Annotated in this window: 49 protein-coding genes and 2 pseudogenes; 32 read left to right on the top strand and 19 right to left on the bottom strand. The window is 74.7% G+C overall.

Going from position 1 to position 50577, the window contains the following annotated elements:
* Positions 1 to 101 precede the first annotated feature (101 nt).
* The 8 genes and pseudogenes from AWW66_RS13480 (at position 102) to AWW66_RS13445 (ending at position 9021) form a co-directional block, all read left to right on the top strand.
* On the top strand, positions 102 to 1757 hold the full coding sequence (locus tag AWW66_RS13480) for an HAD-IIIA family hydrolase (RefSeq protein WP_245648247.1): 1656 nt from the start codon (positions 102 to 104) through the stop codon (positions 1755 to 1757).
* Positions 1754 to 2731, top strand: coding sequence for a glycosyltransferase family protein (locus tag AWW66_RS13475; RefSeq protein WP_067365073.1), 978 nt, complete (start codon positions 1754 to 1756; stop codon positions 2729 to 2731). The genes AWW66_RS13480 and AWW66_RS13475 overlap by 4 nt, the downstream gene beginning before the upstream one ends.
* Positions 2716 to 3933, top strand: coding sequence for a glycosyltransferase (locus AWW66_RS13470; RefSeq protein ID WP_067365070.1), 1218 nt, complete (start codon positions 2716 to 2718; stop codon positions 3931 to 3933). The genes AWW66_RS13475 and AWW66_RS13470 overlap by 16 nt, the downstream gene beginning before the upstream one ends.
* Positions 3933 to 4703: pseudogene (locus AWW66_RS32710) on the top strand (D-sedoheptulose-7-phosphate isomerase); the annotation flags it as partial. The gene AWW66_RS13470 and the pseudogene AWW66_RS32710, both read left to right, overlap by 1 nt.
* Before the next feature lie 218 nt (positions 4704 to 4921).
* Positions 4922 to 6406: a PfkB family carbohydrate kinase gene (locus AWW66_RS13460; protein ID WP_067365068.1), complete on the top strand. Its 1485-nt coding sequence runs from the start codon at positions 4922 to 4924 to the stop codon at positions 6404 to 6406.
* A complete protein-coding gene (locus tag AWW66_RS13455) occupies positions 6403 to 7101 on the top strand; it encodes an SDR family oxidoreductase (protein ID WP_067365065.1) in 699 nt (232 codons plus the stop codon). The genes AWW66_RS13460 and AWW66_RS13455 overlap by 4 nt, the downstream gene beginning before the upstream one ends.
* Positions 7098 to 8054 (top strand): glycosyltransferase family 9 protein, encoded by a 957-nt coding sequence (locus tag AWW66_RS13450; RefSeq protein ID WP_067365062.1) that lies wholly within the window; start codon positions 7098 to 7100, stop codon positions 8052 to 8054. Before AWW66_RS13455 ends, AWW66_RS13450 begins: the two co-directional genes overlap by 4 nt.
* Entirely contained in the window at positions 8038 to 9021 is a 984-nt protein-coding gene (locus tag AWW66_RS13445; protein ID WP_067365096.1) for a DNA topoisomerase IB, read from the top strand. The genes AWW66_RS13450 and AWW66_RS13445 overlap by 17 nt, the downstream gene beginning before the upstream one ends.
* 376 nt (positions 9022 to 9397) lie before the next feature.
* Here the strand turns inward: AWW66_RS13445 and AWW66_RS13440 are convergent, their stop codons facing one another.
* On the bottom strand, positions 9398 to 10153 hold the full coding sequence (locus tag AWW66_RS13440; RefSeq protein ID WP_067365094.1) for a TetR/AcrR family transcriptional regulator: 756 nt from the start codon (positions 10151 to 10153) through the stop codon (positions 9398 to 9400).
* A gap of 95 nt (positions 10154 to 10248) precedes the next feature.
* On the opposite strand from AWW66_RS13440, the gene AWW66_RS13435 reads away from it, so the two are divergent.
* Together AWW66_RS13435 and AWW66_RS13430 are read left to right on the top strand one after the other, a co-directional pair.
* The gene (locus AWW66_RS13435; RefSeq protein ID WP_067365059.1) at positions 10249 to 11220 is read left to right on the top strand and encodes an ATP-binding cassette domain-containing protein; all 972 of its coding nucleotides are present in this window, start codon (positions 10249 to 10251) and stop codon (positions 11218 to 11220) included.
* Positions 11213 to 12073 carry an ABC transporter permease gene (locus AWW66_RS13430; protein ID WP_083978468.1) on the top strand — a complete coding sequence of 287 codons (861 nt, stop codon included), beginning with the start codon at positions 11213 to 11215 and terminating at the stop codon, positions 12071 to 12073. The genes AWW66_RS13435 and AWW66_RS13430 overlap by 8 nt, the downstream gene beginning before the upstream one ends.
* A 61-nt stretch (positions 12074 to 12134) precedes the next feature.
* Here the strand turns inward: AWW66_RS13430 and AWW66_RS13425 are convergent, their stop codons facing one another.
* Both AWW66_RS13425 and AWW66_RS13420 read right to left on the bottom strand, forming a co-directional pair.
* A complete protein-coding gene (locus AWW66_RS13425) occupies positions 12135 to 12638 on the bottom strand; it encodes a hypothetical protein (protein WP_067365056.1) in 504 nt (167 codons plus the stop codon).
* A gap of 101 nt (positions 12639 to 12739) precedes the next feature.
* Complete coding sequence (locus tag AWW66_RS13420) at positions 12740 to 14371, bottom strand: RecQ family ATP-dependent DNA helicase (RefSeq protein WP_067365088.1); 1632 nt, start codon at positions 14369 to 14371, stop codon at positions 12740 to 12742.
* A gap of 100 nt (positions 14372 to 14471) precedes the next feature.
* Here AWW66_RS13420 and AWW66_RS13415 point away from each other — a divergent pair, with 100 nt between their 5' ends.
* Positions 14472 to 15299, top strand: coding sequence for a PH domain-containing protein (locus AWW66_RS13415; protein WP_067365053.1), 828 nt, complete (start codon positions 14472 to 14474; stop codon positions 15297 to 15299).
* A gap of 44 nt (positions 15300 to 15343) precedes the next feature.
* Here AWW66_RS13415 and AWW66_RS13410 read toward each other — a convergent pair whose 3' ends face one another.
* Both AWW66_RS13410 and AWW66_RS35975 read right to left on the bottom strand, forming a co-directional pair.
* Positions 15344 to 16297 (bottom strand): TIGR03557 family F420-dependent LLM class oxidoreductase, encoded by a 954-nt coding sequence (locus AWW66_RS13410; RefSeq protein ID WP_067365050.1) that lies wholly within the window; start codon positions 16295 to 16297, stop codon positions 15344 to 15346.
* A 255-nt stretch (positions 16298 to 16552) separates the two neighbouring features.
* Positions 16553 to 16678: a hypothetical protein gene (locus AWW66_RS35975; RefSeq protein WP_281179592.1), complete on the bottom strand. Its 126-nt coding sequence runs from the start codon at positions 16676 to 16678 to the stop codon at positions 16553 to 16555.
* Between the two features lie 210 nt (positions 16679 to 16888).
* On the opposite strand from AWW66_RS35975, the gene AWW66_RS13405 reads away from it, so the two are divergent.
* On the top strand, positions 16889 to 18388 hold the full coding sequence (locus AWW66_RS13405; RefSeq protein ID WP_067365047.1) for a glycoside hydrolase family 3 protein: 1500 nt from the start codon (positions 16889 to 16891) through the stop codon (positions 18386 to 18388).
* Positions 18389 to 18482: 94 nt separating this feature from the next.
* On the opposite strand, the gene AWW66_RS13400 is transcribed toward AWW66_RS13405, so the two are convergent.
* The gene (locus AWW66_RS13400; protein ID WP_067365044.1) at positions 18483 to 18767 is read right to left on the bottom strand and encodes a GNAT family N-acetyltransferase; all 285 of its coding nucleotides are present in this window, start codon (positions 18765 to 18767) and stop codon (positions 18483 to 18485) included.
* 125 nt (positions 18768 to 18892) lie between these two features.
* On the opposite strand from AWW66_RS13400, the gene AWW66_RS13395 reads away from it, so the two are divergent.
* From AWW66_RS13395 to AWW66_RS13365, 7 genes and pseudogenes are all read left to right on the top strand, one after another.
* Positions 18893 to 19258: a hypothetical protein gene (locus tag AWW66_RS13395; RefSeq protein ID WP_067365042.1), complete on the top strand. Its 366-nt coding sequence runs from the start codon at positions 18893 to 18895 to the stop codon at positions 19256 to 19258.
* Between the two features lie 65 nt (positions 19259 to 19323).
* Positions 19324 to 20148 (top strand): DUF1206 domain-containing protein, encoded by an 825-nt coding sequence (locus AWW66_RS13390; protein ID WP_067365039.1) that lies wholly within the window; start codon positions 19324 to 19326, stop codon positions 20146 to 20148.
* 99 nt (positions 20149 to 20247) lie between these two features.
* A pseudogene (locus AWW66_RS13385) lies at positions 20248 to 21435 on the top strand (mechanosensitive ion channel family protein); the annotation flags it as partial.
* A 350-nt stretch (positions 21436 to 21785) separates the two neighbouring features.
* Complete coding sequence (locus AWW66_RS13380; RefSeq protein WP_067365036.1) at positions 21786 to 22220, top strand: phage holin family protein; 435 nt, start codon at positions 21786 to 21788, stop codon at positions 22218 to 22220.
* Positions 22217 to 22558 (top strand): DUF3618 domain-containing protein, encoded by a 342-nt coding sequence (locus AWW66_RS13375; RefSeq protein ID WP_067365033.1) that lies wholly within the window; start codon positions 22217 to 22219, stop codon positions 22556 to 22558. Before AWW66_RS13380 ends, AWW66_RS13375 begins: the two co-directional genes overlap by 4 nt.
* Entirely contained in the window at positions 22555 to 22827 is a 273-nt protein-coding gene (locus tag AWW66_RS13370) for a DUF4235 domain-containing protein (RefSeq protein ID WP_067365030.1), read from the top strand. Before AWW66_RS13375 ends, AWW66_RS13370 begins: the two co-directional genes overlap by 4 nt.
* A 290-nt stretch (positions 22828 to 23117) precedes the next feature.
* Positions 23118 to 23321, top strand: coding sequence for a cold-shock protein (locus tag AWW66_RS13365; protein ID WP_007075740.1), 204 nt, complete (start codon positions 23118 to 23120; stop codon positions 23319 to 23321).
* Between the two features lie 192 nt (positions 23322 to 23513).
* Here AWW66_RS13365 and AWW66_RS13360 read toward each other — a convergent pair whose 3' ends face one another.
* Positions 23514 to 23711: a hypothetical protein gene (locus AWW66_RS13360; RefSeq protein WP_067365085.1), complete on the bottom strand. Its 198-nt coding sequence runs from the start codon at positions 23709 to 23711 to the stop codon at positions 23514 to 23516.
* 89 nt (positions 23712 to 23800) lie between these two features.
* The gene (locus tag AWW66_RS13355; RefSeq protein WP_067365027.1) at positions 23801 to 24784 is read right to left on the bottom strand and encodes an aldo/keto reductase; all 984 of its coding nucleotides are present in this window, start codon (positions 24782 to 24784) and stop codon (positions 23801 to 23803) included.
* 229 nt (positions 24785 to 25013) lie between these two features.
* On the opposite strand from AWW66_RS13355, the gene AWW66_RS13350 reads away from it, so the two are divergent.
* On the top strand, positions 25014 to 26039 hold the full coding sequence (locus AWW66_RS13350) for an adenosine deaminase (RefSeq protein WP_067365024.1): 1026 nt from the start codon (positions 25014 to 25016) through the stop codon (positions 26037 to 26039).
* Positions 26040 to 26285: 246 nt separating this feature from the next.
* Here the strand turns inward: AWW66_RS13350 and AWW66_RS13345 are convergent, their stop codons facing one another.
* Both AWW66_RS13345 and AWW66_RS13340 read right to left on the bottom strand, forming a co-directional pair.
* Positions 26286 to 27689: a HAMP domain-containing sensor histidine kinase gene (locus tag AWW66_RS13345; protein WP_083978466.1), complete on the bottom strand. Its 1404-nt coding sequence runs from the start codon at positions 27687 to 27689 to the stop codon at positions 26286 to 26288.
* 29 nt (positions 27690 to 27718) lie between these two features.
* A complete protein-coding gene (locus tag AWW66_RS13340; protein ID WP_067365021.1) occupies positions 27719 to 28408 on the bottom strand; it encodes a response regulator transcription factor in 690 nt (229 codons plus the stop codon).
* 73 nt (positions 28409 to 28481) lie between these two features.
* On the opposite strand from AWW66_RS13340, the gene AWW66_RS13335 reads away from it, so the two are divergent.
* Positions 28482 to 29402, top strand: coding sequence for an ADP-ribosylglycohydrolase family protein (locus AWW66_RS13335; protein WP_067365018.1), 921 nt, complete (start codon positions 28482 to 28484; stop codon positions 29400 to 29402).
* A 4-nt stretch (positions 29403 to 29406) separates the two neighbouring features.
* Here the strand turns inward: AWW66_RS13335 and AWW66_RS13330 are convergent, their stop codons facing one another.
* A complete protein-coding gene (locus tag AWW66_RS13330; protein ID WP_083978465.1) occupies positions 29407 to 30390 on the bottom strand; it encodes a DUF1775 domain-containing protein in 984 nt (327 codons plus the stop codon).
* Positions 30391 to 30639: 249 nt separating this feature from the next.
* On the opposite strand from AWW66_RS13330, the gene thrS reads away from it, so the two are divergent.
* Positions 30640 to 32640 carry a threonine--tRNA ligase gene (gene thrS, locus AWW66_RS13325; protein ID WP_067365013.1) on the top strand — a complete coding sequence of 667 codons (2001 nt, stop codon included), beginning with the start codon at positions 30640 to 30642 and terminating at the stop codon, positions 32638 to 32640.
* Between the two features lie 105 nt (positions 32641 to 32745).
* Here the strand turns inward: thrS and AWW66_RS13320 are convergent, their stop codons facing one another.
* Complete coding sequence (locus AWW66_RS13320) at positions 32746 to 33498, bottom strand: D-Ala-D-Ala carboxypeptidase family metallohydrolase (RefSeq protein WP_245648243.1); 753 nt, start codon at positions 33496 to 33498, stop codon at positions 32746 to 32748.
* Positions 33499 to 33721: 223 nt separating this feature from the next.
* On the opposite strand from AWW66_RS13320, the gene AWW66_RS13315 reads away from it, so the two are divergent.
* Together AWW66_RS13315 and AWW66_RS13310 are read left to right on the top strand one after the other, a co-directional pair.
* Entirely contained in the window at positions 33722 to 34234 is a 513-nt protein-coding gene (locus tag AWW66_RS13315) for an HIT family protein (protein WP_211271937.1), read from the top strand.
* 157 nt (positions 34235 to 34391) lie between these two features.
* Positions 34392 to 35393, top strand: coding sequence for an aldo/keto reductase (locus AWW66_RS13310; RefSeq protein ID WP_396890450.1), 1002 nt, complete (start codon positions 34392 to 34394; stop codon positions 35391 to 35393).
* A gap of 95 nt (positions 35394 to 35488) precedes the next feature.
* On the opposite strand, the gene AWW66_RS13305 is transcribed toward AWW66_RS13310, so the two are convergent.
* Positions 35489 to 37648, bottom strand: a complete 2160-nt coding sequence (locus AWW66_RS13305) for an elongation factor G-like protein EF-G2 (protein WP_067365005.1) — start codon at positions 37646 to 37648, stop codon at positions 35489 to 35491.
* Between the two features lie 249 nt (positions 37649 to 37897).
* Here AWW66_RS13305 and pgsA point away from each other — a divergent pair, with 249 nt between their 5' ends.
* The 7 genes from pgsA (at position 37898) to AWW66_RS13270 (ending at position 44284) form a co-directional block, all read left to right on the top strand.
* Entirely contained in the window at positions 37898 to 38527 is a 630-nt protein-coding gene (gene pgsA, locus AWW66_RS13300) for a phosphatidylinositol phosphate synthase (RefSeq protein WP_067365002.1), read from the top strand.
* A gap of 73 nt (positions 38528 to 38600) precedes the next feature.
* On the top strand, positions 38601 to 39527 hold the full coding sequence (locus AWW66_RS13295) for a phosphatidylinositol mannoside acyltransferase (RefSeq protein ID WP_067364999.1): 927 nt from the start codon (positions 38601 to 38603) through the stop codon (positions 39525 to 39527).
* 128 nt (positions 39528 to 39655) lie between these two features.
* On the top strand, positions 39656 to 40816 hold the full coding sequence (locus AWW66_RS13290; RefSeq protein WP_067364996.1) for a glycosyltransferase family 4 protein: 1161 nt from the start codon (positions 39656 to 39658) through the stop codon (positions 40814 to 40816).
* A gap of 85 nt (positions 40817 to 40901) precedes the next feature.
* On the top strand, positions 40902 to 41393 hold the full coding sequence (locus AWW66_RS13285; protein ID WP_211271936.1) for a hypothetical protein: 492 nt from the start codon (positions 40902 to 40904) through the stop codon (positions 41391 to 41393).
* 162 nt (positions 41394 to 41555) lie between these two features.
* Positions 41556 to 42473, top strand: a complete 918-nt coding sequence (gene pdxS, locus AWW66_RS13280) for a pyridoxal 5'-phosphate synthase lyase subunit PdxS (RefSeq protein WP_067364992.1) — start codon at positions 41556 to 41558, stop codon at positions 42471 to 42473.
* 169 nt (positions 42474 to 42642) lie between these two features.
* Entirely contained in the window at positions 42643 to 43245 is a 603-nt protein-coding gene (gene pdxT / locus AWW66_RS13275; protein WP_067364989.1) for a pyridoxal 5'-phosphate synthase glutaminase subunit PdxT, read from the top strand.
* Between the two features lie 289 nt (positions 43246 to 43534).
* Positions 43535 to 44284: a YebC/PmpR family DNA-binding transcriptional regulator gene (locus AWW66_RS13270; RefSeq protein WP_067364985.1), complete on the top strand. Its 750-nt coding sequence runs from the start codon at positions 43535 to 43537 to the stop codon at positions 44282 to 44284.
* 92 nt (positions 44285 to 44376) lie between these two features.
* Here the strand turns inward: AWW66_RS13270 and AWW66_RS13265 are convergent, their stop codons facing one another.
* The 6 genes from AWW66_RS13265 to AWW66_RS13240 form a co-directional block, all read right to left on the bottom strand.
* Positions 44377 to 45447, bottom strand: coding sequence for an ABC transporter permease (locus AWW66_RS13265; RefSeq protein ID WP_067364982.1), 1071 nt, complete (start codon positions 45445 to 45447; stop codon positions 44377 to 44379).
* Complete coding sequence (locus AWW66_RS13260; protein ID WP_067364979.1) at positions 45444 to 46337, bottom strand: ABC transporter ATP-binding protein; 894 nt, start codon at positions 46335 to 46337, stop codon at positions 45444 to 45446. The genes AWW66_RS13265 and AWW66_RS13260 overlap by 4 nt, the downstream gene beginning before the upstream one ends.
* An 81-nt stretch (positions 46338 to 46418) precedes the next feature.
* Positions 46419 to 47111: a response regulator gene (locus tag AWW66_RS13255; protein ID WP_067364976.1), complete on the bottom strand. Its 693-nt coding sequence runs from the start codon at positions 47109 to 47111 to the stop codon at positions 46419 to 46421.
* Positions 47108 to 48394: a sensor histidine kinase gene (locus tag AWW66_RS13250; RefSeq protein WP_067364973.1), complete on the bottom strand. Its 1287-nt coding sequence runs from the start codon at positions 48392 to 48394 to the stop codon at positions 47108 to 47110. Before AWW66_RS13250 ends, AWW66_RS13255 begins: the two co-directional genes overlap by 4 nt.
* Before the next feature lie 122 nt (positions 48395 to 48516).
* Positions 48517 to 49458, bottom strand: a complete 942-nt coding sequence (locus tag AWW66_RS13245) for a permease prefix domain 1-containing protein (protein ID WP_067364970.1) — start codon at positions 49456 to 49458, stop codon at positions 48517 to 48519.
* Positions 49455 to 49796, bottom strand: a complete 342-nt coding sequence (locus AWW66_RS13240) for a PadR family transcriptional regulator (RefSeq protein WP_067364967.1) — start codon at positions 49794 to 49796, stop codon at positions 49455 to 49457. The genes AWW66_RS13245 and AWW66_RS13240 overlap by 4 nt, the downstream gene beginning before the upstream one ends.
* Positions 49797 to 49935: 139 nt before the next feature.
* Between AWW66_RS13240 and AWW66_RS13235 the strand changes: the two genes are divergently transcribed.
* On the top strand, positions 49936 to 50577 hold a 642-nt coding region (locus tag AWW66_RS13235; protein ID WP_067365076.1), incomplete at its 3' end, for an acyl-CoA-like ligand-binding transcription factor.

Raw genomic sequence — 50577 nt, 5'->3', positions numbered from 1 at the left:
ACGCCGACCGGGCCGGGTCCGGGCCGGTCCGGTTCGACGCCGACCGGGCCGGGTCCGGGCCGGTCCGGTTCGACGCCGACCGGGCTGCCTCTGGCCCGGTCCTGTTCGACGCGGTGCTCTTCGACCGGGACGGCACGCTGATCGAGGACGTGCCGTACAACGGTGACCCGGAGCGGGTGCGGCCGGTGCCGGGGGCCCGTGCGGCGCTGGACCGGCTGCGGGCGGCAGGGCTGCGCCTCGGGGTGGTGAGCAACCAGTCGGGGCTGGCCCGGGGGTACTTCTCGGCCGGGGACCTGGCGCGGGTCAACGCCCGGGTCGAGGAACTGGTGGGACACGTCGACACCTGGCAGGTCTGCCCGCACGACGACACCGACGGGTGCGGCTGCCGCAAGCCCGCACCGGGGCTGGTCTGGGCGGCGGCCCGGGACCTGGGCACCGTCCCGGCGCGCTGCGTGCTGGTCGGCGACATCGGCCGGGACATGGTGGCCGCCGGTGCGGCGGGCGCCACCGGTCTGCTGGTGCCGACGCCGGTGACCCGGCCGGTCGAGGTGGCCGCCGCCGGGTGGGTGGCCGCCGACCTGCCGTCGGCGGTGGCGCAGATCCTCGACCGGCAGCGGTCGGTCACCGGGCCGTCCCGGGGTCGCGCCGGCACGGTGCTGGTGGCGCGCAGCGACTCCGCCGGGGACGTCCTGGTCACCGGGCCGGCGATCCGGGCGGTGGCGGCGCGTGCCGACCGGGTGGTGCTGCTGTGCGGGCCGCGCGGCCGGGCGGCGGCGGAGCTGCTGCCCGGGGTGACCGACGTCGTCGAGCACGCGCTGCCCTGGATCGACCCGGCCCCGGACCCGGTGGACCCGGCCGGAATGACCGCCCTGGTCGACCGGCTGCGCCGGATCGGCGCGGACGAGGCGGTCGTCTTCACCAGCTACCACCAGTCCGCGCTGCCCCTGGCCCTGCTGCTGCGGCTGGCCGGGGTCGGCCGGGTCAGCGCGATCAGTGACGACTACCCGGGCAGCCTGCTCGACGTGCGGCACCGGGTGCCGACCGGCGTGCCGGAGCCGGAACGGGCGCTCTCGCTGGCCGCCGCGGCCGGGTTCCCGCTGCCACCGGGGGACCAGCCGGCGCTGCGCATCCGGCCGCCCGCCGCCGGGGACGGGCCGCCCCGGCCGTACCTGGTCGTGCATCCCGGGTCGGCGGCCGGCGCGCGGGCCTGCCCGCCGGAGCTGGCGGCCCGGATCGTCCGGTCGCTCGCCTCGGCCGGCCACCGGGTCCTGGTCACCGGGGGGCCGGGCGAGCGGGACCTGACCGCCCGGGTGGCCGGCAGCGCCGGGGTGGACCTCGGCGGCCGGACCGGGATCGGGGACCTCGCCGCCCTCATCTCCCGGGCCGACGCGCTGGTCGTCGGGAACACCGGGCCGGCGCACCTGGCCGCCGCGCTCGGCGTACCGGTGGTCAGCCTCTTCGCCCCGACGGTCCCGTACGGCCAGTGGGGGCCGTGGCGGGTGCCCGCCGTCCGGCTCGGCGACCCGACCGCGCCCTGCCGGGACACTCGGGCGGCGGCCTGTCCCGTCCCCGGCCACCCCTGCCTGACCGGCATCGACCCGGCCGACGTGGTCGACGCGGTACGCCTGCTCGGCGTGCCGGTGCCCGGCCCCCGCCCGACCGCCCCCGCCACCGTGCCGCCGGCCGGTCCGGCGTCGGGCGGGCCGGCCCACCGGCGGGCCGGACAGGTCTCCACCAGCGGCGGGGGTGGCCGATGAACGTCCTGCTCTGGCACGTGCACGGCTCCTGGACCACGGCCTTCGTGCACGGCCGGCACCGGTACCTGATCCCCACCACGCCCGACCGGGGCCCGTACGGTCTCGGCCGGGCCCGCACGTACCCGTGGCCGGCCAGCGCCGTCGAGGTCGGCCCGGCGGAGCTGCGGGCCGCCCCGGTGGACGTGGTGCTGCTCCAACGGCCGGAGGAGGTGGAGCTGGTCGAGCGGTGGACCGGTCGCCGGCCCGGCCGGGACCTGCCGGCGATCTACGTCGAGCACAACACGCCGAAGGAGGGGAACGTCCCGAACTCCCGGCACCCGATGGCCGACCGGGACGACCTGCTGGTCACCCACGTCACCCACTGCAACGACCTGTTCTGGGACACCGGCCGGACCCGCACCACGGTCGTCGAGCACGGCGTGGTCCCGCCGCGCGTGCAGTGGAGCGGGGACCTGGACCGGCTCGCCGTGGTCATCAACGAGCCGGTCCGCCGGTGGCGGGTCACCGGCACCGACCTGCTGCCCCGGTTCGCCGCCGTCGCCCCGCTCGACGTGTACGGCCTCGGCGTGGCCGGCCTGGCCGCCCACCTCGGTCTCCCCGAGGAGCGGGTGACCAGCCACGACGACGTGCCCCAGGCCCGGATGCACGCGGAGCTGGCCCGGCGGCGGGCGTACCTGCACCTGTGCCGGTGGACCTCGCTGGGGCTGAGCCTGATCGAGGCGATGTCCATGGGGATGCCGGTGGTCACCCTGGCCGCCACCGAGGCGGTCCGGGCGGTCCCCCCGCAGGCGGGGGCCCTGTCCACCCGCGTCGACGACCTGCTGGAGGCCGCCCGGCGGCTCATCGCCGACCCGGCGGTGGCCCGGCGGGCGGGCGCCGAGGCCCGCGCGGCCGCGCGGGCCCGCTACGGCCTGGACCGTTTCCTCGCGGACTGGGACCGGCTGCTGGAGGAGGAAGTATGCGCATTGCGATGATCTCGGAGCATGCCAGCCCTCTCGCCGTCCTCGGCGGCGAGGACGCCGGCGGCCAGAACACGCATGTCGCGGAGCTCTCCGCCGCGCTCGTCGCCGCCGGCCACGACGTCCGCGTCTACACCCGCCAGGACGCCGTCGACCTGCCGGTGACGGTCCGCAGCCCGGACGGCTACGACGTGCTGCACGTACCGGCCGGGCCGGCCGAGCCGCTGGCCAAGGACGCGCTGCTGCCGCACATGGCCCCGTTCAGCCGCTGGCTGGCCGACCGTTGGCGGGGCGGCGACTGGGTGCCCGAGGTGGTCCACGCGCACTTCTGGATGAGCGGGCTGGCCGCCCTGACCGCCGCCCGGCAGGTCGGGGTGCCGGTGGTGCAGACGTACCACGCGCTGGGCACGGTCAAGCGCCGGTACCAGGGGGTGCAGGACACCAGCCCGGCCCGCCGGGTGGCCTACGAGCGGGAACTCGGCCGCTCGGTGGACCGGGTGATCGCCCAGTGCTCCGACGAGGTGGGCGAACTGGTCCGCCTCGGGGTGCCCCGGTCCCGGATGACGGTGATCCCGTCCGGGGTGAACCTGGGCACCTTCGCCCCGCTCGGCCCGGCCGCCGAGATCGATCCCGACCGGCCCCGGGTGCTCACCGTCGGGCGGCTGGTGGAGCGCAAGGGGTTCCAGACCGTCATCCGGGCGATGGAACTGGTCCCCGACGCCGAGTGCGTGGTGGTGGGCGGCCCGCCGGCCGGGCTGCTGGAGTCCGACCCGTACGCCCGCCGGCTGCGGGCGCTGGCCGGCTCGTGCGGGGTGGCCGACCGGGTCCGGCTGGTCGGGGCGGTGCCCCGGGAGGAGATGGGCCGCTGGTACCGCTCCGCCGACGTGCTGGTCGCCGCCCCCTGGTACGAGCCGTTCGGGTTGACCCCGCTGGAGGCGATGGCCTGCGGCATCCCGGTGGTCGGCACCGCGGTCGGCGGCATCCGGGACACCGTCGTCGACGGGGTCACCGGGGACCTGGTGCCGGCCCGCGACCCGAGGGCCCTCGGCGAGGCGATCGACCGGCTGCTCACCGACCGGATCCGCCGGTTCGCGTACGCCACGGCGGCGCTGGAGCGGGCCCGCCGCTGCTACTCCTGGGCGACGGCCGCCGAGCGGCTGGCCGAGGTGTACCACGAGGTGGCCACGGTACGCCGGCCGACCCGGGTGGTGGCCTGATGCGGCGTACCCCCGTCCGGCCCGGCCCGGCCGGCTCGCCCGACCCGCTGGACGGCGCGCCGGGAGCCGGGCGGAACCTGCTCGACGAGCACCTGGCGCACCTGGCCGCCGCGCTGCTGCCGTACCGGGAGTCGGCCGGCTTGCTGGCCCGGTGGGGGGTCGACCTGGCCCGGCACCTCGGTCTCGGCGGGCGGCTGCTGGTCGCCGGGAACGGGGGCAGCGCCGCCGAGGCCCAGCACCTCACCGCCGAACTCGTCGGCAAGCTGCGCGACGACCGGGAGCCGCTGTCCGCGATCGCCCTGCACGCGGAGACCTCCGCGGTGACCGCGATCGCCAACGACTACGGGTACGAGCAGGCGTTCGCCCGTCAGGTCCGGGCGCACGGGCGGCCCGGGGACGTCCTGCTGCTGATGTCCACCAGCGGCAGCAGTCCGAACCTGATCACCGCCGCCCGCGCCGGGCGGGACACCGGACTGCGCTGCTGGGCGTTCACCGGTCCCACCCCCAACCCGCTGGCCGACGCCTGCCACGAGACCCTCGCCATCGACTCCCCGGACAGTCAGGTGGTGCAGGAGCTGCACCTGGTCTCCACGCACCTGCTCTGCGAGTACGTCGACCGGGCGCTGCCGGCGGTGCGGGCCGCCCGGTCCGGGCTGCTGGCCGTCGGCGACACCGCCCCGGCCGGCACCGCCCCGGCCGACACCGCCCCGGCCGGCACCGCCCCGGCCACCGGCCCGGGCCCGGTCGGCGCGGAGGCCGTACCGGCCGGCCTGGCGGCGGGCGCGGCGGCGGTACCGGTCGACCTGACGCCGGGCGCGACGGCGGAGCCGGCCGGTGGGGCGCCGGGTCGGGCCGGCGCACCGGTCAATGCGGGGGACGAGCCGGCCGGGGCCGGTCCGGTGCGGACCGGGGTCGAGGTGGTGGTGGAGGGCCGGCCGGCGGACCGGGGTACGCGGCCGGCGGACCGGGGTACGCGAGGGAGGCGATCGTGACGGGACCCGTGGTGGTGGTCGGGGACACCCTGCTGGACCGGGACGTGGAGGGGGTGGTGAACCGGCTCTGTCCGGACTCCCCGGTGCCGGTGCTCGACGAGACCGCGTCCGTCGACCGGCCCGGCGGCGCGGGCCTGGCCGCGGTCTTCGCCGCCGCCCAGGGCGCCGAGGTGGCCCTGGTCACGGCGCTCGCCGACGACGCCGGTGGGGCCCGGCTCAGCAGCCTGCTCACCGCCGCCGGAGTGCAGGTGTACCCGCTGTCGCTGGCCGGGGCGACCGCGGAGAAGATCCGGCTGCGGGCCCGGGGGCGGGTGCTGCTGCGGCACGACCGGGGCGGCGGGGCGCAGGAGCCGGGACATCCCGGCGAGGCGGTGCTCCGGCTGATCGCCGTCGCCGGTGCGGTGCTGGTGAGCGACTACGGGCGCGGTGTCGCCCGGCACCCGGCGCTGCGGGCCGCGCTCGCCGCGACCCGCGCGCCGGTGGTCTGGGATCCGCACCCCCGGGGCCCGGCCCCGGTGCCCGGGGTGCGCCTGGCCACGCCGAACGAGGCGGAGGCCCGCGAGTTGGCGAAGGTCGCGCCCGGCGGCTCCCGGCTCGCCACCGCCTCCCGCGCGGCCCAGGGCCTGCGGGAACGGTGGCGGGCCGGCGCGGTCGCGGTGACCCTCGGCGGCGACGGCGCGCTGCTGAGCCACGCCGGCTCGACCCCGCTGATGGTGCCCACCCCGGCCAGCGCGGAGGGGGACACCTGCGGCGCCGGCGACCGGTTCGCGGCCACCGCCACCATCGCCCTGGCCCAGGGCGCCCTGGTCTCCGAGGCGGTGCAGCGGGCGGTGGCGGAGGCCTGCGCGTACGTGGCGGGCGGGGGTGTGGCCGGCGCGTTGCCGGCCCCGGCCCGACCGGCGCCACCCCCGGACCGGCCCGGTACGCCGCTGGCCGTCGGGGACCGCGTCGGCGTCGGCCCGGCCGCCGCCGTGGCGGCGCGGGTACGCGCGGCCGGCGGTACCGTCGTGGCCACCGGCGGTTGCTTCGACCTGCTGCACGCCGGTCACGTGGCGACCCTGCAGGCGGCCCGCCACCTCGGTGACTGCCTGATCGTCTGCCTCAACTCCGACGCCAGTGTGGCGGGGCTGAAGGGCGCCGACCGCCCGGTGGTGTCCCAGGCCGACCGGGCCCGGCTGCTCACCGCGTTGAGCTGTGTCGACGCCGTGCTGGTCTTCGACGAGTCGACCCCGCACGCGGCGCTGTCCTGGCTGCGCCCCGACGTGTGGGTCAAGGGTGGCGACTACGCCACCGGGGCGGGCGACGAACCGGCCCTGCCCGAGGCCGACATCCTGCGCCGGTGGGGCGGGCACACGGTGGTGGTGCCGTACCTCGACGGGCGCTCCACCACCGACCTGATCGCCGCGGCGCGCTCCGGCGGCGGCCGGGAGCCGGGCCTGTCGACGACGCCGGCCCGCCCGAGCGTGGGGCGGACCCGGTGAGCGCGCCCCCCGGGGCCGGGCCGACGGTGCTGGTCACCGGCGGGTCCAGCGGGCTCGGCGCGGCGGTGGTCACCGCCGTGGCGCGCTCCGGTGGCCGGCCGCTGGTGCTCGACCGGCGTCCGCCCGGGGACGGGGTGCCGTGGGTGGAGTGCGACCTCGCCGACACGAGGGCCGCCGAGGAGGGCACCCGGCGGCTGGCCGAGCGCTCCGGCGGCCTGGACGCCGTGGTCACCGCCGCCGGGACGGACGTGCCCGGCAAGCTCGCCGACCTGCCCCGGGAGACCTGGGAGCGGATCGTCGCCGTCGACCTGCTGGCCACCGCCGCCGTGATCCGGGCCGCGCTGCCGTTCCTGGAGCACGCCCGGGGCAGCATCGTCACCGTCGCCTCCACGCTCGGCGTGAAGGCGGTCGCCGACGCCACCGCGTACTGCGCGGCGAAGTTCGGCGTGGTCGGGTTCACCCGGGCCCTCGCCGCCGAACTCGCCGGCTCGGTCGGGGTGACCCTGCTGATCCCCGGCGGGATGCGGACCGCGTTCTTCGACGACCGGGACGCGCAGTACCGCCCCGGCCCGGACGCGGCGCTCAACGAGCCGGCCGACGTGGCGGCGGCGGTCCTGTTCGCGCTCTCCCAGCCGCCCGGGTGCGCGGTCCGGGAGATGGTGGTCTGCGCCGAGCAGGAGTCGTCGTACCCGTGATCCTGGTGCTGCGGGCCCTCGGCGTCGGCGACCTGGCCACGGCGGTGCCGGCGCTGCGCGGGCTGCGGGCCGCGTACCCCGGTCGGGAGCTGGCGGTGGCCGTGCCCGGCTGGCTGGCCCCGCTGGTCGACCTGGTCGGCGGCGTCGACCGGACGGTCCCGCTGGACGGCCTCGACGCGGCCCCGGCCTGGCCCGGCCCGGCACCGGCGCTCGCGGTCAACCTGCACGGCCGGGGCCCCCGGTCGCACCGGCTGCTCGCCGCGACCGGCCCGGGTCGGCTGCTCGCCTTCCGCTGCCCCGAGGCCGGGCACGACGCCGGGCCGGCGTGGGACGCCACGGAGCACGAGGTGCACCGCTGGTGCCGGCTGCTGCACTGGTACGGCATCCCGGCCGACCCCGCCGACCTGACGTTGCGCCGGCCGCCCGGCACCGAACCGCCGGCCGGGGTCACCGTCGTGCACCCCGGTACGAAGATCGCGGCGAAGCGCTGGCCGGCGGCCCGCTTCGCGGCCGTCGCCGCCGCGCTGGCCGACCGGGGGCACCGGGTGGTGGTGACCGGGTCGGCGGGGGAGCGGGAGCTGGCCGGCCGGGTGGCGCGGCGGGCGGGCCTGCCGGCCGGGTCGGTACTGGCCGGGCGGACCGACCTGGCCGGGCTCGCCGCCCTCGTCGCCGACGCCCGGCTGGTGGTCAGCGGCGACACCGGGATCGCCCACCTCGCCACCGGCTACGGCACCGCCTCGGTGGTCCTCTTCGGGCCGGTGCCGCCGGAGCGCTGGGGGCCGCCGCCGGAACGACCCTGGCACCGGGCGTTGCACGTCGCGCCGGCGAGTGGCGCGGCCGGCGGCGGGGTAGGAACCGATCCACGGCTGGCGGCGCTGCGGGTCGAGGAGGTCCTGGCCGCCGTGGACGAGGTGGAACGGGCGGTGCGTGGGTCCGGTGCGGTTGCGGCGTAGCGATCCGGGCAGACCGGGGTACGGGCGACGGCGGCGCGGCCGGGGCTGGGCCTTCCTCGACCCGTCCGGCGCCCCGGTGCGCGCCCCCGACGAGCTGACCCGGCTGCGGGAGCTGGTCGTCCCGCCGGCCTGGCGGGACGTCTGGATCTCGCCGTACCCGAACGGGCACATCCAGGCCACCGGCATCGACGCCGCCGGCCGCAAGCAGTACCTGTACCACCCCGAGTGGCGGCGCCGGCAGGACGAGGCGAAGTTCGACCACGTCCTGGAGGTGGCCCGGCGCCTGCCGGACCTGCGCGACCGGGTGGCGCGGGACCTGGACGGCCGGGGGCTCGGCCGGGAGCGGGTGCTGGCCACGGTGGCCCGGCTGCTGGACATGGGGACGTTCCGGATCGGCAGCACGCAGTACGCGGCCGGCGACGACCCCACGTTCGGGGTGGCGACGCTGCGCCCCGAGCACGCCCGTTCCCGGCGCGGGTGCGTGGTCCTGGAGTTCCCCGCCAAGGGCGGCGTCGAGCAGGTCCGCCGGATCGACGACCCGCAGTTGTGCCGGGTGCTGGTCGACCTGCGTCGGCGGCGTCGGGCGGCGGAGCAGCTCTTCGGCTACTGGGACGGCCGGACCTGGCGGGACGTGCGCAGCGACGAGGTCAACGGGTACCTGCGCGTGGCCAGCGGTGGGGAGATGACCGCCAAGGACTTCCGGACCTGGCACGCCACCGTGCTGGCCGCGACCGCACTGGCCACCGCCGACCGGCCGCGCTCGGCGACGGCCCGCCGCCGGGCGGTGGCCGCGGTAATGCGCGAGGTCGCCGACCTGCTCGGCAACACCCCGACGGTGGCGCGGACGTCCTACGTCGACCCCCGGATCGTCGACCTGTACCACGACGGGGTGGTGGCGCAGGTGGTGGCGGGCGCGCCCCGGGCGGCGGCGGAGCGCTCGGTGCTCGCCCTGCTGACCGATGCGTGACGTGGCGGGGCGTGACGTGGCGGGGCGGGGAGAGCGGGCCGGGGCGGGGAGAGCGGGCCGGCGGGCGGCGGGCGGGCGGGGGAGCGGGGCCGCACGGTCGACCGGGCGGGCCGCCCACCGACGCTCGTCGGTGGACGCCTCGCCACGGTCCCCCGTTCACGGCCGGTCCCGGTACCGGTGCCGGCACCCGACCGGCCGTGTCGGGACCAGTCTGCCGGTGCCGGGTTGACGATGGATGCCGAGGTGTTGACCGTCCGTGACGCATCGCGCCGCTGACCGCGCCACCGCGCGCCGCCGCCCGCCCGGTTGGTGCGGCCGGGAGCAGTCTCCGGCGGACGACGTCCCGGCTGGCAGCCCTGTCGACCCGTGACCCGGCTCAGCCGCCGGGGCGGTCGCGGACCAGCGCGGCGACGCCGTCGAGGATGCGGTCCAGCCCGAACCGCCACTCCGCGTCCAGCTCCTCGTCGTCGCCGTCCTGCGCCGCCTCGGCCATCAGCCGGCGCAGCTCGGGGTACGGCCCGGTGCGGGTCAGCCGTTCGAGTTGCCGCCAGTAGCGTTCCCCGGCCTCGTCCGGGGTGACGCCGCTGCCGACCGCCGCCTCGGCCATGTCGAGGGTGAGCGAGGCCCAGGTCCGGGCGTACCCGCTGAGCAGCAAGATCGTGGAGAGCCGGGCGGTGCCGCGCAGGTCGGTGTCGCGCAGCGCGGCCAGCCCCTGCTCCAGCCAGCGCACCTGGTTGGGGCCCATCGGGGGGCCGCCGACCGGGACGTGCCGGACCCAGGGGCGGCGGCGGATCCGGGCGAGCAGTTCGGTGGCCCAGTGGGCGAGCGCCGGTCGCCACCCGGCGTCGGGGTCGAGGGGGTCCGGCGGGCCGCCGTAGGCGGTGTCGAGCATCAGGTCGAGCAGGTCGCTCTTGGTCGGCACGTACCGGTACAGGGACATGGTCGCCACGCCGACCTCCCCGGCGACCCGGCTCATCGACACGGCGGCCAGGCCCTCGCTGTCGGCGACGGCGATGCCGGCCGCGACCACCTGCTCCAGGGTCAGGCTCCGCCGTGGGCCCTTGCCGGGGCGCTCCCGCAGCCCCCAGGCCAGTTCGATGCCCTCGGGCAGCTCCACGTCCGCGTCGCTCATCCGCACCTCTCGTCCTCGCTTGACCGTCATCCTAACTTCTGCGTACGGTGTAAGCAGTACAGCGTATGTGGTACGCAGAACACGGAGGGTGAGGAATGACATCAGCCCCGGCGGTGGAGGCCGTCGAGCTACGCAAGTCCTACGGAACGGCCGTCGTGCTGGACGGCCTGACGCTGCGGGTGGCCCGGGGGAGCGTCCGGGCGCTGCTCGGGCCGAACGGGGCCGGCAAGACGACCACCGTCCGTATCCTGACCACGCTCACCGCCCCGGACGGCGGCGCGGCCCGGATCGACGGGTACGACGTGGTCCGCGAGCGGCGGCAGGTCCGCTCCCGGATCAGCCTGGCCGGTCAGTACGCGGCCGTGGACGAGGAGCAGACCGGGGTGGAGAACCTGCGGATGATGGGCCGGCTGGCCGGGCTGGGGCGGGCCGACGCCCGGCGGCGGGCCGCCGACCTGCTCGACCGCTTCGATCTCGGCGCGGCCGGTGGACGGCGGGTCGCCGGCTACTCCGGTGGCATGCGCCGCCGGCTCGACCTGGCCGCCAGTCTGGTCGGCGAGCCCTCGGTGATCTTCCTCGACGAGCCGACGACCGGGCTGGACCCGCGCAGCCGCCAGGCGCTCTGGACGGTCATCGCGGACCTGGCCCGGGGCGGCACGACGGTGCTGCTCACCACGCAGTACCTGGAGGAGGCCGACCAGCTCGCCGACACCGTCTCGGTGCTGGACGGCGGCCGGCTGGTCGCCGAGGGCAGCCCCGCCGAGCTGAAGGAGCGGTTCGGCGCGCAGCGGCTCGACCTGCGGCTGCGCGACCACGCCAGCCTCGTCGAGGCCCGCGCCCGGCTCGGCACCCGGGTGGTGCACCACGATCCGGGTCGGCTGGAGGTGGGGGTGGCCACCGACGGCAGCGCCCCGCACATCCGGGACCTGCTCGACGAGGTGGACCCCGCCCGGCGCACGGTCGTCCGGTTCACCGTCCGGGGCGCCACCCTCGACGACGTCTTCCTGGCCCTGACCGGCCACCCGGCCGCGCCGGCCGCCACCCGACCGGAGGTGACCAATGTCTGAGCTGGTCGCGAAGGGCCCGACGGCCTGGTCCGCGCGGAACGGGGGCCCGACCGGGCCGGACGGTACGGCACGGGGCGTACCGTCCGGCCCGGCCCGGGGCGGGTCGGCGGCGGTCCGGGCGCTGGTCCTGGTCGCCCGCTGCGTCCGGCTGTCCCGGCGCAACGCGGACGCCCTGCTCATGTCGCTGCTGCTGCCGGTCATGCTGATGCTGATCTTCGTGTACCTGTTCGGCGGCGCGATCGACACCGGCACCCGGTACGTCACCTACGTGGCGCCCGGGGTGCTGATCCTCTGCGCCGGCTTCGGCGCGGCGGGTACGGCGGTGAGCGTCACCACCGACCTGGCCAACGGCGTCATCGACCGGTTCCGGACGCTGGACGTCGGGCCGGTGGCGATCCTCGGCGGGCACGTCGTCGCCAGCATCGTGCGCAACAGCGTCTCCACCGTGCTGGTGCTGGCGGTGGCGGTGGGCATCGGCTTCCGGCCGGCCGTCGAACCGCTGCGCTGGCTGGCCGCCGCCGGGCTGCTGCTGTTGTTCCTGCTGGCGATCTCCTGGCTCTCCGCGACCTTCGGGCTGCTCACCCGGACCCCGGAGGCGGCCGGCGGGTTCACCTTCGTGGTGATGTTCCTGCCCTACCCGAGCAGCGCGTTCGTGCCGGTGGAGACCATGCCGACCTGGCTGCACGGGTTCGCCGAACACCAGCCGGTCACCCCGGTCATCGAGTCGCTGCGGGCCCTGCTGCTCGGCACCCCGCCGGGCAGCGCCCCCCTCCAGGCGGTCGCCTGGTGCCTGGCCCTGCTGGCGCTCGCGGTGACCGCCTCCGCCGTCCTCTTCCCCCGCCGCGTCCGCTGAAGGTGTAAGGAGGGGCCCCTTATTAACAGACGTCTGTTAATAAGGGGCCCCTCCTTACACCTCAGTCGTTGAGGGTCTGGGCGAGGCGGTCGCGGAACTGGCGCTCCGAGGCGCTGATCTGGTCGCCGCCGAGGCCGAGCAGCCCGCCGGTGGCGGCGGCCCCGACCACCTGGTCGGCGATCTCCACCAGCCAGTGCTTGTACGCCCCGGCCTCGCCCTCGTCCACCTTCGCGGCCAGCAGCGCGGCGGCCTGGGCCGACCGGGCCAGCACGTCGTCGATCAGGGCCGCCGGGTCGGCGGGGGCGACGACCGGCAGCTCCGCACCGGCCTCCGGGTCCCCGACCCGGGCCACGACCTCCCCGGCGACCGCCGCGACCAGCGGGCTGGCCGACTCCCGGCCGGCGGCGATGCCCTCCAGCCCGGCCGCGCTCTCGGCCCTGGTCCGGCGGCTGCCGTCGGACTCGGCGGCGCTCGCCGCGCTCAGCACCGACTGCGGCAGGCCGACCAGCAGGCCCCACTCCTCGTCGGAGAAACCGAACCCGGTGTACGCCGGCTGTTCGATCACGACAACGCCCCTCTCAGCTGTGTCGACACGCGGAAGAACCCGGAGCCCTGCGGACGGCTGCGCGTGGCGGGCGGCCACCCCGGGCGCGGGCCCGGCTCAGGCTAGCCGAGCGTCAGCAGGCTCTGTTCGGACACCACGCGCACGGACAACGTCTTGTACCCGACCTCGTCGAAGAGAACCGTCATCCGGTCGTCCTCGTAGCTGAGCACCATGCCGGAGCCCCACTCGGGATGCCGGACCTGGCTGTGCACCGGGAACGGGCCGCCCGCGCCGTCGTCGGCCACGCTGGTCCCGGCGTGGCAGTTGTCGCAGTGCCCGCACACCTGGGCCATCTGCTCGCCGAAGTAGGCCAGCAGCGACTGCCCCCGGCACCCGGAGGTCTCCGCGAAGGCGCGCATCATGTCGGTCCGGGACCGGGTCACGCTCTGCTGGCGTTCCGCCTCGGCCAGGGCTGCTGCCGCCGCGTCGGCCGGCTGCGGGCCGTACCGGGGCGCGCCGATCCGCTGGCCCCGGCGGGGCTCGACCGCGCCGACCTGCTCCAGCAGCCCGAGCAGGTGACCGAGCTTGCGGGGGCCGAGACCGGTGGCGGCGCGCAGGTCCTTGCGGGTGGTCGGCCGGCTGCGGATCAGGGCGGCCAGTTGGTGCAGCTCGTCGCGGTCCGGCAGGCCACCGCTGAAGTACCGTTGCAGCCCGACGTCCTCGGCCTGCCAGAGCAGCAGGACCCGGGCCGGCTGACCGTCGCGGCCGGCGCGGCCGATTTCCTGGAAGTAGCTGTCCGGCGAGTCGGGCAGCGCCATGTGCACCACCCAGGCGATGTTCGGCTTGTCGATGCCCATGCCGAACGCCGAGGTGGCCACCATGATCGGCACCTGGTCGGCGAGGAACGCCTCGTGCAGCTGGGCGCGGGCCCCGGTCGCCATCCCACCGTGGTAGAACTGCGCCGGGAAGCCGGCGTCGGTGAGCCGCGCGGCCAGCTCCTCGGCGGAGCGCCGGGTCGGCACGTAGATGATGCCGAGGCGTTCGTCGTCGCGCAGCAGCGCGACCAGCCGCCGCCACCGGTAGTCCTCGGTGGGGCAGTGCGCGACCTCCAGGAAGAGGTTCGGTCGGTCCAGCCCGGAGACCACCACCTCGGCGTCGCGCAGCCGCAGCCGGGCGATGATGTCGTCGCGGACCGGGGGAGACGCGGTGGCGGTCAGGGCGACCACGGGCGGGCGGCCGATGCCCTCGATGAGGTGCCCCAGGGCCAGGTAGTCGGGGCGGAAGTCGTGCCCCCACGCCGAGATGCAGTGCGCCTCGTCGATCGCGACCAGCGCCGGCTCCAGGTCCCGTACCTCGGCCAGCCGGTCCGGGTTGGCGAGCTGCTCCGGGGTGATGAAGAGGAACTCGGCGCGGCCCTCGCGGATCTCGGCGACCGCCTCGGCCTGCTGGGCGGCGGACTCGTCGGAGCTGATCCGCACCGCCCGCAACTCGGGGCGCTGCCGCTCGTTGAGCGCCGCGATCTGGTCCTGTTGCAGCGCCAGCAGCGGGGAGATGACCACCGTCGGCCCCGGGATCAGGCTGGCCGGGATCTGGTAGATCGCGGACTTGCCGGCGCCGGTGGGGAGCACCACCAGGGCGTCCCGGCGCTTCATCACCGCCCGCATGGCGGCGAGCTGGTGGGGCCGCAGCCGCGTCCAGCCGAACAGGCTGCGCGCCGCGCGGCGCAGGGTCGTGGAGTGGGTCGACAGCTTCATCGAGGACCGGAGGTACCCGACGCCTCCGGCGGCGAAACCGTCGACCGGTATCGATCCGCCCGCACCGGGCACTGTGGACGGCGTACCCGATCATGGGCGCATGACGATGGCGGGCGACCCGGCCGGGCGGGCCGACGGACGGCGACCGGACGCGACGCGGACGAACCGGTGGCTGGTCGCCACGGCGGCCGGGGTTCTGGTGGCGTGGGCGGCGCTGCGGATCGGCGGGGAACCGCCCGACCTGACGGCGCGGCTGACGGTTCATTCGGTGCCGTACGCGCTGGCCCTGGCCGCCCTGGTCGGCGTGGTCACCGGCATGGACGCCCGGAAACGGTCGGCGGCCCTCGCCGTGGTCACGGGGACGTCGGGGACGGCCGCCTTCCGGGCCGGTCCGCACCGGACGCTCGGCTGGTTCAGCGTCGTGCTCCTGATGAGCTTCGGCACTCTGGTCGTCGGGCCGGTCGACCAGTGGGCCGAGGCCAGCGCCGAGGGGTTGTCCTGGTACCTGGGGCAGCTGTACCTGGTCCCGTTCACGGCGCTGTTCGCCGCCGTGCTCGGGGCGCAGGTCGTCGCCGTCGTCCGGGGCCGGACCGGCGTCGGCCTGACCCCGACCGGCGTCGAGGTACGCGAGCCCTTCGGCGCCCGGACGATCCCCTGGGCCGCCCTCGCCCCCGGTACCCCCGGGGCCTGGACCGCCGGCCGGGCGTTGGACCTCGACGTGCGGTACCCGGACCTGGTCACCGGATGGGGACTGCGGTGGGGTTCGCGGCGCTCGCCCCGCATCGGGCTCGACTACGTGAACGTGCACCCGGGTTTCCTCGCCGACGTGCTGCGCCACTACGTCGACCACCCCGACGAGCGGGCCGGCATCGGCACCCCGGCCGGCTACGACCGGCTCCGCCGCGCCCTCGGTGAGGATTCGTGTTAGGAAGGGCCCCTTCCCATCCGTATGCGTTAACAGGGGGCCCTTCCTTACCGCCGGAGGCGGGGGAAGATCTCTCGCTGGTACAGGTCGAACAGGCCCCGGGTGTGCGGGCCGGTGTTGGCCACGTACACCTCGTCGAAGCCGGCCTCGGCGTACTGGTCGATCCGCGCCAGGTGCGCGTCGGCGCTGTTGCCGCAGACGAAGGACTCCCGCATCATCTCCGGCCGGACCAGGTGCGCGGCCTGCTCGAAGTGCCGGGGTGAGGGGAGCACCTGGGACAGTTCCCCGGGCACCCCGGCGTTGGGCCAGCGCTCGTACGCGATCCGGACGCCCTCGTCCTCGCTGTCGGCGTACGCGGCCTTGAAGCCGCCCTGGCAGGGCTTGTCGCCGCCCCCGCCGTCGCGGAACCGGCGGACCAGGTCGCCGTCGGGCATCGTGCTGACGTACCCGTCGCCGATGCGGGCGGCCAGGTCGACGGCCTTCGGGCCGAACCCGGAGACGTAGACCGGTGGGGGCGTCTGCGGCAGCGTGTAGATCCGGGCCTGCTCGACGGTGTAGTGCCGGCCCCGGTGGGTGACGAACCCGCCCCGCCAGAGTTCGCGCAGCACCTCGACGGACTCCTCCAGCATCTCCAGCCGGACCCCCGCACCGGGCCACGCGCCGCCGAGGATGTGCTCGTTGAGCGCCTCGCCGGAGCCGACGCCGAGCACGAAGCGCCCGTCGTGCAGGACCGCGCTGGTCGCCGCCGCCTGCGCGATCACCGCCGGGTGGATGCGGATGGTCGGGCAGGTCACCGCCGTGGTGACCGGTAGCGCGCAGACCTGGCTGAGCGCGCCGATCATCGACCAGACGAACGGGCTCTGCCCCTGCGCGTCCACCCACGGGTGGTAGTGGTCCGAGATCCACAGTGCCTGGAACCCCGCCCGCTCGGCGTCGCGGGCCTGCGCCAGCAGTTCCGCCGGGGCGAACTCCTCGCTGGACAGGAAGTAGCCGATCCTCATCGTTCCCCCTCGCCGGCCCAGGTCGCCCCGCTGCGCCGGGCCCCACCAACGCCGGTACCCCACCCGCCACCCCCCACACCCCCACCCGCTCCCCCCACTCCCCCCACTCCCCCCCACCGCCCCCACCACCTCCCCCGTGATCATGAGGTTGACGGCTCTTCCCCCGGCTTGTCGCAGCGCTAACCCCATGATCAACGCGGCGGAGGCGAGGGGCGGCGCGGCGGGGTGGGCGGGGTGGGGGTCGGTCGGGGCGGGTCAGCGGCGGCCGAACATCGCCCGGATCGCGGCGAACAGGAGCAGCCCGCCGACCACCAGGCCGAGCAGGCGTACGCCCGGGATGTCGGCGGCGCTGGTGGCGTCGGCGAGGGTCGTGGCGTCCATCGTCGAACTGTGTCACGCCGCCGCGCCGGCCGCCACCGGCTAACAGTAAAGTTTCTTGACTATTTGTGGGTGCGGTGTGACCATGGCAGGGCCCCGCAGGTGGTCGACCCGCGGGAACGGCAGGAGACGGGGGTACGCGCACCGCATGAGCGAGTGGATCGTCCAGTCCGGCGCGGTACCGGCCCGCGCCGGCCACGGAGAGGTGTCGGCATGAGTGCTCCGGCGAACGGCCTCGACGCCCTGGCGGCGGCCGTCCTGCAACCCGGCTTCGTCGGCACCACCCCGCCGCCCTGGGTCTGCCGGTGGCTCGGCGAGGGACTCGGCGCGGTGGTGCTCTTCGCCCGCAACGTGGTCGATCCGGACCAGGTCGCGGCGCTCACCGCCGGCCTGCGCGCCGAGCGCCCGGACGTGCTCGTCGCGATCGACGAGGAGGCCGGCGACGTCACCCGGTTCGAGTCCGCCCGGGGCAGTTCCCGGCCGGGCAACCTGGCGCTCGGCGTGGTGGACGACCCGGCGCTGACCGAGGAGGTGGCCCACGACCTCGGCACCGAGCTGGCCGCCGCCGGCATCACCCTGAACTTCGCCCCCGACGCGGACGTCAACTCCAACCCGGACAACCCCGTGATCGGGGTACGCGCCTTCGGTGCCGACGCCGACCTGGCCGCCCGGCACACCGCCGCCTGGGTACGCGGGTTGCAGGCCGGCGGGGTGGCCGCCTGCGCGAAGCACTTCCCCGGCCACGGCGACACCCGGGTCGACTCGCACCACGACCTGCCCGCCATCCTCGCCGACCGGGAGCGGCTCGACGCCGTGGAACTGGCCCCGTTCCGGGCGGCGGTGGCCGCCGGGGTGCAGGCGGTGATGACCGGGCACCTGCTGGTGCCGGCCCTCGACCGGGACCTGCCGGCCACGCTCAGCCCCCGGATCCTCGGCACCCTGCTCCGTGACGAACTGGGCTTCCAGGGCGTGGTGGTCACCGACGCGATCGAGATGCGGGCGGTCGCCGGCCGGTACGGCCTGGCCGGGGCGGCGGTCCGGGCGCTGGCCGCCGGGGCCGACGCGATCTGCGTCGGCGGTGAGCACGCCGACGAGGCGACCGCCCGGCACCTGCGCGACGCCATCGTCGCCGCCGTCGCCGCCGGGGACCTGCCCGAGGAACGGCTCGCCGAGGCCGCCAAGCGGGTCGGTCAGCTCGCCGCCTGGAGCACCGCCGCCCGGTCGGCCCGCCCCGGGCCGACCGACCGGCCCGCCGGCGAGAATCCGGTGGGGCTGGTCGCCGCCCGCCGGGCGATCCGGCTGACCGTCGACCGCTCCGGCGCCCTGCCGCTGCCGCTGTCCGGCCCGGCGCACGTGGTGGAGTTCGAGCCGCCGCGCAACATCGCGATCGGGCCGGAGACGCCGTGGGGGCTCGCCGCGCCCCTGGCCGACCTGGTGCCCGGGACCACCGGCGTGCGGTTCGCCGAGTCCGACGTGCCGGCCGACCCGGCCGCCGGGTCGGCCGGCCGGCCGCTGGTCCTCGTCGTCCGTGACCTGCACCGGCACGGGTGGATGCGGGCGGCGGTCGAGCGTGCCCTGGCCGCGCGGCCCGACGCGGTCGTGGTCGAACTGGGCGTACCGGCGCTGGTCGTGGGTCGACTGCACCTGGCCACCCACGGGGCCACCCGGGTCGCCAGCCGCGCGGCCGTCGAACTGCTCACCGGCGCCGGCTGAGCCCCTCGCCGCGCGGGCTCAGCGGGCTCAGGCCCGACCCTGACCACCCCGTCCCCGGCCCCCACCTGATCCGGTGACCATGACGGGGCGGGGGTCACGGGGTGGTGGTGAGCGGGCGGTACTCGGGGTGGCGGTCGACGAAGGCGGCCACGAAGGGGCAGTGGACGACGATCCGGCCGCCCCGGTCCCGGATCTGGTCGAGGGTGGCGCGGATCAACGCGGAGCCGACGCCCTGGTCCTGGAACCGTGGATCGACCTCGGTGTGGGTGAACACCAGCACCTCGCCGCGCGGCTCGTACGTGGTGAACCCGGCCAGCGCGTCGTCGACCAGGATCTCGAAGCGGCGGCGGGCCGGTTCGTCGGTGACCAGGTAACCCACCTGGTCATTGTGGCCCGGTCGTGGTGCCGACGGGCCCGGTTCGGCGGGGATCCATCCGACCGCGCCGACCGGAAGATGATCACGAAGCCTGTCCAGGCTCGCCGGCGTCTCGTACCCTGGGCGGCGTGACGAAGCGACCCGGTACCTTCCCCCGCACCCCCATCCGCCGGGCCGCCGGCCTGCTGGCCGGCCTGGCACTCGGCGTCGCCCTGCTCACCGGATGCAGCTCGGAGGGCGCGTCCACCGACTGTGGGCTGGACCAGTGCACGGTCACCTTCGACCGGGGCGTCGAGGCGAACGCCACCATCCTCGGCATCGAGACCCGGTTGGTCGGCGCCGAGGGCGACCAGGCGACCGTGGAGATCGCCGGGGAGCGGCTGTCGCTCACCATCGGCCAGCAGGCGACCGAGATCGCCGGCTTCGCCGTCACCCTGGACAGCGTCACCGACGAGCAGGTCAAGATCCGCGTGTCGCGCAATCCGGAGGGCTGACGCCCGCCCCCTGTCACCGCGGGGACCGACGTTTGGGAATCTTCGCATCCGGAGATTGAGGCGCCATGTCTCTCACCCGGAACGCCGAAGCCACCGCCTCCCGTACGGCGAACAGCCGGTGGCTCGAACTCCTCGCCCGGGCCGGATTCATCGGCTACGGGGTCGTACACCTGCTGTTCGCCTGGCTGGCCCTCCAGATCGCCTTCGGCAGCTCGCCGGACGACGGTGACCAGTCGGGTGCCCTGCGCACCCTCGCCGCCCAGCCCATGGGCAAGTTCATCGTCATCGCCATCGGGGTCGGCATGGTCGCCATGGCCCTGTGGCAGGCCACCCAGGCCGCCGTCGGCCACATCAGCGAGCAGGGCAACCGCCGTACCGTCGAGCGGGTGCTCTCGGCCGCCCGGACCCTGGTCTACGGCTGGTTCGCCTTCACCGCCTACCGGGTCGTCTCCAGCGCCTCCTCCTCCAACAGCGCCGACCAGCAGGAGGACATCACCGCCAGGCTGATGGAGTCCACCGGTGGCCGCTGGCTGGTCGGGTTCGTCGGCCTGGTGGTCGCCGGCATCGGCATCGGCCAGGCGATCTACGGCATCAAGAAGAAGTTCGAGAAGAACCTCAAGACCGGTGAGATGAGCGCCAAGACGCGCGAGCTCGCCCGGAAGCTCGGCATGGCCGGGTACGCCGCCCGTGGCTCCGCCTTCGCCGTCGCCGGTGCGCTGGTCGTGGTGGCCGCCGTCACCTACGACCCCGAGAAGGCCCGGGGCCTGGACGCCGCCCTGCGGACCCTGCGGGACCAGCCCTTCGGCACCATTCTGCTCGGCCTCGTCGCCCTGGGCATCGCCGCCTTCGGCGTCTACTGCTTCCTCCAGTCCCGGTACCGCAAGGTCTGATCCGCACTGGTCTGATCTGATCTGGTCGATTCCGGGGGCACCGGGCACCATTGGGCCTTCGTGCTGACATGGCCGCCCAGGTCGGAGGGAGAGGAACTGGTGCAGAACTACCTCACGACGGTCGTCGTCGCGCTCGGCGCGGCGACGGCCGCGTTGGTGCTGGTCGAGGTGGTACACCGGCTGATGCGGCGGTTCGGCCGGCGGTCCCGGCTGCTGATCGAGCTGACCGAGCACGCGCACCGGTCCTTCCAGGTGGCCGCGGTCGTGCTCGCCGTGCAGTTCGCCGTCCGGTTCAGCACCGGGTACGCGGTGGGCACCGGGTGGCGGCAGGTGGTGCTGCACCTGCTGGTGCTCTGCGTGATCGCCAGCACCGCCTGGCTGGTCGCCTCCCTGCTGGTGGTGGTGGAGGACACCGCCCTGGCCCGGTTCCGGGTGGACGTGCCGAACAACCGGCACGCCCGGCGGGTACGGACCCAGGTGGTGATGCTGCGCCGGCTCACCATCGCGGTGATCGTGATCCTCACCGTCGGCGTGATGCTGATGACCTTCCCCGCCGTGCGGGGGGTCGGCGCCGGTGTGCTGACCTCCGCCGGTGTCGCCGGTGTGGTCGCCGCCCTGGCCGCGCAGAGCCTGCTCGGCAACGTCTTCGCCGGTCTCCAGCTCGCCTTCAGCGACGCGGTCCGCCTCGACGACGTGGTGGTCGTGGAGGGGGAGTGGGGCCGGATCGAGGAGCTGACCCTCAGCTACGTGGTGGTGCAGATCTGGGACGACCGCCGGCTGGTCCTGCCCACCTCCTACTTCACCAGCACCCCCTTCCAGAACTGGACCCGCACCGAGGCGGCGGTGCTCGGCACCGCCATGTTCGACGTCGACTGGTCGGTGCCGGTGCAGGCCATGCGGGAGGAACTGCGCCGGGTGGTGGAGGGCAGCGACCTGTGGGACGGGCGGGTCTGCGTCCTGCAGGTGGTCGACGCCACCGGGGGCGCCATCCAGATCCGGGCACTGGTCAGCGCGGCGGACTCCGGCAGCCTCTGGGACCTGCGCTGCCTGGTCCGCGAGCACCTGGTCGCCTGGGTCCGCGACCACCGTCCCACCGCCCTGCCCCGGATGCGTACCGAGGTGGGCGACGAGTCCGGCGCGCTGCCCTGGCAGAGCGTCGCGCCCCGCCGTCGCCCGGCCCCCCGCCCCACCGAGGGCAACCCGCCGGACGACGCCCGGCTCTTCGGCGGCAGCGACGACGGCGAGGCCCGCAGCGAGGCGTTCGTCGGCCCGGCCGAGGACGCCGAGCCCGCCGCCGCGCCGCTCGCCGCCGGCCCGCCGCAGCGCCCCGGCGACGTCCCGAACGGCCGCGTCGAGACCCGCCCCTGATCCCCCCGGCTGCCTGGTGGCGCGGGTCGGGGCCCGCCCTGAGACCGCTGGTACCGCCGGGTCGTGACCTCCCCGGGCGTGCCGGCGTTGCACCTGCCGGGCGGTCTGCGCCCCGTACCGGGTTTGACCGGGCCGTTGGTGGGGACCTGCTGCCCTACCGACCGACGCACCGGCCGGTTCCGGTGGCTGCCGGTGGCCCGGACCGGTACGCAGGATTGACGGGTGGCTGCTCCGGGCATACAGCGCGGTGATGACGAAAGGAGGGCAGCATGGCTGACGTGGCGACTTCCCGCACGTCCCGGGCCGGGGGTGAGCCGTCCACCGCGGAACTGGTGCAGCGGGGGACCGAGCAGGTGTCCCGACTGATCCGGGACGAGTTGGCGCTGGCACGGGCGGAGTTGACGGAGAAGGGCAAGCATGCCGGCATCGGGGTGGGCCTTTTCGGCGGGGGCGGAGCGCTGGCCCTGTACGGGCTGGGCGTACTGATCGCCGCCGTGGTGCTCCTGCTGGCGACCTGGATCGCCGCGTGGCTGGCCGCGCTGATCGTGGCGGTGCTGCTCTTCGCGGTGGCCGGCATCCTCGCGCTGGCCGGCAGGAAGCAGGTCAAGCAGGCCGTCCCGCCGGTGCCGGCGGCGGCGGTGCGCAGCGTCCAGGCGGACGTGGACACGATCACCGCGGCGGTGAAGGACAGGGGTCGGCCATGACGGGCAACGGCACCGGGAACACCGAGGCGCTGCGCGCGGAGATCCGGCGGACCCGGATGGAACTCGGCGAGACGGTGGAGGCGCTGGCGGCCAAGGCCGACGTCAAGGCCCGCCTGAAGGAGTCCGCCGACCAGGCGAAGGAGCGGATGCGCGAGCAGGCCGCGCAGACCGTGGCCCGGGTACGCGGGCAGGCGGCGCACACCGCCGGGGTGGCGCGCGGCCGGGCGTACGAGACGGGCGCTCAGGTCCGCCGCAACCCGCTGCCGTGGGCGGCGATGGCCGCCGGTACGGTGGCGGCCGTTGTCGTGCTGTTGATCGTCCGGGGGAGGCGTCGGTGAGCAAGGGCATCAACAAGGCCGTCTACCGGCCCGTCGGGGTGTTGCTGGGGTTCGCCGCGGGTGCGGTGGCCGGCGTCGTTTTCCGCCAGGTGTGGAAGCTGACCGCCGGTGACGGTGAGGCCCCGAGCGCCACCGACGAGGACCGTGGCTGGGGCGAGGTGCTGGCCGCCGCGGCGTTGCAGGGCGCGATCTTCTCGGTGGTCCGCGCGGCCGTGGACCGGGGCGGCGCGGTGGGTGTACGCCGGCTGACCGGGCGCTGGCCGGACTGACCCGGCATCGTCGAAGACCCCCTCCCTGACCTGCGGCGGAGGGGGTCTTTTCGGTGGCGTGGCCGGGTCGGTGCGGAGAATTGAGGCATCGGTCAGGTCACATGTCGGAGAATTTCATCGGGTAGGCTGTGCAGAGTTTTTGCGTACGTGGTTTGCTTTCCACGCTGTTGCGAGACAGCGTGGGTTGAGAGAAGTCTCCTTGCACAGGGGGCCGCCTCAGGCGCCGCTGCTCGAAAACGGCCAATCGGCCGCACGGCGTGCTCGGCCGCCAGTTTTAGAAGGAGATACACATGGCGCAGGGAACCGTGAAGTGGTTCAACGCAGACAAGGGCTTCGGCTTCATCACCGTCGACGGCGGGGGTGCTGACGTGTTCGTCCACTTCTCGGCGATCCAGACCAGCGGCTACCGCACGCTGGAGGAGAACCAGCGGGTGGAGTTCGAGATCGCCCAGGGCCAGAAGGGCCCGCAGGCTGAGCAGGTTCGCCCCATCTGAGCACCACTGGGCCGGCAGTCGCCGGCCGTCGGCGTGAGCCGGCCGGCTGGCTCACGTTGAAGCCCCGCGTCCCGAAGGGATGCGGGGCTTTCCGCATCCTCGCCCCCGGCCGCCGTCCTCGCCCCCGGCCGCCCGGGGCGGCGCGGGTCGGGACCGGACCCGACCCGCGCGGCGACCCCGGGCCGTCCGGCGTCAGGCGCGGTGGCGTCGGGAGCGCAGTCCCCACCAGAGCGTCGCGAGCCCGGCCACGACGAGGACCGGGCCGACCACCGCCCAGATCCGTTGGTCGGTCATCAGGCTGCCGCTGACGTAGCCGAGGCCCTGCACCGTCCAGAGCGCGCCGACGACCACCGCGAGCAGGCCGAGCGTGAGCGCGAGCCAACCTTTCACCGTCTCCTCCTTCACCCCGACGCCGTCCGCGTCACCTGCGCCAGCCTGCCCCGGCCCGGTGCCGGCGACGGGCGCCACGCCGCCACCGGTCACCACCGGTGGTGCACCTGCGGCCGGATCAGCTCGTCGTAGGTGTCGCGGACCGCGGCCAGTTCCGTTGCGGTGAGCGGCGGCTGGTCCGCGGTGGCGGCGTTGAGCCGCGCCTGCTCGGCGTCGCGCGCGCCGGGGATGACGACGGTGACGCCCGGCTGGTCGACGATCCAGCGCAGCGCGAACTGGGCCAGTGTCCGATCAGGACCACGCAGCGGGGCCAGCCGGCGCACGGCGGCCAGCCCGAGGTCGTAGTCGACACCGGAGAACGTCTCCCCGACGTCGAACGCCTCGCCGTGCCGGTTGTAGGTGCGGTGGTCGTCGGCGGGGAAGGTGGTGTGCTCGTCGTACCGGCCGGAGAGGAGTCCACTGGCGAGCGGTACCCGGGCGATGATGCCCACCCCGGCCGCCGCGGCGGCCGGCAGGACGCGGTCGAGGGGCTTGAGCCGGACCGCGTTGAGGATGATCTGCACGCTGGCCACGCCGGGGCGGGCGATGGCGGTGAGCGCCTGTTCGCAGGTCTCGACGCTGACCCCGTACCCGGCGACGCGCTTCTCGGCGACCAGGGTGTCCAGCGCGTCGAAGACCGCGTCGTCGGCGAAGACCGGGGTGGGCGGGCAGTGCAACTGGACCAGGTCGAGGGTCTCCACGCCCAGGTTGGCCCGGGACCGGTCGGTCCAGGCGCGGAAGTTCTCCAGGGTGTACGCCTCGGGGGTCTGCGGCACCCGCCGCCCCATCTTGGTGGCCACCGTCAGGCCGGCGTCGCCACGCTCCCGCAGGAACCGGCCGATCAGGCGCTCGCTGCGCCCGTCGCCGTAGACGTCGGCGGTGTCGAGGAAGGTCACCCCGGCGTCGACGGCGGCGTGCAGCAGCGCCAGCGCCGTCGGGTCGCTCACCTCGCCCCAGTCGGCGCCGAGTTGCCAGGCGCCGAGTCCGACGACCCCGACGGACCGGCCGAGTCGGTCAAAGCTCCGCTTCTCCATTCGTCCGAGCCTAGTGAGGCGGTGGCGGTCCGCGCATCACGAGCCCGGCCCCGCCGGCCGGTAGCGCCTGGGGGGTCGGGGCCTGGGAGACTGGCGGGGCGCACCTGCCACCGGTCCGGGCCGGGTGCCCGGCCCGAGCGGGAGCCGGTACGCCCGGGGCAGATGCGTCCGTTCCGTGCCGTCGTGTCTGCTTCGTCGCCCGTGTCGGCGCCCGCGCAGAGGAGAATCCGTGACCGACCTGTCCACTTTCATCGCCGCGCTGCCCAAGGTGGAGCTGCACGTGCACCACGTCGGCTCCGCCTCGCCCCGGATCGTGGCCGAGCTGGCCGCCCGGCACGAGGGGCGCAGCCCGGTGCCGGCGGACCCGGACGCCCTCGCCGACTACTTCGCCTTCCGGGACTTCGCCCACTTCATCGAGGTCTACCTGAGCGTCGTCGACCTGGTCCGCGACCCGGAGGACGTCTGGATCCTCACCCACGAGGTGGCCCGGGAACTGGCCCGCCAGCAGGTCCGGTACGTGGAGCTGACCATCACGCCCTACTCCCACGTCCGCCGGGGCATCCCCGCCCCGGCGTTCTGCGAGGCGATCGAGGACGCCCGCAAGCGGGCCGAGGCCGACTTCGGCCTCGCCATGCGCTGGTGCTTCGACATCCCCGGCGAGGCCGGGCTGCCGGCGGCCGAGGAGACCCTGCGGATCGCGCTGGAGCAGCGGCCGGACGGGTTGGTCAGCTTCGGTCTCGGCGGCCCGGAGATCGGCGTGCCCCGGCCCCAGTTCAAGCCGTACTTCGACCGGGCGCGGGCGGCGGGGCTCCGGTCGGTGCCGCACGCCGGGGAGACCACCGGGCCGGAGACGATCTGGTCCGCGCTGCGCGACCTGGGCGCCGAACGGATCGGGCACGGCATCTCCGCCGCCGCCGACCCGGAGCTGATGGCGTACCTCGCCGAGCGGGGGATCCCGCTGGAGGTCTGTCCCACCTCGAACATCCGGACCCGGGCGGTGACCGGCCTGGACGTGCACCCGCTGCCCCGGCTGGTCGAGGCCGGCGTGCCGGTCACCATCAACTCCGACGACCCGCCGATGTTCGGCACCACCCTCAACGACGAGTACGCGGTGGCGGCCCGGCTGCTCGGCCTCGGTCCGGAGGGGGTGGCCCGGCTGGCCCGCGACGCGGTGTCGGCGGCCTTCCTCGCCCCGGCCGACCAGGCGCGTCTGCACGCCGAGATCGACGGCTACCTGGCGACCGCCCCCCGCTGAGCGGCGGGCGGACCGTCCGCCGGTTGCGGCGAGCGGCGGGAGCAGGATGCGGCGAGCGGCGGGAGCAGGTGTGGGGGACCATGGCTCCCGCCGCACGCACGGCTGCACCGGCCGGTGGGTGTTGCAGGCAGTCAGCCGGTGGAACTGATGGGTTCGTCAGTGAGCATGGCACCGGCGCGGACGTCCGGGGGCGCGGTTAAGCCGAAGCTAAGAAAAACTTGCGTTCCGGCACAGTTGACGCCCCGGTCAGTCGCCGCCGGTGCGCCGCCGCAGCCAGCGCCGGGGGCCGCTGCGCGGCTCCCGGACCTCCCGGGTCATCCGCCCGACCAGACCGAAGCGGTTGACCTGGCGGGGGGTCGCCTCCGGGTCGGTCAGCAGCATCACCACGCTGGCCCCGCCCAACCGGGCCCGGTCGATGCTCACCGAGCCGTTGGCCTGCAACGCGACCCGCCTGGCGATGTCCAGCCCCAGGCCGGTGGAGCCCTGGTCGCTGGCGCCCCGGCGCAGCGCCCGGTCGGGGTCGGGGATGCCGGGGCCGGCGTCGTCGATGCGGACCGCCACGTACCCGTCCCGCCGGGAGACGGCCACCTCGAACGCCGTCCCCTGCGGGGTGTACCGGAAGACGTTGCCGATCACCGCGTCCAGGGCGGCGGCCAGCTCGGCCCGCGCCACCGGTACCGGGATCCGGAGCTGGGCCCCGGTGACCCGGTGCGGGCGATGCTGGTCACCGGCGAGGGCCGCCCAGAACACCATCCGGTCCCGGACCACCTCGCTGACGTCACAGGTGGCCGGCGCGGTCTCCTGGGTGACCACCCTGCGGGTGGTCTTGATCAGCTCGTCGACCTCGCCCTCCAGGGTGACGATCGCCTGGCGGATCCGCCGGATGCCCCGGCGACGGTCCAACTCCGCCTGGCTGAACGCCCCGACGCTGGTGTCGTCGGACTCCAGCGCCTCGGCGTCCAGCCGCAGCACCGTCAACGGGGTACGCAGCCGGTGCGACAGGTCGGCCACCAGTTCCCGTTCGTCGGCGCGGGAGACCACCAGCCGGTCCGCCATCCGGTTGAACGCGTACCCGGCCTCGGCCAGCTCGCGGGGGCCGCCCGGATCGAGACGTACCCCCGGGTCGCCGTCGCCCACCGCGAGCGCCGCCCTGGTCAGCTCCCGGGCCGAGTCGACGGTCCGCGCCGCGATCCGGTCCACCAGGATCACCGCGGCGGCCACCAGCGCGGCGGCCACCGCCGCCAGCAGCCACCAGCGTCCGCCGACGTCCCCGGCCAGGTCGGCGTCGGGCACGAAGACCTCGACCACCGCGACCGTCCCGCCGAGCACCACCGGGTCGAGGCGGACCACCCCGCCGGGCACGTCGACGACCACCGGCCGCCGGTCGGCGCCGGCGGTGGCGAGGTCGGCCGGGTCGGCCCGGGACGTGGCCGGCCCGTCCCCGAGACCGTGCACGACGGGTCGGGTCTGCGGGTCGCCGCCGGTGGCCGCGACGGCGCGGTCGACGGCGGCCGGGTCGGTGCTGACCGTGAGCGCGCCGGTGACCAGCGCGCTGCGCCGGGCGGCGTCGGCGAGGGCCCGCTCCCGGGCCTGGTCCGCCAGGGTGAAGCCGAGGGGGACCAGGGCGGCCAGCGTGATGAGGGTGCACATGCCGGCGGTGAGCCAGGCCAGCGCGACCCTCAGTCGGGTGCCACCAACCGGAATCCGACCCCCCGCACGGTGCGCAGGTAGCGGGGCTTCGCCGCGGACTCGCCCATTTTGCGCCGGAGCCAGTACAGGTGGACGTCGATCGTCTGGTCCTCGCCGACCGATGGCTGCCGCCATACCTCCTCCAAGAGTTCCCGCCGGGACACTACCCGGCCGGGTCGCGCGGCGAGATACGCCAACAGGTCGAATTCCTTGCGGGTCAGGGCCAGGGGCTCGCCGTCCAGGTGGGCGCTGCGTTCGCCCACGTCGACCCGCAGGCCGCCGACGGTGTGCACGGCCGGCGCGACGGCCCGGCTGGCCCGGCCGACCCGGCGCAGGACGGTGGTGATCCGGGCGTCCAGGTGGGCGCCGGTGAACGGCTTGACCATGTAGTCGTCCGCGCCGGCGCGCAGCAGCCGGACCACCGACTGCTCGTCGTCGCGGGCGGTGGCGATGATGATCGGCACGTCGGTGATGCCGCGCAGCATGCGCAGCGCGTCCGAGCCGTCCAGGTCGGGCAGGCCCAGGTCGAGCACGACCAGGTCGGGGGTCTCCGCGGCGACCCGGCGCAGCGCGTCCAGCGCGGTGCCGACGGCGTGCACGGCGTGCCCCCGGTCGGTCAGGGATCGCAGCATCGCGCCGCGGACGACGTGGTCGTCTTCGACCAGGAGCACGGTGGCCACGTCACGACCGTACTTCCCGTGGCAAGTTGACCGCGTTGCGGCACACCAGGTCACCGGGCAAGCTGGGACGGACATGACATTCGTCCTCTTCGCCGACACCCGCCTGGCCCTCGCCCGGGACGCCCTGGCCGGCCTCTCGGTCGGCGACGCCCTCGGTTCGCAGTTCTTCGTGCCGGGGCGCCACCCCGCCGACCTCGCCGCCGGTCGGCTGCCCCCGGCACCCTGGTCGTGGACCGACGACACCGAGATGGCCTGCTCGGTGGTGGCCGAACTGGCCGGGGCGGGGGAGATCGACCGGGACCGGCTGGCCCGCGCCTTCGCCGAGCGCTGCGAGCCGTACCGGGGGTACGGGCCGGGCGCGGTGACCATCCTGCGCCTGATCCGGACCGGGACGCCCTGGCCGGTGGCCGCCGCCTCCGCCTTCGACGGGCAGGGCTCCTGCGGCAACGGCGCGGCGATGCGGGTGGGCCCGCTCGGGGCGTACTTCGCCGACTCGCCGGCCCGGGCCGCCACCCAGGCGCGGGCCAGCGCCGAGGTGACCCACGGCCACCCGGAGGGGATCACCGGGGCGGTCGCGGTGGCGGTGGCCGCCGCGCTCGCCGCCCGTGCCCGGCTGGCCGGCGAGCGCCCGGCCCCGGCCCGGCTGCTCGCCGCGGTCGCCGCGACGCTCGACCCGGCCACCGAGGTGCACCACGGGGTACGCCGCGCCGCCGGCCTGCTGGGCCGCCCGCTGGCCGAGGTGGTCGACGCCCTCGGCAACGGCTCCCGGGTCGTCGCGCAGGACACCGTGCCGTTCACGCTCTGGGCCGCCGCGACCCACCTCGACGACTACCCGGCGGCGGTCCGGGCCTGCGTCGAGGCGGGCGGGGACGTGGACACCACGGCCGCCATCGTCGGCGCGGTGGTGGCCGCGCACACCGGCGTGGGTACCCCCGGGGGCGTCCCCACCGCCTGGCTGGCGGCCCGCGAGGCCCTCCCGGCCTGGGCCGGCTGACCGGTCAGCGCGCGGCTCCCGCCGTCGGCTCCGTTCCCGCCGTCGGCGTCGTTCTCACCGTTGGCTCCGTTTCCGCCCGCGCCCCGTCCTCGTCGCCCGCCGCCGCGCTCCCGGTGGTGTCCGTCCCGGCGGTGTCCGGTGGGCGCGGGGTGGTGGCGTCCGGGTCGCCGGACGGGCCCCGGGTGATCTCGGACAGGGCGTCCGCCAGGCTGGGCCCGCGCTCGGCGTCGTCCGCCGGCCGGTGGCGTCGCCGCCAGCGGCTGCCGAGCCAGCCGACCGCCGCCCCGCCGCCGAGGCCGGCGAGCAGTCCCGCCCCCAGCAGCACGTCCGCGCTCGGGCCACCGTCGCCGTCGGCCGCCGTCGGCTCGTACGGGGCGGACCCGCCGTACTCGTCGGGGCCGGCGAGGCCGCTGCCGTGGCCGCCGTGCCCCCCGCCGCCCGCCGCGCCGGGTGCCGGCGGCAGCAGGGTCAGCACCGGTGCCGGGTGCGTCCCGCCCGCCGGGTCGGCCCAGCGCACCACCGTGCCGTCCGCGTAGGTCTGCACCACCTCGAACGTCATCCGCTCGGCCTGCGGCAGCGGGCCCATCGAGACGGCGAACCGGTGCGGGCCGCCGCCCCCGCCGCCGACCCGGATCCAGGTCACCGCGGCGGTGACCGTCCCCACCGGGGGACCGTGCAGGCTCACCACCGGCTCGTCCAGCGTCCGGCTGGTGATCCTCGGTGCCCAGCCGTCGACGGACATCGGGTACGCCTCGGCGACCGGCGTCTGTGCCGGCAGCCGCAGCTCGATCTGACGGGTACGGGTGCCGGGGCGCTCCTCGGGCACCACGATCTCCCACTTCACCGGGTCACCCTGGCGGGCCTGTGCCGGCGTGCTCGTCACGTCCGCCGCCAGCGCCGGTGCGGGCCAGCCCAGCGCCCCGGCGACGGCGACCGCCACAGCGGCCAGCGGTCCGGTCCGGCGTCGCCGGCTGTCGCTACGGGTCATGGTGATCGGCCTCCCCCTCGGGTGTCCAGGTGGCCGTACCGACTCCGACCACACGTGGTAGTTCGGGCGGCGGGCGGCAAAGGTTCAATCGCGGGGGCGACGGCGGGTGTTAACAGGGGGCCCCGGTACTACCGGAGGCGTTAACAGGGGGCCCTTCCTTTCCCGGTGGCGGGGGTGGGGGGTGGGACCGATAGCATCGGCGGGGCCGGTCCTCGGCCCCATCCGCTACCTGTCGTTGGAGGAGTCCCCGTGTCCGCACCCCGTACCCCCGTCGTGGCCGACCCCGTCGTCGTCGCCGCCGGGACCACGGCGGCCGACGCGGTGGCGGCGGCCGGGCTGCCCACGGCCGGCCCGAAGGCGATCGTCGTGGTCCGCGACCCGCAGGGCCAGCTCCGCGACCTGGACTGGGCGCCGGCCGAGGAGACCAGCGTCGAGCCGGTCGCCCTGGACACCCCGGACGGGCTGAACGTGCTGCGCCACTCGACCGCGCACGTGCTCGCCCAGGCGGTGCAGGACGTCTTCCCGGAGGCCAAGCTCGGCATCGGCCCGCCGATCGAGAACGGCTTTTACTACGACTTCGCGGTGGACAAGCCGTTCCAGCCGGACGACCTGGCCAAGCTCGAGAAGCGGATGCAGGAGATCGTCAAATCCGGGCAGCGGTTCCGCCGGCGGCGGTTCGACAGCCTGGACGAGGCGAAGGCCGAGCTGGCCGCCGAGCCGTTCAAGCTGGAGCTGATCGACGTCAAGGGCGAGGGGCTGGACTCCTCCGAGGTGATGGAGGTCGGCGGTGGTGAGCTGACCATCTACGACAACCTCGCCGCGACCGAGGAGAAGGTCTGCTGGTCGGACCTGTGCCGGGGCCCGCACCTGCCGAACACCCGGCTGATCGGGGCGTTCAAGCTGATGCGGTCGGCCGCCGCGTACTGGCGGGGCTCGGAGAAGAACCCGCAGCTCCAGCGGGTCTACGGCACCGCCTGGCCGACCCGTGACGAGCTGAAGGCGTACCTGAAGCTGCTGGAGGAGGCGGCCCGGCGCGACCACCGCAAGCTCGGTGTGGACCTGGACCTGTTCAGCTTCCCCGACGAGCTGGGCTCCGGCTTGGCGGTCTTCCACCCCAAGGGCGGGATCATCCGCCGGGAGATGGAGAACTACTCGCGCATCAAGCACGAGCAGGCCGGCTACGCGTTCGTGAACACGCCGCACATCACCAAGGGCCACCTGTACGAGGTCTCCGGGCACCTCGACTGGTACGCCGACGGCATGTTCCCGCCCATGGAGGTGGAGGGCGCGAACTACTACCTCAAGCCGATGAACTGCCCGATGCACGACCTGATCTTCCGGTCCCGGGGGCGGTCCTACCGCGAGCTGCCGCTGCGGATGTTCGAGTTCGGCACGGTGTACCGGTACGAGAAGTCCGGTGTGGTGCACGGCCTGACCCGGGTGCGCGGCATGACGCAGGACGACGCGCACATCTTCTGCAGCGAGGAGCAGATGGCGGGCGAGCTGAAGTCGCTGCTCGCCTTCGTCCTGGAACTGCTGCGCGACTACGGGCTGGACGACTTCTACCTGGAGCTGTCCACCCGCAACCCGGAGAAGTCGGTCGGCACCGACGAGAACTGGGAGCGGGCCACCGAGGCGCTGCGCTCCGCCGCGCAGGAGTCCGGGCTGGACCTGGTGCCCGACCCGGGTGGCGCGGCCTTCTACGGGCCGAAGATCTCCGTGCAGGCCAAGGACGCGATCGGCCGGACCTGGCAGATGTCCACCATCCAGGTCGACTTCAACCTGCCGGAGCGGTTCGGCCTGGAGTACCAGGCCGCCGACGGTACCCGGCAGCGGCCGGTGATGATCCACCGGGCGCTCTTCGGCTCGATCGAGCGGTTCTTCGGGGTGCTCACCGAGCACTACGCGGGGGCGTTCCCGGCGTGGCTGGCCCCGGTGCAGGTGGTCGGCATCCCGATCCGCGAGGACCACACCGAGTACCTGCACGGCTTCGTCGCGGCGCTGCGCGCCGAGGGGATCCGGGCCCAGGTCGACACCGGCGACGACCGGATGCAGAAGAAGATCCGTACCGCCCAGCAGCAGAAGATCCCGTTCATGGTGATCGCCGGGGACGACGACGTGGCGGCGGGCACGGTCTCCTTCCGGTACCGCGACGGCTCGCAGCGCAACGGGGTGCCGGTGGCCGAGGCGGTGGCCCACGTCCTGGACGTGGTCCGCTCCCGCAGCAACGCCGGCCCCTCCGCCGCCTGAGGTGTAAGGAAGGGCCCCCTCTTAACGCCTGCGGTAGAGAAGGGCTCCCTTCTCACCACGCAGTGTTAAGAAGGGGCCCTTCCTTACCGCCGGGGCGGGGTGGGGTCAGATCCCGCAGCTCGGTGCCGACCAGTGCCGGCTCGGGGTGCTGCCCAGGTGGACGTGGTCGTTGTGGCCGGCGTAGCCGGGGCCGAGGATGTTGGTGAAGCCGTGGTTGCGCGCCTGCTGGGCGAGGCGGCAGAACGAGGGCGACCCGACGAGGTCCACGCCGTCGCCGTAGAGGTGCCGGCTGGTGGAGATCCCGCCGACCGCGTTGTTGCAGGCGGTGCTGCGGAACCCGCTGCTGATGGTGAGCGGGACGCTGCCGAGGGCCCGCCGCATGGCCTGGAGCTTCCACATCGAGACCAGCGCGTTGAACCGCGCCGTGCCCGCCGCCACCGCGCCGCCGGACCAGGTGCTGTTACACCGGTTCCACTCGGCGTAGGTGAAGTTGACCGGGGTGCAGTCGTCGTCCTGGAGGTTGTACAGGGTGGCGAAGGTCTGCGCCCCGGCGATCCCGTCGGCGGCCAGGCCGTACGCCTGCTGGAAGCGGATCACGGCGGACCGGGTCGCCGGGCCGAAGACCCCGTCTAGGCCGAGCACCGCGCCGTACCCGGGGTAGCCGGAGACGCGGATCTGGAGCTGGCGGACGTCCTCGCCGGACATGCCCTGGGACAGCGCGCGGCCCCAGGTGTAGCAGCCGTCGGCCTGGGCGGCGGTGCCGGTGGCGGTCACCGCCACCAGGGAGGCGACGGCGGCCAGTAGACCGGCGGTGATGGTCCGGCCGAGGCGGTGCAGGAGGGTGGCACGGCGACTCACGGGGATCTCCCATCGACGATCATCATGCTCGAATGAGATGGGAGTCTTTATCGACATCAATGCCCAAGTCAAGATCGTTAACTTGCTTTTTACTCACCTTTCGGCCCGGTTCCGGCCGCGCCGCAGGTCGGCGTGGAACAGCGGTCGCCGCCGGTGGGCCGTCGCCGGACGGGAACGTAGGATCGCCGGTGTGACTGGGGCGGAGGGGCACACCGACAGGGACATGGCCGACGGGCTGGACAGGCTCTGGACGCCGCACCGGATGACGTACATCTCCGGCGAGGACCGGCCGGAGGGCGGGTACGACAAACCCGCCGGCTGCCCGTTCTGCCGCGCGCCGGGGCTGCCGCCGCAGGAGAGCCTGGTCGTGGCCCGGGGCGAGCACGTCTTCGTGGTGCTCAACCTGTACCCGTACAACCCGGGTCACCTGCTGGTCTGCCCGTACCGGCACGTCGCCGACTACACCGACCTCGACGCGGCGGAGACGGTCGAACTGGCCACGTACACCCAGACGGCGATGCGGGTGATCCGGGGCGTCAGCAGCGCGCACGGGTTCAACCTGGGGATGAACCAGGGCGGCGTGGCCGGCGCGGGCATCGCCGCCCACCTGCACCAGCACGTGGTGCCCCGGTGGGGCGGGGACGCCAACTTCATGCCGGTGATCGGCCGAACGAAGGTCCTCCCGCAACTGCTCACCGACACCCGCGACCTGCTCGTGCGCGCCTGGCCCACCTGACCCGCCCGCCGCGCGGGTGATCCGGGCCCGCCGCCCGTCCGTACGGATGGTCGTGACGGACATCTGTCAGGTCGTGTCCGAAAGATGGCAGGATGCGGCGGTGGGCTTGTCGACGCGCACGTTGGGCCGCAGCGGCATCGAGGTCAGTGCCCTCGGCATGGGATGCTGGGCGATCGCCGGCCCCTGGGCCGAGGGTGGCACCCCGCTGGGCTGGGGCCCGGTGGACGACGGGGAGTCGATCCGGGCGGTCCGCCGGGCGCTGGACCTCGGCGTCACCCTCTTCGACACCGCCGACACGTACGGGGCGGGGCACGGGGAGCGCCTCCTCGGCCGCGCCCTGGCCGGCCGGCGCGACGAGGCGGTGATCGCCACCAAGTGGGGGTACACCTTCGACGAGCGCACCCGCCAGGCCACCGGGACGGACGCCACACCGGAGTACCTGGGGCGGGCGGTCCGGGACTCGCTGCGCCGGCTGGACACCGACCGGATCGACCTCTACCAGCTCCACCTGGCCGACCTGCCGGTACCCCGGGCGCAGGCGCTGGTCGGCGCGCTGGAGGACCTCGTCGCCGACGGGCTGGTCCGGGCGTACGGCTGGAGCACCGACCGGGTGGACCGGGCCACCGCCCTCGGGCGGGACGCCCCGCACGCCGCCGCCGTGCAGCACGCCCTGTCGGTGCTGCGCGACGCCCCCGACCTGCTCGCCGTCTGCGACAAGTACGACCTGGCCAGCATCAACCGGGGCCCGCTCGGGATGGGGCTGCTCACCGGCAAGTACACCCCCGCCTCGACGCTGCCCCGCGACGACGTGCGGGGGGTGACGTCGGGCTGGCTGGAGTGGTTCCGGGGCGGCCGGCCCGCCCCGGAGTGGCTGCGCCGGGTCGAGGCGGCCCGCGCGGCGCTGACCGCCGACGGACGCACCCTGGCCCAGGGAGCGCTGGGCTGGCTCTGGGCGCGCAGTGACCGGGCCGTCCCCATCCCGGGCTGCCGCACCGTGGCCCAGGTCGAGGAGAACGCCGCCGCGCTGGCCCGGGGACCGCTCGAACCGGACCACTTCGCCGAGGTGGAACGGCAGCTGGCGGCCCTGCGCACGGCGGCCCTGCGGGAGGTGGACCGCCCCTACTGGCCCAGCCCGATGCTCCCCACCGCCCGCCCCTGACCGCCTGCCCGGCCGGGTCCGCCTGCCCGGCCGGGTCCGCCGCCCCGTCGTGGCCCCGGCCCGCCGGGAAGACGGACCGGGCGGGCCGTGGTGGGTCAGCCCGGGGCGTGTTCCTTGCGGAGCTGGTCGGCGAGGTGCGCCGGGACCGGCTCGTAGTGGGCGAAGCGACGCCGGAAGGTGCCCGCCCCGGCGGTCAGCGAGCGCAGCTCCGGCGCGTACCGGACCAGCTCGGTGGCGGGGACCTCGGCGCGGACCAGGGACCGCCCCTCGGCGTCGGGGTCCGGCTCGGTGCCGAGCACCCGGCCCCGCCGGCCGGACAGGTCGCCCAGCACCGCGCCGACGGTGTGGTCGGGCACCCGGACCGTCACCTCGTCGACCGGCTCCAGCAGCGCCGGTTGCCCCTTCTCGGCGGCGTCGCGCAGCGCCAGCGCCCCGGCGGTCTGGAACGCCGCGTCGGAGGAGTCGACGCTGTGCGCCCTGCCGTCGACCAGGGTCACCCGCAGGTCCACCACCGGGTACCCGGCGAGCAGGCCGCGCTCCATCTGGGCGCGTACCCCCTTCTCCACCGACGGGATGTAGGCGTGCGGGACGGCCCCGCCCACCACCCGCTCGGCGAACTCGAAGCCACCGCCGCGCGGCAGCGGCGCCACCTCGATGTCGCAGACCGCGTACTGGCCGTGACCGCCGGACTGCTTCACGTGCCGGCCGTGCCCGGTGGCCGGGACGGTCAGGGTCTCCCGCAGCGCCACCCGGACCGGCTCGGTGTCCAGCTCGACCCCGCCGCTGCGCAGCCGTTCCAGCACCACGTCCGCGTGCGCCTCACCCATGCACCAGAGCACCATCTGGTGGGTCTGCGGGTTGCGCTCCAGCCGCAGGGTCGGGTCCCCGGCGACCAGCCGGCCGAGGTTGCGGGCCAGGGCGTCCTCGTCGGCCCGGCTGCGCGCCGCGACGGCCACCGGCAGCAGCGGCTCGGGCATCTCCCACGGGGCGATCAGCAGCGGGTCGTCCTTGGCGGAGATGGTGTCCCCGGTCTCCGCGCTGCCCGACTTGGTGATCGCGCAGAGGTCGCCGGCCACGGCGAAGGGGACCTCGCGCAGTGTCGCGCCCAGCGGCGAGTACAGGTGCCCGATCCGCTCGTCGGCGTCGTGGTCCGGGTGGCCCCGCTCGGCCATGCCGTGCCCGCAGACGTGCACGACCTGGTCCGGACGCAGGGTGCCGGAGAAGACCCGGACCAGGCAGACCCGCCCGACGTGCCGGTCGACGGTGGTCCGGACCACCTCGGCGACCAGGGGGCCGTCCGGGTCGCAGGTCAACGGCGGGCGGGGGGTGTCGTCCACCCCGGTCACCACGGGCAGGTCGTGCTCCAGCGGGGACGGGAAGGCGGCGACCAGGGCGTCGAGGAGCACGTCCAGCCCGACCCCGGTGGCCGCGCAGACCGGCAGCACCGGATAGAAGTGGCCCCGGGCGACGGCCGTCTCCAGGTCGCTGACGAGGACCGCGGTGTCGATCTCCTCACCGGCGAGGTAGCGGTCCATCAGGGTCTCGTCCTCGCTCTCGGCGATGATCCCCTCGATCAGCTCGTCGCGGGCCTCCAGGATCGCCGGCAGGTGCTGCGGGTCCGGCTCGCGGACGGCGGCGGGCAGCCCGGCAGAGTAGTCGAAGACCCGGCGGGTGACCAGCCCCATCAGGCCGGCCACCGACTCGCCGTCGTCGCCGAGCATCGGCAGGTACAGCGGCAGGACGTTGTCGCCGAAGACCCGCTGGCACAGCGCCACCGCCTCGTCGAAGTCGCCGCGCGGGTGGTCCAGCCGGGTCACCGCGACCGCCCGGGGCAGCCCGACCGCCGCGCACTCCTCCCACAGCGCGGCGGTGGCCAGGTCCATCCCGTCGACGGCCGAGACCACGAACAGCGCCGCGTCGGCGGCCCGCAGGCCGGCGCGCAGCTCGCCCACGAAGTCGGCGTACCCGGGGGTGTCCAGGAGGTTGACCTTCACCCCGTCGTGCCGCAGCGGCGCGCAGGCCAGCGCCACGGACCGCTGCTGGCGCACCGCCGCCGGGTCGTGGTCGCAGACGGTGGTGCCGTCGGCGACCGAGCCGGCGCGGCCGATCGTGCCGCTCGCCGCGAGCAGCGCCTCGACCAGCGTCGTCTTGCCCGCTCCGGAGTGCCCGACGAGCACCACGTTGCGGATACCGCCGGGATCGGTCACCGCCAGCCCACCGCCGGTGGCCGCCTTGTCCTGACTCCTCTGCGCCATCGGGCGCACCTCCCTCAGCCGTGGTGGTGGCGACCGCCGCGCGCGACGGGAAGCGGCCCGGGGCGAATCCGCCGCGATATCCTCCGGTGCGCTGCGGTACAGCGGGGACGGGGCGGGCGAACCGTGACCTGGCTCACCTTCCCCCACCGATCAGACACCCCGGGCGGGCCGGGGCACAAGCCCGCCCGCCGCGCCGATCACCACCGGCCGTATCGCCGGTGACGGACCGACCGTTATCGTGGGACCGCCATGGCGAAGATCTTCCAAGTGTCGGCCCGCGCGGGGATGACCCGCGTCGTCGAGCCCGTCGCACGCGGCCTGCTCCGGGCGGGCGTCACCCCCAACACGGTCACCGTGGTGGGCACCGTCGGGGTGCTCGTCGGTGCGCTCGGCTTCGGTGCCCGAGGCCACCTGGTCGCCGGTGCCCTGATCGTGACCGTCTTCGCGCTCACCGACCTGCTGGACGGGACGATGGCGCGGATGTCCGGCGGCTCGACCCGCTTCGGCGCGTTCCTCGATTCGAGCATGGACCGGGTGGCCGACAGCGCGGTCTTCGGCGCGGTGGCGTACTGGCTGGCCACCGAGGGCAACCACGCCGGGGTGGCGGCGGCGCTGCTCTGCCTCGCCGCCGGTGGGCTGGTCTCGTACGTCAAGGCCCGCGCCGAGGGGCTCGGCATGACCTGCAACGTGGGCATCGCCGAGCGCACCGAGCGGCTGCTCATCGTCGGGGTCGGCGGGCTGCTCACCGGCCTCGGCGTCGGTCCGGCCCTGCCGGTGGCGCTCTGGCTGCTCGCCGCCGTCTCCGTGTTCACCGTCGGGCAGCGGATGGTGCACGTGTACCGGCAGGCCCGCCAGCTCCAACCGGACGGGCAGCGGTGACGGCCGAGGCCCGTGCCGGCGACCCGGTCGCGCCACGCGGCGGGGGTCCGGCCGGGGCGGGGGGCCGGCCCGGGTGAACGCCACCGAACTCGCGTACGTCGCCGGGTGGCGGCTGATCCGCGCGCTGCCCCGGCCGATGGTGGCCGCCGCGTTTCAGGCCGGGGCCGACCGCGCCCACCGGCGCCGGGGCGGCGGCGCCACCCGACTGCGGGCCAACCTGCGCCGGGTGGTCGGCCCGGAGGTCCCCGAGGCCGAGCTGGACGACCTGGTCCGCCGGGGCCTGCGCTCGTACGCCCGGTACTGGATGGAGGCGTTCCGGCTGCCCGCGCTGAGCCGGGAGCAGATTCTGTCCGGTTTCCGACTGCGCAACCCGGAGCCGCTGCACGCCGACGTGGCCGCCGGCCGGGGCGCGGTGGTGGCCCTGCCGCACGCCGGAAACTGGGACGCGGCGGGAGCCTGGGTGGCCGCGACCGGCTGGCCGATCACCACGGTCGCCGAACGACTCAAGCCGGAGGGCGTCTACGAGCGCTTCGTGGCGTTCCGGGAGGGGCTGGGGATGGAGATCCTGCCCACCCACGGTGGCCCCCGCCCGGCGTTCGACGTGCTGGTGGACCGGCTGCGGGCGGGCAGCGTGGTGCCGCTGCTGGCCGACCGGGACCTGTCGGCCCGGGGTGTGGAGGTGGACTTCTTCGGCGGCCGGACCCGGCTGCCGGCCGGTCCCGCGCTGCTGGCGATCCGCACCGGCGCTCCGCTCTACGTCGCCTCGATGTGGTACGAACCGGACGCCGCGTGCGCCTCGATCGACGGGCCGCTGCCGCTGCCGGACCCGGACAGCGGGCCGCTGGACCAGCGGGTACGGATGCTGACCCAGCGTATTGCCGACGGTCTGGCGGCGGGCATCGCCCGGCATCCGGAAGACTGGCACATGTTGCAGCGGATGTGGCTGGACCAGAAGAGCCCCGGGGGCACACGCCCCCCGGCCGCCACCGGATCGGCCTGAGGGGAGTCGCGGTGAGCGCGAGGAGTGCAGCGCAGCGGAGCCCCGCAGTCGCGAGCGGAAGGTGGCTCCGGTGAGCGCGAGGAGTGCAGCGCAGCGCGCCCCCGCAGGCGCGAACGAAGGACGCTGACGTGCGGATCGGCATCGTGTGCCCGTACTCGTTCGACGTCCCCGGTGGGGTCCAGAACCATGTCATGGACCTGGCCGAGGCACTGATCGGGCTCGGGCACGAGGTGAGCGTGCTCGCCCCGGCCGACGAGGACGCCCCGCTGCCGCCGTACGTGGTGTCGGCCGGCCGGGCCGTGCCGCTGCCGTACAACGGCTCGGTGGCCCGGATCGCCTTCGGGCCGGTCTCCACCGCCCGGGTCCGCCGGTGGCTCACCCGGGGCGACTTCGACGTGCTGCACGTGCACGAGCCGCTCACCCTGAGCCTGTCCATGCTGGCGGTGCTCTCCGCCCGGGGGCCGGTGGTGGCGACCTTCCACACCGCGATGACCCGGTCCCGGATGCTCGCCGCGGCCCAGGGGGCGTTGCGGATCGTGCTGGAGCGGATCACCGCCCGGATCGCGGTCAGCGCCCTGGCCCGCAAGGTGCAGGTCGAGCACATGGACGGCGGCGCGGTGGAGATCCCCAACGGGGTCACCGTGGCCCGGTACGCCGGGGCCGAGCCGTTGCCCGGGTGGCCGGGGGAGTGCGACACCGGGACCGGCGGCGCGATCGGCTTCCTGGGCCGGTTCACCGAGCCCCGCAAGGGGTTCCCGATCCTGCGGGACGCCTTCGTGGCGCTGGCCCGGCAGCGTCCCGGGCTGCGGCTGCTGGTCGCCGGCCCCGGTGACGCCGACGACCTGTACGGACCCGTCCCGGCCGACCTGCGCGAGCGGGTGACCTTCCTGGGGCGGGTCTCCGAGCCGGAGAAGGCGCGGATGCTGCGCAGCGTGCACCTCTACGTGGCGCCGAACACCGGCGGGGAGTCGTTCGGGATGATCCTCACCGAGGCGCTGGCCGCCAGTACCACGGTGGTCGCCAGCGACCTCGACGCGTTCCGGCGGGTGCTGGACGGCGGGCGGGCCGGATGCCTCTTCCCGACCGGGGACGCGGTGGCGTTGCGGGGCGTCCTCGCCGAGCTGCTGGACGACCCGGCCCGCCGGGCGGCGCTGACCGCCTGCGGGGACCAGGTGGTGGCGACGTTCGACTGGCCGGTGGTGGCCCGCCGGGTGCTGGAGGTCTACGCCGCCGCGATCGAGGCGACCGACGGACGCGTCATCGACCAGGAATGGGTGGGGCTGGGCTGAGCCGTGGGGCCAGCGGTGCGACTGTCACCGATCGTGACCCGGCGGGGCCGGGTGAGGGGAACGGAGCAGCACTACGATGCCGGGCATGTGGTGGGTGGTGGGCGCGGCGGTGCTCGTCGGCCTGGTCGCGGCGTACCTGGTCTGGACCGCCGGTCGGGTCGAGCGGCTCCAGACGCGCGCCGAGTCGGCCGCCCGGGCCCTCGACGCCCACCTGCTGCGCCGGGCGGCGGCTGCCGCCGTGCTGGCCGAGCGGCGGTCCGGCGTGGAGTTGTACGCCGCGGCGCGGATCGCCCTGGACGCGGGCCCCCGGGAGCGGGAGGCCGCCGAGAACGACCTCACCCGGCAGCTCCGGTCGGCCCGGCTGGACCCGGTCGACCCGGAGTGCGAGGCGGTGATCGCGGCCAGCCGCCGGCTCGCGCTGGCCCGGCAGGTGCACACCGACCTGGTCCGGGACGCCCGCGCGGCGCGCGGGAGGCCACTGGTGCGACTGTTGCGGATGGGACGCGGGCACGACTGGCCCCGGTACTTCGACATCGACGACCCGACCCTTCCCGCCCAGGCGGACGTGGCCGCCTGACCCCCGGCACGGGCCGGGTGGCTCCGGTGTCGGACCGGGTGGCGTGGGGTGACGCCGGCCACAGAGCAGGCCACCGTGGGTCTGATTGGCTGTCGGGCGCGCGTTCACCCCGTCGTAGCATTTCGCCAAGCCACCCCGACACCGTCCGAGGAGCGATGACCCGTGTCCGATTCCACCACCCCGCCTGTCAGCGCCACGCCCGTCGTCGGCACCGCCCGTGTGAAGCGGGGCATGGCCGAGATGCTCAAGGGCGGCGTCATCATGGACGTGGTCACCCCCGACCAGGCCAAGATCGCTGAGGACGCCGGGGCCGTCGCGGTGATGGCGCTCGAGCGGGTCCCGGCCGACATCCGCGCCCAGGGCGGGGTGTCCCGGATGAGCGACCCGGACATGATCGACGGCATCATCAACGCGGTCTCCATCCCGGTGATGGCCAAGGCCCGGATCGGCCACTTCGTCGAGGCGCAGATCCTCCAGTCCCTCGGCGTCGACTACGTCGACGAGTCCGAGGTGCTGACCCCGGCCGACTTCGCCAACCACATCGACAAGTGGGCCTTCACGGTGCCGTTCGTCTGCGGCGCGACCTGCCTGGGCGAGGCGATGCGCCGGATCAACGAGGGCGCGGCCATGATCCGGTCCAAGGGTGAGGCGGGTACCGGCGACGTCTCGAACGCCACCACCCACATGCGCAAGATCCGTACCGAGATCCGCCGGCTCCAGGCCCTGCCCGCCGACGAGCTGTACGTCGCGGCGAAGGAGATGCAGGCCCCGTACGAGCTGGTCAAGGAGGTCGCCGAGACCGGCAAGCTGCCGGTGGTGCTGTTCACCGCCGGAGGCATCGCCACCCCGGCCGACGCGGCGATGATGATGCAGCTCGGCGCCGAGGGCGTCTTCGTCGGCTCCGGCATCTTCAAGTCCGGCAACCCGGCGCAGCGGGCCGCCGCGATCGTCAAGGCGACCACCTTCCACGACGACCCGGACGTGTTGGCCAAGGTCTCCCGGGGGCTCGGCGAGGCGATGGTGGGCATCAACGTCGACGACCTTCCGCAGCCGCACCGCCTGGCCGAACGCGGCTGGTGAGGTGCAAGGAGGGGCCCCCTGTTAACGCATCCGGTAGAGCAGGGGCCCCTTCTTAACACCGCGCAGCCGCAGCGAGCGGCCTAGAGCGCGCAGCGGCGGCGGTCTGACCGCCCAGGCGCGGCGGCGCGAGCGAGACACGAGACGCGACGGACGACGGAAGGGGAGAGACGTGACCGTACCCGTGATCGGTGTGCTCGCGCTGCAGGGTGACGTGCGTGAGCACGTCGCGGCCCTGACCGGCGTCGGCGCGCAGGCCCGCCCGGTCCGCCGGCCCGAGGAACTGGACGCCGTCGACGGCCTGGTCATCCCGGGCGGGGAGTCCACCACGATCAGCAAGCTGACCGACATCTTCGAGCTGCGGGAGCCGATCGACAAGCGGATCGCCGCCGGCCTGCCGGTCTACGGCTCCTGCGCCGGCATGATCATGTTGGCCGCCGAGGTCCTCGACGGCCGTCCGGACCAGCGCGGTTTCGCCGGCATCGAGATGACGGTACGACGCAACGCCTTCGGTCGGCAGGTCGACTCGTTCGAGGCGCCGGTGGCGCTGGCGGGGGTGGACGGGGGGCCGTTCCACGCCGTCTTCATCCGCGCGCCCTGGGTCGAGCGGGTCGGTGCCGGGGTCGACGTCCTCGGCGAGGTCACCGACGGGCCGGCGGCCGGGCGGATCGTCGCGGTCCGGCAGGGCAACCTGGTGGCCACCTCGTTCCACCCGGAGCTGACCGGCGACCTCCGGCTGCACCGGTACTTCGTGGACCTGGTCCGGGCCGCCTGAGCGACGCGGTCCGAGGTGTCCGAGCGACCTGGTCCGGGCCGCCTGAGCGACACGGTCCAGGGTGTCCGAGCCGGCGTCCGGTGGGTCGGCTTTGGCCGGTCGTGCGCGGTGCCTGACGGCGGTGTGGCGGACGCCGGTAAGATTGCCGAGATTCGGCAGGGCTCTGCTCGCCACGGCTTCCACCACGGCTGACGGTTCCACACGGCTGACCGGCACCCCACGTGCGCCGGCGGGAGCGGGCGTGGGCGGTGCGGTCGACGCAGACGGCGGGTAGCAACGGAGGTAGCAGATGTCCGGCCACTCCAAGTGGGCGACCACCAAGCACAAGAAGGCCGTCATCGACGCCAAGCGCGGCAAGATGTTCGCCAAGCTCATCAAGAACGTCGAGGTCGCCGCGCGGACGGGCGGCGGTGACCCGGCCGGCAACCCCACCCTCTTCGACGCCATCCAGAAGGCCAAGAAGAACTCCGTGCCCAACGACAACATCGACCGGGCGGTCAAGCGGGGCTCCGGTCTGGAGGCCGGGGGTGCCGACTACCAGACGATCATGTACGAGGGGTACGGCCCGAACGGCGTCGCGCTGCTGATCGAGTGCCTCACCGACAACCGCAACCGGGCGGCGACCGAGGTCCGCACGGCGCTGACCCGCAACGGTGGGTCGTTCGCCGACGCAGGCTCGGTGTCGTACATGTTCTCCCGCAAGGGCGTGGTGATCGTGCCCAAGGCCGGGACCAGCGAGGACGACGTGATGCTGGCCGTGCTCGACGCCGGGGCCGAGGAGGTCAACGACCTCGGTGAGGCGTTCGAGGTGGTCTCCGAGCCGGGTGACCTGGTCGCCGTCCGCACCGCCCTGCAGGACGCCGGGATCGAGTACGAGTCGGCGGAGTCCTCCCTCATCCCCAGCGTCAACGTGCCGCTGGACGAGGAGGGCGCCCGGAAGATCTTCAAGCTCATCGACGTGCTGGAGGACTCCGACGACGTGCAGAACGTCTACGCCAACTTCGACGTCTCCGACGAGGTGATGGCCGCCGTCGGCTGACCCCGCCGGCCCGCCGGGAGCGGGACGAACGACGATGCGCCCACCGGGAGGACCCGGTGGGCGCATCCGTGTGGTGACCGGGGCGGGCCCGGTCAGCCGGTGGTCTCGCGGGAGCGCCAGGCGGTGGCCAGCGCGACCCGGCCGCCGGTACGCAGCAGCGAGCCCTGGTAGATCCGGGCCCCGGCGGCGACGAAGGCGACCGCGGTCACCGCGAGCAGCACCAGCGACAGCAGCGCCTCCCAGAGGGCCATGTCACCGGTGAAGGCGCGCAGCGGCATCGCCATCGGCGATGAGAACGGCAGGTACGACAGCGCCCGCAGGACGGTGACGTTGTCGTTGAAGAAGACCACCGCGAAGAACGGCAGCATCAGCGCCAACTGCACCGGGGTGGACGAGGCGGCGATGTCCTCCTGCCGGCTGACCACCGCGCCGGCCACCGCCCACATCGCGGCCAGCAGCAGGAAGCCGAGGAGGAAGAACGGCACGAACCAGCCGATCGCCGGGCCGACCAGGGTCAACACGTCGGTGTTCCCGCTGAACTGGAGGCCGGCGAGGGTGACCAGGGCGATCAGGACGATCTGCCCGAGCGCCAGCAGGCAGCCGGCGAGCACCTTCCCGGCCAGCAGGGCGCGGATCGGCACGGCGGCGGCCAGGATCTCCACGATCCGGGTCTGCTTCTCCTCGGTGATGCTCTGCGCGATCTGCAGGCCGAAGGTCTGGCTGGTGATGAAGAAGACGAAGGCGAAGACGAACGGGACCGCGAACGCCAGGAACGGGTCGACCGCGTCGGGGTCGAGCAGCACCACCGGCGGGGCCGCGCTGAGCGCGCCGACCACCTCGGTGGGGGCGGTGTCGAGGGCGAGCACGGTCGGCCCGGTGATCACGGCGGCGTCCACCTCACCGGCGCGGACCGCCTGCTCGGCGGCGGCGTCGTCGGCCACGACCCGCACGTCCAGGCCCGCCTCGGTGAGGACCGCGGCGGCCTGCCCGGTGTCGCCGCCGACCGCCACCGAGGCCGGGCCGCCGGAGAGCAGGCCGGGCAGGATGGTGGCGCCCGCCGCGATGAGCAGGAAGATCAGCGTACTGATCAGGAAGGTGCGGTCGCGGAGTTTGACCCGGATCTCCCGGGCGGCGACGAGCATGGTGGCCTGGCGGGTGTTCACTGGGTGACCTCCCGGAAGATCTCGGCGATCGTGGGCGTGACCGGGTGGAAGGCACGGACCGGCCCCCGGGCCAGCGCGGCGCGCAGCACCTGCTGGTCGTCGGCGTCGGCGTCGAGGTCGAAGACGGCCCGGGGCCCGTCGAGGTCGACCAGGGTCACCCCGGGCTGGTCCCGCAGCCAGCCCGCGTCGCTGTCGACCACCAGCGTGTACCGGGGCTGGCCGTACGCCGCGCGCAGCTCCTCGCGGGAGCCGGCGGCCCGGATCGCCCCGTCGGCGATGATCACCAGGTCGTCGCAGAGCCGTTCGACCACGTCGAGCTGGTGGCTGGAGAAGAGCACCGGCACCCCGGCGGCGGCCCGTTCGCGCAGCACCGACACCAGCGTGTCCACGGCGGTCGGGTCGAGGCCGGAGAACGGCTCGTCGAGCACCAGCACCTCCGGCTCGTGCACCAGCGCGGCGGCGACCTGGGCGCGCTGCTGGTTGCCCAGGGACAGCGTCTCCAGCAGGTCGTCGCCCCGGGCGTCGAGCCCGACCCGCGCCAGCAGCTCGTCGGTGTTGCGCCGGGCGGTGGCCGCGTCGAGGCCGTGCAGGCGGCCGAGGTACGTCACCTGCTCACGGGCGGTCATCTTCGGGTAGAGGCCGCGTTCCTCCGGCAGGTACCCGAAGCGGTGCCGGCCGTCCCGGGTCAGCGGGGCGCCCTGCCAGCTCACCTCCCCCCGGTCCGGGGCGAGGACACCGAGGATGATCCGCATGGTGGTGGTCTTGCCGGCGCCGTTGCCGCCGACGAAACCGGTCATCCGGCCGCCGTGCACGTCGAAGGTCACGTCTCTGAGTACCTGACGGTCGCCGAAGCTGCGGTCGACGCCGTCGAGTCGGAGCACTGAGGTCACGGAGCCCAGGTTAGATCGATCATGGTGGGACTCCCTCGGACCGGGGAACGATCATCCGGGTCCACCTTGCGACGGACCCGGTCATCCGCCCGGCTGGATCACCCCCTGCTCGTACGCGAAGATCACTGCCTGGACCCGGTCCCGCAGCCCGAGCTTGGCGAGCATCCGGCTGACGTGGGTCTTGACCGTGGCCTCACCGAGGGTGAGGGTCGCGGCGATCTCCGCGTTGCTGGCGCCCCGGGCGACGAGGACCAGCACCTCCCGTTCCCGGGGGGTGAGGTCCGCCAGTTTCGCCCCGGTGCCGGCCCCGACGGGTGGGCCGCCGGAGCGGGCGAAGGTGGCGATCACCCGGCGGGTCGGCTCCGGGGCGAGCAGTCCGTCGCCCCGGGCGAGGACCCGGACGGCGTCGACGAGGGCCTCCGGGGTGCCGTTCTTGAGCAGGAAGCCGCTGGCCCCGGCGCGCAGCGCGGCGAAGAGGTAGTCGTCGCGGTCGAAGGTGGTGAGGATCAGCACCGCCGGGGCGGCGGCCCCGGTCAGGCCGCCGGTGATCTCCCGGGTGGCGGTGAGCCCGTCCATCCGGGGCATCTCCACGTCCATCAGCACCACGTCGGGGGCGGTGGCGCGGGTCAGGGCGACCGCCTGCTCCCCGTCGGCGGCCTCGCCGACCACCTGGATGTCCGGCTCCACCTCCAGTATGACCCGGAAGCCGGTCCGGACGAGGTGGTGGTCGTCGGCGAGGAGCACCCGCACCGGACCCGGGTCGGCTCCGGTCACGCCGGCTGCTCCGCCACCGTCGCGGGGACCGGGAAGCGGGCCCGGACCCGCCAGCCCCCGCCGAAGCGTGGCCCGACCTCCAGGGCCCCGTCGTGGGCGGTGACCCGCTCCCGCATCCCGATTAGGCCCAGTCCCCGGTCGTCCGGAACCGCCCCGCCCTGCCCGTTGTCGGTCACGTCGACCTCCACCTCCTGCGCCAGGTAGCGGATCCGTACGTCGAGCACGGTAGCCCGTGCGTGCTTGAGGGTGTTGGTCACGGCCTCCTGCACGATCCGGTACGCCGCCTGGGAGACCGAGTCGGGCAGCGGCACGGGGTCGCCGTACACCCCGACGGTGGCCTGGAGCCCGGCGTCGCGGGCCCGGTCGACCAGGCCGGCGATCTGGTCCAGGCCGGCGCCGCCGGGTTGCCGGTCGTCCCGTTCGGGGCCGGAGGCGCGCAGCAGGCCGAGCATCCGGCGCAGTTCGTCCACGGCGGTGCGGGCGGTCTCCTCGATCGCGGACAGGGCGGTACGGGCGGCGTCCGGGTTCCGGTCGAAGACCCGTCGGCAGGCGGCGGCCTGCACCCCCATCACCGAGACGTGGTGGGCCACCACGTCGTGCAGTTCCCGGGCGATGCGGACCCGTTCCCCGATGACCGCGCGTTCCCGGGCCTGGGCCTGGGACCGGCGCAGCTCCTCGGCCTGTTCCCGCAGCTCCTGGTCGCGGCGGGCGGCCACCCAGGCGGTGTCGCCGAACAGGTACGCGAAGCCGAAGAAGAGGGCGTTGATCAGGAAGGTGTTGACGACCACCGCGAGGATCGGGGGTACCGGGCCGACGGCCTGGGAGAAGGCGTCCGGCCCCACGTCCTGGAAGCCGCGTACCAGGTAGAAGATCACCAGCCAGGCGAACATGCTGCCGATGACCCCGAGGCGCAGCCGGCGGGCCAGCCGGCGGTCGCGTCCCCAGGCGCCGAGGGTGTAGATCGCGGCGAAGAGCGCCCCGGAGGTGACCTGGCTCTCCGGGGCCGACCGCGCCTGCCCGAGGATGTAGGCCACCGAGATCACCAGGGTGACGGCCTCCGGCCAGCGTCGCCGCCAGGCCAGCGGAAGGGTGGCCGCGACCGCCCAGAAGGCCTGCTCCGCGACCGAGTGGGGCACGCCGAGGACGAACACTCCGGCGCTGCGGGCCAGGGCGAGGCTGACCAGGGCCAGGGCGGTGACCGCCAGCCCGATCCAGAGGTCGGTGCGGCGTTGCTGGGGCGTCGGGCCGGGCCGACGCCACCGCTCCCGGCTCGTGGTGTCCATACCCAGACGATGCCACCCCCGTCGCACCTGCCGCGACCAGGTCCGCAGTGCCGGTACGAGCCGTGCGCGCCGGCGGCCGGGAGGGAGTTCCCCCGACCGCCGGCGCGGATCAGTGGACCGGGTCACCTCGGCCAGCGGCGGGCCTTGAGCACGCTGTCGGCCACGTCCCAGATCGTGATGGCGACGATCGAGACGACGGTGATCACGGTGACGGTGCCGAGGTTGTCGCCCTCGCGCAGCCACTCGAACCGGGCCACCAGCTCCGGGTTGAGCAACTGCTCGGTGAGCAGCAGCCAGATCACCGGTACCGCGAAGGCCACCCCCAGGACGGCGTTGACCACGACCATGCCCCAGGTCCAGTGGCCCACCCGGTACTTCACCAGCTCGAACACGATCATCGCGACCACGACGGCGAGGAGGACCGGGAGCCAGAAGCCCCACAGGGCGGGGTCGACGATGGCGAGCTGCTCACCGTCGCCGAACCGTAGTTGCTGGGTGGGGAAGAAGGCCACCCCGACGGTGAAGAGCAGGACGACGACGGCGGCCACGGTGTCGCTCAGGGTGATCTGCCGTTCGGTGGTGGCCTCGGGCAGGTCGTCGAGGCTCCAGCGGGGCAGGTGCCGGGCGTCGCCCGTGCGTTCCCAGATCGCGAAGACGAGGGTGACCCAGAAGGCGACGTGTACGGCGACGCTCAGGGCGGTACCGATGGCGGGCCCGATCGCGCCGAAGCCGTCGCCGTCGACGAGGTGCACCAGGCCGACGACGGTGCCGACCAGGGCCGGCACGTACGCCAGCAGGGTCCGCAGCAGGTTCCACCAGGCCAGGTAGTAGGCGGGGCCGATGAGCTGGAGTCGCTGGCCGGTGTAGCGGGCGGCCAGCAGTTGGGGGTTGCCCAGGTCGGTGAGCACCTCCCGCTCGGCGGTGGACCGGTCCTCTCCGGCGCCGACCCGGTCGTCGACCGCGTCCTCGATCGAGGCGCGGAGCTCGGGGGCGATCTCCGCGCGGCGGTGGGCCGGGACCGACCCCAGGGTGGCGGCGAGGTATCGGTCGGTCAGGGAACTCATCGGTCCACTCCTTCGATCAACCCGGTCATGGCGGTCTGGACGGCGGCGAGGTCGTCGAGCAGGGTGCGCAGCACCGACTCGCCCTGGTCGCTGGTCCGGTAGAACTTGCGCGGCCGGCTCTCCTCGGTGTTCCACTCGCTGGTCAGCAGGCCCTGTTCCTCCAGCCGGCGCAGCAGGGGATAGAGCGTGTTCGCGTCCACCGGGAAGCCGTGCGTGGAGAGTCGCTGGAGCAGCGCGTACCCGTAGTCGGGTCGGCGCAGGGCGATCAGGCTCGCCACCACCACCGTGCCCCGGCGCAGCTCCTGGAGGTGAGTCCGGAGGATGTCGTCGCTAACCATGCGACACACGATAGTGTGTGCCACACGCCATTGTCCAGCGCACATGTTTGTCGGTCGCACAACATCGTGTCGACGGCGGAGTCTCGTATCACACTCGGCAAGTTTGCAGTCTCTGCATGTTTGCTCGTAGATTGCTCGCGTGACCTCTGGAGACGCGGTGGTGTTGGGGCGGCGGGACCGCAAGAAGCGGCAGACCCGGGCCGCGCTGGCCGCCGCCGCGCTCCGCCTGGTCGCCGAGCGCGGGCTGGACCAGGTGACCGTCGAGGAGATCAGCGACGCCGCCGACGTCTCCGCCCGGACGTTCTTCAACTACTTCTCCACCAAGGACGAGGCGCTGGTCGGCGACAGCGAGGGCGACCGGGACCGGGTGCTGCGCGCGTTGGCCACCGTGCCCGCGCAGGTGCCGGCGTGGCAGGCGATCCGACTGGCCCTGGCCGAGGTGGTCGACGAGGTGCAGGGCGAGGCCGAGCTGTGGCTGCTGCGGATGCGGGTGGTGATCCAGCACCCGGTGCTGCTGGCCCGCGTGCACTCCGGCAACGTGGTCACCGAGCAGGCCCTGGTGGCGGCGCTCGCGGAGCGCACCGGCCTGCCGCCGGACGACGTCTACCCGGCCCTGGTCGTGGCGGTCACCGGGGCCGCGCTGCGGACCGCGATGGTCCGCTGGGCGGCCAGCGGCGGGGAGCGGTCCCTGGCCGAGCTGGTCACCGAGGCGTTCGACGCCGTCGCCGCCGGCCTGCCCGACCCGCGCACCGGCCCGACCGCCCCGGACCGGCCGGCCCCC

The organism is Micromonospora rosaria, assembly GCF_001567585.1.
Classification (GTDB): Bacteria; Actinomycetota; Actinomycetes; order Mycobacteriales; family Micromonosporaceae; genus Micromonospora; species Micromonospora rosaria.
This window is presented reverse-complemented; position numbering and strand designations above follow the sequence as displayed.

Excerpts from the sequence above, each read along its gene's own strand:
- AWW66_RS13305 (WP_067365005.1), bottom strand. The coding sequence starts at position 37,648 with ATGGCGCAGAGGAGTCAGGACAAGGCGGCCACCGGCGGTGGGCTGGCG.
- AWW66_RS13270 (WP_067364985.1), top strand. The coding sequence starts at position 43,535 with ATGTCCGGCCACTCCAAGTGGGCGACCACCAAGCACAAGAAGGCCGTC.
- AWW66_RS13410 (WP_067365050.1), bottom strand. The coding sequence starts at position 16,297 with ATGAGGATCGGCTACTTCCTGTCCAGCGAGGAGTTCGCCCCGGCGGAA.
- AWW66_RS13390 (WP_067365039.1), top strand. The coding sequence starts at position 19,324 with ATGTCTCTCACCCGGAACGCCGAAGCCACCGCCTCCCGTACGGCGAAC.
- AWW66_RS13470 (WP_067365070.1), top strand. The coding sequence starts at position 2,716 with ATGCGCATTGCGATGATCTCGGAGCATGCCAGCCCTCTCGCCGTCCTC.
- AWW66_RS13405 (WP_067365047.1), top strand. The coding sequence starts at position 16,889 with ATGAGTGCTCCGGCGAACGGCCTCGACGCCCTGGCGGCGGCCGTCCTG.
- AWW66_RS13365 (WP_007075740.1), top strand. The coding sequence starts at position 23,118 with ATGGCGCAGGGAACCGTGAAGTGGTTCAACGCAGACAAGGGCTTCGGC.
- AWW66_RS13330 (WP_083978465.1), bottom strand. The coding sequence starts at position 30,390 with ATGACCCGTAGCGACAGCCGGCGACGCCGGACCGGACCGCTGGCCGCT.
- AWW66_RS13380 (WP_067365036.1), top strand. The coding sequence starts at position 21,786 with ATGGCTGACGTGGCGACTTCCCGCACGTCCCGGGCCGGGGGTGAGCCG.
- AWW66_RS13310 (WP_396890450.1), top strand. The coding sequence starts at position 34,392 with ATGGGATGCTGGGCGATCGCCGGCCCCTGGGCCGAGGGTGGCACCCCG.
- AWW66_RS13285 (WP_211271936.1), top strand. The coding sequence starts at position 40,902 with ATGTGGTGGGTGGTGGGCGCGGCGGTGCTCGTCGGCCTGGTCGCGGCG.
- AWW66_RS13355 (WP_067365027.1), bottom strand. The coding sequence starts at position 24,784 with ATGGAGAAGCGGAGCTTTGACCGACTCGGCCGGTCCGTCGGGGTCGTC.
- AWW66_RS13245 (WP_067364970.1), bottom strand. The coding sequence starts at position 49,458 with ATGAGTTCCCTGACCGACCGATACCTCGCCGCCACCCTGGGGTCGGTC.
- AWW66_RS13240 (WP_067364967.1), bottom strand. The coding sequence starts at position 49,796 with ATGGTTAGCGACGACATCCTCCGGACTCACCTCCAGGAGCTGCGCCGG.
- AWW66_RS13420 (WP_067365088.1), bottom strand. The coding sequence starts at position 14,371 with ATGAAGCTGTCGACCCACTCCACGACCCTGCGCCGCGCGGCGCGCAGC.
- AWW66_RS35975 (WP_281179592.1), bottom strand. The coding sequence starts at position 16,678 with ATGGACGCCACGACCCTCGCCGACGCCACCAGCGCCGCCGACATCCCG.
- AWW66_RS13475 (WP_067365073.1), top strand. The coding sequence starts at position 1,754 with ATGAACGTCCTGCTCTGGCACGTGCACGGCTCCTGGACCACGGCCTTC.
- AWW66_RS13375 (WP_067365033.1), top strand. The coding sequence starts at position 22,217 with ATGACGGGCAACGGCACCGGGAACACCGAGGCGCTGCGCGCGGAGATC.
- AWW66_RS13315 (WP_211271937.1), top strand. The coding sequence starts at position 33,722 with ATGGCCGACGGGCTGGACAGGCTCTGGACGCCGCACCGGATGACGTAC.
- AWW66_RS13440 (WP_067365094.1), bottom strand. The coding sequence starts at position 10,153 with ATGAGCGACGCGGACGTGGAGCTGCCCGAGGGCATCGAACTGGCCTGG.
- pgsA (WP_067365002.1), top strand. The coding sequence starts at position 37,898 with ATGGCGAAGATCTTCCAAGTGTCGGCCCGCGCGGGGATGACCCGCGTC.
- AWW66_RS13415 (WP_067365053.1), top strand. The coding sequence starts at position 14,472 with ATGACGATGGCGGGCGACCCGGCCGGGCGGGCCGACGGACGGCGACCG.
- AWW66_RS13345 (WP_083978466.1), bottom strand. The coding sequence starts at position 27,689 with ATGTGCACCCTCATCACGCTGGCCGCCCTGGTCCCCCTCGGCTTCACC.
- AWW66_RS13435 (WP_067365059.1), top strand. The coding sequence starts at position 10,249 with ATGACATCAGCCCCGGCGGTGGAGGCCGTCGAGCTACGCAAGTCCTAC.
- AWW66_RS13250 (WP_067364973.1), bottom strand. The coding sequence starts at position 48,394 with ATGGACACCACGAGCCGGGAGCGGTGGCGTCGGCCCGGCCCGACGCCC.
- AWW66_RS13335 (WP_067365018.1), top strand. The coding sequence starts at position 28,482 with ATGACATTCGTCCTCTTCGCCGACACCCGCCTGGCCCTCGCCCGGGAC.
- AWW66_RS13430 (WP_083978468.1), top strand. The coding sequence starts at position 11,213 with ATGTCTGAGCTGGTCGCGAAGGGCCCGACGGCCTGGTCCGCGCGGAAC.